Source organism: Micrococcus sp. GbtcB5 (assembly GCF_019091605.1).
GTDB classification, from domain to species: domain Bacteria; phylum Actinomycetota; class Actinomycetes; order Actinomycetales; family Micrococcaceae; genus Micrococcus; species Micrococcus luteus.
The window spans coordinates 1-53435 of sequence record NZ_JAGXJK010000019.1; the positions used below are offsets into that span (position 1 = coordinate 1).

Consider the following 53435-nt stretch of genomic DNA (forward strand, 5'->3'; position numbering starts at 1 on the left):
GGGCAGGGGGGCCCGCGGGACCTCCCCCGCCGAGAGGCCCCGGCGCACGGAGGCCGGGGAGAACGAGGGCGCCCCCGCTAACGGGGCGGCCATCTGAGCCCCCCGCGGACGGGCGGCCGGCCCCGCATCCCGGGCAGGGATGCGGGGCCGTCGTCGTCGGTCCGCCGGTGGCGGGGGCTCAGGCGGACTGCAGCGCGTTCGTGACCTCGCTCAGGCCCTCCTTGAGGAGGTCTTCACCGATGGTCAGCGGCGGCAGGAAGCGTACGACGTTGCCGTAGGTGCCGCAGGTGAGCAGGATGACGCCGGCGGCGCGCACGGCCGCGGCCACGGTGGCGGTCAGCGTCGCGTCCGGCTCGCCGGTGGCGGGGTCCACGAACTCGATCGCCATCATCGCGCCGCGGCCGCGGACCTCGGCGATGCGGTCGTCGGCGTTCTGCGCGAAGTGCTCGCGGATGACCTGCTCGATCCGGCGGGCCTTCTCCAGGAGACCGTCCTCCTCGACGGCCTCGAACACGGCGAGCGCCGCCGCCGTGGCGACGGGGTTGCCGCCGTAGGTGCCCCCGAGGCCGCCCGGGTGCACGGAGTCCATCACCTCGGCGCGGCCGGTGACGCCGGAGAGCGGCATGCCGCCGGCGATGCCCTTGGCGGTCGCCATCAGGTCCGGCTCGATGCCCTCGGTCTCGGAGGCGAACCAGGCGCCGGTGCGGGCGATGCCGGACTGGACCTCGTCCGCGATGAACAGGACGTCGTTGGCCTTGCACCACTCGACCACGGCCGGCAGGAAGCCCTCGGCCGGGACGATGAAGCCGCCCTCGCCCTGGATCGGCTCCATGATCACGGCGGCCAGGTTGTCGGCACCGATCTGCTTCTCCAGCGCGGAGATGGCACGCTGCGCGGCCTCGGCGCCGGACAGGCCGTCGCGTAGCGGGTAGGAGCCGGGCACGCGGTAGATCTCGGGGGCGAACGGTCCGAAGCTGTGCTTGTAGGGCATGGACTTGGCGGTCAGCGCCATCGTCAGGGTGGTGCGGCCGTGATAGGCGTGGTCGAACGCGGCCACAGCCTGCTTGCCGGTGTAGGCGCGGGCCACCTTGACGGCGTTCTCCACGGCCTCGGCGCCGGAATTGAACAGGGCGGTGCGGGTCTCGCCGGGGATCGGGCTGGTGCGGTCCAGCTGCTCGGCCACGGCCACGTAGCCCTCGTAGGGCGTGATCATGAACGAGGTGTGGGTGAACTGCGCGACCTGCTCCTGGACGGCGGCCACGACGCGCGGGTGGGAGGCGCCCACGGAGGTGACGGCGATGCCGGAGGCCAGGTCGATCAGGCGGTTGCCGTCCACGTCCTCGAGGATGCCGCCCGCGGCGCGGGCCGCGTACACCGGCATGGTGGTGGCCACGCCGGCCGGGACGGCGCGCTTCTGGCGCTCGGCGAGCTCACGGGAGCGAGGGCCGGGCAGCTCGGTGGCCAGATGGCGGGTCTGCTCGAGGTCGGGGGTGGCGGTCATGGGGATGCCTCCTGGGGACGGCTCACGGGGAGCGTGGACGACGGGCGGGCACGACGACGACGCGTCGGGCCGCGTCCTCCCATGGTGGGGCGTCGAGTCCATGCCGTCCAGTGATGATCTGGCATGGTGGCTATGCTCATCCGGCATGGACGAGAAACTGCTCAGGGCCTTCGTCACGGTGGCCGAGGTCGGCACGGTCTCGGGGGCCGCGATCCGCCTGGATCTCGTGCAGTCCGCGCTCAGTCGGCAGCTGCAGCGGCTTCAGCGTGAGCTGCGCCTGCCCCTGTTCGCCCGGGTCGCCGGCCGGTTCGAGCTGACGACGGCCGGCGAGGCGTTCCTCCCGGTGGCGCGCGAGGTCCTCGTCGCCCATCGACGGGCGGAGCAGGCGGCCCGCGCGCTCGCCTCCGGTCGGCTCACGGACGTGGCCGTGGCCGCGCCGGGCACCACCCTCATCGATGTCGTGCTGCCGTTCGTGGCCACCTTCGGCGAGGAGGACCCGCGCCCGCGCGTCGCGGAGACCCAGCTGGACGACTCGCTGCTCGACGCCGTCGCGCGGCACGACCTCGTGGTGATGCCGACGGTGCCGCCCCCCTCCGTCGCGTCGCTGCCGCTGATGGACCTGCCGGTCTGGGCGTACGTCGCCCCGGGCCACCCCTGGGCGGGCCGGACGCGGGTGTCCCTCGACGACCTCGTGGCCCAACCCGTCGTCGCGCCCGCCCGCACCTTCATGGCGCGACGCGTCCTCGACGGCGCCGTGGCCGTGGCGGGCCTCACGCCGCCGGCCCTCGTCGAGGCGAACTCCGGGCGGGTGGCCCAGGCCCTGGTCGCGACGGGGGCGGGCGTCGCCGTCGTCACCGAGGACCCGGCCTTCGGGCTGACGCCGGTGCGGGTCATCGCGCAGGGGCGGACGCTCGCGGTACGACTGCACGCGGCGTGGCGGGAGGACCACTTCGCCGCCGAGACGCTGCAGGCGCTCGCCCGTCGCCTGCAGGCCTTCGTCCGGGACCGCTATGCCGAGCCCGGGGATGACGCGCCGCGCTGAGGCCGGAGCGCGTGAGACCATGCCGTCGTCGGACGCGGCCCCGGGCGGGCCGCGTCGATGCACACGAGGGGAGAACCCGGATGAACACCACCGTCCGACGCGCCCTGTGGGTGGTCCTGGTGCTGCTGTGCCTGGGACTCGTGTTCCTCGCGCTGCGCGGGGTGCTGGCGGTCGGCGCCGTGCCGATCAGCGCCGCCCCCACCCTCAGCGCCACGGCGTCCGCGACCCCGTCGCCGTCGCCGTCGCCGTCCTCGGCACGCTTCACGCCCAGCCCCGCAACGACGGCCACCCCGACCCCGACGCCGAGCCCGTCCTCGGCGTCACCCACGCGGGAGGCGGCGGTTCCCGTCGAGACCCAGGAGCTCGCCGGCACACCCACGCCGTCCGAGGAGCCGACCCCCACCGAGGAGCCGGCGCCGTCCGAGGAGCCGGCACCGTCCGAGGAGCCGACCCCCGCCGCGGCCGCCCACCTCTCCGGCCCCGCCGCCCCGTGGGACGAGGTCACGGCGACGCCCGTGCACGTGGACGTCCACCAGGACGGCGAGCAGATCGTCGGAGCGGGGATCGACCTCACGCAGTTGGATGAGGGCGGCGACCTGGACCCGGAGCCACAGACGGTCGGCTGGTACGGCCCGCCGCAGTGGGGCACCACGCCGGGGGAGCGGTCCCGGTACGCGGGGGTCCTGGCCGGGCACGTCGTCTACCACGGCGTGCGGGACGTGTTCTGGAACCTGGGCGACGTGCGCGCGGGTGCCGTCGTCGTGGTGACATACGACGACGGCACGCAGGCCGCCTTCGAGGCGGACGCGGACGCGGTCTCGGTGGAGAAGGAGGCGCTCACCCAGGATCCGTCGCACCGCTGGGCATGGGAGCCCGGGGGCGACGACGCGAAGGTCACGCTGATCACGTGCGACCTCGTGCCGGGCACCGGGATGGCCGGGAACGCCTTCAACAACTGGGTGGTGCAGGCCACCCGCGTCGCCTGAGGCCGCGGCGACCCCGGGGCCGGGAGGCCGGAGGGGTACCCTGGGGAGGCCGGGGCGGCCGACCGCGTCGGACCGCCCTTGACCCCGTGACCGGGTGACGACCGCCGAGAGGACCTGCGCCCATGAGCCGAGCCGACATCGCCCCCGCCCGCGTGCGCCCCCGCCGCTGGAGCGTGGCCGTCGGAGGGGCGCTCCTGAGCATCACCCTGGCCACCGGCGGCTGCAGCGTCGCCGAGGAGCCCGGACAGACCGGTGGCACGGAGGCGGGGAACACCTACCTGGAGGGCGTGCTGGCCAGCCCCAGCCAGACGTCCGCCGACCCGCTCGCGGCGGACATCCAGTTCGCGGGTCTGCTGCTGCGCAACCACCGCGACGCGATCCAGCAGTCCGATGAGGTGCTGGGCAAGGACGGCGTGGACCAGGAGATCCGGGCCACCGCCGAACGGATGAAGTCCGAGCACGAGGAGCGGGCGCGCCGGCTCGAGTCGATGCTCGAGGGCTGGGGCGTCCCCTCGGATGACGTGCGCGGTGCGGGTGCCGAGTCGACCCCGTCTGCGCAGCCCGAGTCCACGGAGGACGCGGAGCCGACCCAGATCGTGGGCGACGAGTTGCGCGCCGGACTCCTGTCCGACCGGGAGAAGAACGTGCTGGCCGCCGCCGAGCCGGAGGAGGCAGGACGGATCTACCTGCTCCAGATGCGCCGCCTCTATCAGGGCGCGCTGACGATCTCCGCCACGGAGGCGGAGGACGGCTCGGACGACGCGGCGAAGGAGCTGGCCTCCAGCGTGGTCGAGGGCCATCGCAAGGAGCTGGAGAGTTTGGCCGCGACGCTCGGGGAGATGGGCGTGATCGGGTCGAGCGGGGCGCGCACGGCGGAACCGTCCGGGTTCACCGGCCCCATCAAGATCGAGGGCACCGGCGCCGACGGCGGCTCCGTCCCCTCGGACTTCGTCCCGGAGCCGGTGCAGCGGGTGCGCAACTTCCGCGCCACCCAGAAGCCGGTGCTGCCGTCGTCGAGCTCGCCCAGTTCCTCCAGCGCTTCGGGCTCCGCCAGCGCGTCCGGCCGGGACGCCGAGGACCAGCGGGGGCGGGACGCCGCATCGGCGAGCCCGTCGCCCAGCCCGGCCGACACGGCGCAGGCCACCCCGCGCCCCTCCTCCGGGGCAAGCCCCTCGCCCAGCGCGTCCCGCTGACGCGCCGCGTCGGCAGGCCGGCCCGATCCGCATCGGGCGTCGCCGTGACCGAGTCGATAGCGCTTCGTCACCGGACGGTGACCCGCATCACGTCCGTGCGGCGTAGATTCGTGCCGACGCGGCGAGTGCGGCATCCGGTCGACCTCGGGCGTCCGAGCCGGGGAACCCTTCGGCCCGTCGCAGCACCGCACCCCTGGAGGAGCACGATGCGCACCGCCCGACCAACCCGCCTCGCCGCCGCCCTGGGCGCCGGCGTCCTTCTCGTGGGGGCGACCCCCGCCCTCGCCTCACCCGCCCACCCCGCCGGATGGACCGCCGAGCACGGCCTGCCTGGCGGATCCTTCCTCGTGGCCAGCGCGGAGGGTGAGACCGGCGCCTCCTTCGGCACCGAGTTCGAGGTGGACGAGTCCGACGTCCGCCTGACGGTGGCTCCGGTGCTGGAGGGGGAGGCCCGCGGCGCCGAGACCGAGGTCCCGTTCACGTACGACGACGAGCTGGAGCGCGGTGACTTCGACGTCGCCGCGGCCCGGCGGAGCCTGGGCGAGTCGGGGACCGGCCCCGTCGTCTACGCCCTCTACGTCCTGGGCGGCGAGGTGGCCGCCCTCACCTACGGTCCGGACGCCGACCTCACCGATGCTGACCCGGGCGAGCCACTGCGCGCCGACCAGCGTCATGAGCTCGGCTTCCACATGCTCCCCACCGTCTGGGACACCACCCTGCTCGCGGCGCCGGGGGAGCGATACGTGTTCATCTCCTCGAACACGGGCGATGAGGCAGCGCCGCTGACGCTCGTCGCGGGCCCGGCCGAGGGCCGGGCCGTCGAGGTGACGGAGGAGGAGACCGGCGGTCCGCGCGGCTACGTCTACCAGGCGCCCGAGGGCTTCACCGGATCCGACACCGTCACCCCGCGGGCCACGAGGGACGGCGTGACGACGACGCGGACGGTGACCGTGCGGTTCGGCGACCCCCGCGTGGACCTTTACGACTGGGAGAACGGGCGGATCCCGGGGTTCGTGACCTTCCCCGTGGCCGGTCTGTTCGACGACGCTCTGGCTCCGGGTCAGCCGGCCGATCCCGACACTCCCACCTCGCCGGCGGAGCCCGAGACCCCTGCGGACCCGGCCGACGGCGAGCACACGGTGCCGGACACGGTCGAGACCGGGCGTGGTCCGGCGGCGTGGCCCGTCGCCGTCGCGGTGCTGGCCGCGGGCGTCCTGGCCGTGGTGCGCCGGCACCGCCTCGCGGTCTGACCGCTCCGGTCAGCGGGGCGCGAGCACCGCGCTCTTCTCCGGGTGCTCGTCGAACCACTGGGCGACGTACCAGCACATCGGCACGATGCGGCGGCCCCCCGCGGGGCCGCCGTTCGTCTCGATGTCCTCGACGGCGCCCGCGGTCAGCGCGGCGGCGTGGCCCCGGCCGCGGTGCACGGGGATGGTGAACGCCCGGTTCAGGGAGACGGCCGCGCCGTTGTCCCGGAAGTCGAGGACGGCGAGCAGGGTGCCGCCGTCGTGGAGCTCGTAACGGGACTCGGCGTCATTGCGGGTGACGGTGGGAGAGGTGCTCATGCCGGGGCAACCCCCGGTGGTGACGGGGTATTCCGGTGCCGGCCGGCGGCGGGCTCCTACATGTAGTGGTCCGCGGGGGTCGGACACGCCGCTCGCAGACGTGGCGAACTCGACTTTCCGGCTGTGGGAACCCGGCCCCGAGATCTCCACCGGCTGTGGACAGTCGACCTCGGTCCCGGCGTGTCCCGCATGTCCGCGCGGATCGTCTCGCACAGCAGGGTGTGGACAGGATGGGCAGAGGGTGGGGATACGTAACTACAGCGGTGTGACTACTACATGTAGGGATGGTTCCCGGCCGTGATCACTAGATGTAGTATCGACGCAGATGTTCGGCACGCCCCGCGATGCACCTCGCGAGCGCCGCGCCGACACCCGCAGACCACCAGAGACCACGAAGGAACAGGGATCGCCATGACCGTCACCGTGTACACCAAGCCGGCCTGCGTGCAGTGCAACGCCACCTACCGTGCACTGGACAAGAAGGGCATCGCCTACGAGGTCGTGGACATGTCCCAGGACCCCGCCGCCCTCGAGCGCGTCCGTGCCCTCGGCTTCATGCAGGCCCCCGTCGTCGTCACCGAGACCGACTCCTGGTCCGGCTTCCGCCCGGACAAGATCGCCGAGCTCGCCGAGTCCGCCGCGGCATCGGTGGCCTGACCGGAGCCGACATGACCGTCGCCGCGGACCCGAGCCACATCCGCTCGGCCGAGGCGCAGGGGCTCGTCCCCACCGACGCGGGACTGATCTACTTCTCCTCCGCCTCCAACTACACGCACCGCTTCGTCGAGAAGCTCGAGCTGCCCGAGGACCGGGTGGCTCGACTGCCGTTGATCACCCGGGAGCCCACCCTCGGGGCCACCGCCCCGTACGTCCTGATGACCCCCACCTACGGCGGGGGCAGCGGGCCGGGCGCGGTCCCGAAGCAGGTGATCAAGTTCCTCAACGTCCCGGAGAACCGTCACTGGATTCGGGGCGTGATCGCGTCCGGGAACACCAACTTCCATGAGGGCTACTGCCTGGCCGGCTACATCATCTCCCGCAAGTGCCAGGTGCCCCTCATGTACAAATTCGAGCTGATGGGCACGCCCGACGACGTCGAACGCGTCCGCGGCGGCCTGGAAGGACTGTGGACATGACCACCACCGCACCCACCGAGGCGGACCTCATCCGCCAGGCGAAGAACATGCCCGCCGAGTGGCAGAACCTCGGCTACCACGAGCTCAACGCCATGCTGAACCTCTACGGCGCCGACGGTCGCATCCAGTTCGAGGCCGACCACGCGGCCGCGCGCCAGTACTTCCTGCAGCACGTCAACACCAACACGGTGTTCTTCCACGACCTGGAGGAGAAGCTCGACTACCTGCAGAAGAACGACTACTACGAGACCGAGACGTTCGAGCAGTACCCCTTCGAGTTCATCCGGGGCCTGTTCGATCGTGCCTACAAGGCCAAGTTCCGCTTCCCGACATTCCTCGGCGCGTTCAAGTTCTACACCTCGTACGCCCTGAAGACCTTCGACGGCAAGCGCTACCTCGAGCGCTACGAGGACCGCGTCGCCGTCGTCGCCCTCCACCTGGCCCGGGGCGACCAGGAGCTGGCCACCCACCTGGTGGACGAGATGATCGCCGGCCGCTTCCAGCCGGCCACCCCCACGTTCCTCAACTCGGGCAAGAAGCAGCGCGGCGAGCTCGTCTCCTGCTTCCTGCTGCGCATCGAGGACAACATGGAGTCGATCGCCCGCGGCATCAACTCCGCCCTGCAGCTGTCCAAGCGCGGCGGTGGCGTGGCCCTCTCGCTGACCAACATCCGCGAGCACGGCGCGCCCATCAAGCAGATCGAGAACCAGTCCTCCGGCGTCATCCCCGTGATGAAGCTCCTCGAGGACTCCTTCTCCTACGCCAACCAGCTCGGCGCGCGCCAGGGCGCCGGAGCGGTGTACCTCAACGCGCACCACCCGGACATCCACCGCTTCCTCGACACCAAGCGCGAGAACGCGGACGAGAAGATCCGCATCAAGACCCTCTCCCTCGGCGTCGTGATCCCGGACATCACGTTCCAGCTGGCGAAGAAGAACGAGGACATGTACCTGTTCTCGCCGTACGACGTCGAGCGTGTCTACGGGGTGCCGTTCTCCGAGATCTCCGTGACCGAGAAGTACTACGAGATGGTCGACGACGCGCGGATCAAGAAGACCAAGATCAACGCGCGCGAGTTCTTCCAGACCATCGCCGAGATCCAGTTCGAGTCCGGCTACCCGTACGTCGTGTTCGAGGACACCGTGAACGCCGCGAACCCGATCAAGGGCCGCATCACCATGTCCAACCTGTGCTCCGAGATCCTGCAGGTCTCCGAGGCCTCCGAGTACAACGAGGACCTGAGCTACGCCCACGTGGGCCAGGACATCTCGTGCAACCTCGGCTCGATGAACATCGCCAAGACCATGGACTCGCCGGACTTCGGCCGGTCCGTGGAGACCGCGATCCGGGCGCTGACGGCCGTGTCGGTCATGTCCGACATCCAGTCGGTGCCGTCCATCGCCAAGGGCAACGCGGCCTCCCACGCCATCGGCCTGGGGCAGATGAACCTCCACGGCTACCTGGCCCGCGAGCGCGTCCACTACGGCTCCGAGGAGGGTATCGACTTCACGAACATGTACTTCTACGCGGTGCTGTTCCACGCGCTGCGTGCCTCGAACCGGATCGCGATCGAGACCGGCCAGCGGTTCGGCGGGTTCGAGGACTCGAAGTACGCCTCGGGGGAGTTCTTCGACAAGTACACGGACCAGGAGTGGGCGCCCGCCACCGAGCGCGTCGCCGAGCTGTTCGCTGAGGCCGGCATCGCCCTGCCCACGCAGGACGACTGGCGTGAGCTGAAGGCCTCCGTCATGGAGCACGGCATCTTCAACCGCAACCTGCAGGCCGTCCCGCCGACGGGTTCGATCTCGTACATCAACAACTCGACCTCCTCGATCCACCCGGTGGCCTCAAAGATCGAGATCCGCAAGGAGGGCAAGCTCGGCCGCGTGTACTACCCGGCGCCGTACCTCACCAACGAGAACCTCGAGTACTACGAGGACGCGTACGAGATCGGCTACGAGAAGATCATCGACACGTACGCCGCGGCGACGCAGCACGTGGACCAGGGTCTGTCCCTGACGCTGTTCTTCAAGGACACGGCCACCACCCGTGACCTGAACCGCGCGCAGATCTACGCGTGGACGAAGGGCATCAAGACGATCTACTACATCCGCCTGCGCCAGCTCGCGCTGGAGGGCACCGAGGTCGAGGGCTGCGTCAGCTGCATGCTCTGACAGCCGACCCTTCGAGGCGGGAAATCCCGCGTATTCCGCGCTTCTGAGCGCGGGTGCGCTCGATTTCCCGCCTCGAAGCGGGGCGGCGCGCACGGACGGACGGGGCGGGCCCACGACGTTGTGAGCCCGGACCTGCCCGAGTGGCTGCCGCTGCACCTGCGGGCCTAGACTGTCCGGGACCCGCGCCCCGATGACCGTGCTCCCGTGAGCCCCCGGAATCCGCGGATTCTCAACGAATTCTTCTGAAGGATGTGCCCTGCCGTGACCGAGACCCAGCAGTCCCACCTCGTCGAGGCGATCAACTGGAACCGCATTCAGGACGAGAAGGATGTGGAGGTGTGGAACCGCCTCGTCAACAACTTCTGGCTGCCGGAGAAGGTGCCGCTGTCCAACGACGTCCAGTCCTGGTCCCACCTCACGGATGAGGAGCGACTGCTCTCCATGCGCGTGTTCACGGGCCTGACGCTGCTGGACACGATCCAGGGCACCGTGGGCGCCGTCTCCCTCATCCCGGACGCCATGACCCCGCACGAGGAGGCCGTCCTCACGAACATCGCGTTCATGGAGTCGGTGCACGCGAAGTCGTACTCCTCGATCTTCTCCACGCTGGCCTCCACCCCGGAGATCGACGAGGCGTTCCGCTGGTCCCGTGAGAACCGGAACCTGCAGGCCAAGGCCGGCCTGATCGTGGAGCGCTATGACGGCCAGGACCCGTACAAGAAGAAGATCGCCTCCACCCTGCTCGAGTCTTTCCTCTTCTACTCGGGCTTCTACTGGCCCATGTACCTCTCCGCGCACGCCCGCCTCACCAACACCGCCGACCTGATCCGCCTGATCATCCGCGACGAGGCCGTGCACGGGTACTACATCGGCTACAAGTACCAGCGGAGCATCGAGACCCTGCCTGAGGAGAAGCGGGAGGAGCTCAAGGCGTTCACCTTCGAGCTGCTGTTCGAGCTGTACGAGAACGAGGTCGAGTACACCCATGACCTCTACGACGCCGTCGGCCTGGCCGAGGACGTGAAGAAGTTCCTGCACTACAACGCGAACAAGGCGCTGATGAACCTGGGCTACGAGCCCATGTTCCCGGCCGAGACCACGAACGTGAACCCCGCGATCCTCTCCGCGCTCTCCCCGAACTCGGACGAGAACCACGACTTCTTCTCCGGATCCGGCTCCTCCTACGTGATCGGCAAGGCCGAGAACACCGAGGACGAGGACTGGGACTTCTGACCTCGCCCGCCTGAGCCCCGTCCCGACGACGGCCGGTCGCCTCCCCGCGGAGGCGCCCGGCCGTCGTCGTCTCGCGGGGGCATCACACGTCGACACCCGGGCCCGCAGTATGACGCTGCGCGTCACCGCCCTGCCCGATGGAGCGCACACGCTGCGATACGCTTGGGCCCAGCTTCAGGAGAAGCGGCTGTGGACCCCGCCTCGGCGGGTCCACGTGGTCCCACGACGAGCCGCTCGCCAACCCCATGTTCACGGGTGGCAACGGACCGAGAAGCGGCCCGCCTCCGCTGCGCGCAGACCCCTCGAGGGGAGCCCGCGGTGACTGGGGGACGGGCAAGAGCAGCGTTCGAAAGGATCCCGGCCTCCGGCTCGGGGCGTCTCTCGCCCCCCGCCCGCCGTGCTGTGCCCCGCGGGGAATCACCCACCGCACGGCCCACCCCGCACCGTTCCGCACCCGCCGTGCCCACCCGCGCCGGCGACGTCGCACCGTCCTCCAAGGAGAACCCCATGACGACCCCCTCGAACATCTCCCGCCGCTCCTTCGCCGGCCTGTCCCTGGCCGCCGTCGGCGCGTTCGCCCTGACCGCCTGCAACTCGCAGGCCGAGGAGAAGAGCGACGACGGCGCCCAGACCGTGCGCATCGGCGTCGTGTCCGAGAACGAGTCGCACCGCGCCCTGGTGAAGCTCGCGAAGGAGAAGCACGGCATCGACGTCGAGATCCGCAACTTCACCGAGTACACGCAGCCGAACCCGGCGCTGGACAACGGCGACATCGACATGAACTGGTTCCAGCACATCGCCTACTTGGCCGACTACAACCAGGCCTCCGGCAAGGACCTGACGATGATCGGGACCACCGAGATCATCCCGCTGCCCCTGTACTCCAAGAAGTACACGGACGTCTCCGAGTTCAAGAAGGGCGACACCGTCGCCATCCCGAACGACACCGTGAATCAGGCCCGTGCCATCAATGTGCTCGTCGCCGCCGGCCTGTTGAAGCTGTCCAATGAGACCATCCGCCCGGAGGTCCGCGACATCGACGAGGCCGCCTCCACCGTGACGGTGCAGCCCGTGGCCGCGCAGCAGACCGTGAACGCGCTCGAGTCCGTGCAGGGCGCGGTCATCAACAACACCTTCTCGGCGGACGCCGGCATCGACACGAACACCGCCCTGTTCAAGGACGACCCCGAGGACGACTCCGCCAAGCCGTACGTCAACGGCTTCGCCGTGCGTCGCGAGGACCGCGACAACGAGACCTACAAGAAGATCGCGGCCCTGTACCACGAGCAGCCCGTGCTGGATGAGTCCGCGAAGCTCTCCTCCGGCACGAGCGTGCCGGTGCAGCTCGACACCGCCCAGATCGACGAGACCCTGAAGCAGTACCAGGACGCGATCGCGAAGCAGGGCGCCTGATCCATGGCAGGTTCCCATACGTCCGACCGTGACGCGGTCACCCCGGGGCGCCCCTCCGCGGGCGCCCCGGGGGAGCCGGTCATCGTCTTCGACCACGTCAGCCGCGTCTACGCCGCCAAGAAGGGTGCCGGTGTGAAGGCCGTGGACGACGTCTCGCTCGCCGTGAACCGCGGCGAGGTCTTCGGCGTCATCGGCTTCTCCGGCGCCGGCAAGTCCACCCTGATCCGCATGATCAACGGGCTGGAGAAGCCGACGTCGGGCACCGTCACGGTGCTGGGCCAGCAGGTCTCCCATCTCTCCGAAGCGAAGCTGCGTCCGCTGCGCACCCGCATCGGCATGGTGTTCCAGCAGTTCAACCTGCTGACCTCCCGCACGGTGGCCGGGAACATCGAGTTTGCTCTGGACACGGCCGGCTGGCCGCGGTCCAAACGCCGCGCTCGCGTGGCGGAGCTGCTCGAGTTCGTCGGCCTGGCGGACAAGGCCAAGCACTACCCGGAGCAGCTCTCGGGCGGCCAGAAGCAGCGCGTCGGCATCGCCCGCGCCCTGGCCGCCGAGCCGGAGATCCTGCTCGCAGACGAGGCCACCAGCGCCCTGGATCCCTCGACGACGCACGAGGTGCTCTCCGTGCTGCGCCGCGTCAACGAGGAGCTCGGGGTCACGATCGTGGCCATCACCCACGAGATGGAGGTCATCCGCTCGATCGCCGACCGCGTCGCCGTGATGGACAGCGGCCGCGTGGTGGAGTCCGGCAAGGTCTACGACCTCTTCTCTCGGCCCGCCCACTCCGCCGACGCCGCGTCCTTCGTGGCCACGGCGCTCAAGGACCGGCCGAATGCCGAGGAGGTGGCCCGCATCCGGGCGCGCACCGAGGGTCGGCTGATCATGGTCTCGCTCAAGGACTCCGCCGCGGTCTCGGCGGTGCTCGGCACCGCATCGACGCGCGGCGTGGGCTTCGAGATCGTCCACGGCGGCATGTCCGCCACCAAGGACTCCGCGTACGGCCTGCTCACCGTGGCGCTCACGGGCGAGGCCGCCGCGGTGGACGCGTTTGTCGCGGACCTGGCCGGCGCCGGAGACGTGCAGGAGGTGCACCAGTGATCGACCGATTCCAGAACCTCGACTGGGGGTACTACGGCCCCGAGCTGATGACCGCCGTGGGGGACACCCTCTACATGGTCGGCTGGTCCTTCATCCTCGGCGGCATCCTCGGCCTGCTGGTCGGGCTCGTCCTCTACACCACGCGCCCGGGCGGCATCTTCGCCAACCGTGCCGTCTACCTGGTCACGAACTTCATCGTGAACCTCATCCGGCCCATCCCGTTCGTCATCCTCATCGCCGCCCTGCAGCCGCTGACCATCGCGGTGCTCGGCACCGGCATCGGCAACACCGCCGTGGTGTTCTGCATGATCTGGGCGTCCACGTTCGGCATCGCCCGCATCGTGGAGCAGAACCTCGTCTCGCTGGACCCCGGCGTGATCGAGGCCGCCCGCGCGATGGGCGCCTCCCGCATGCGGATCGTGCGCGCCGTGGTGCTGCCCGAGGCCCTCGGCCCGCTGATCCTCGGCTTCACGTTCGTGATCATCTCGCTCGTGGACATGTCCGCGATGGCGGGCATCATCGGCGGCGGCGGCGTCGGCAACTTCGCCATCGTGGAGGGCTACAACCGGTTCCGTCCGGAGGTCACCTGGCTGGCCGTGATCGTGGTGATCGTGTTCGTCCAGGCGCTGCAGCTGATCGGCAACGGCATCGCCCGCAAGGTCATGCGCCGCTGAACCCCGGCTCGGTCCGCACGACGACGGCCGGTGACATCCCGCGGGGACGTCACCGGCCGTCGTCGTCGTTCTGGCAGACTTCGGCCCATGACCGACATCACCTCCACCCCCGCGACCTCCGTCGCCGGCGATCCCCTGGCCTTCTACGTCCGCCTCGGCGAGCCCACCGTGGACGCCGACGGCGTCCGCACCTCCCGCGTGCGCTCCACCGTGCACGCCCAGGGCGCATGGCGGGAAGAGGAGATGCACATGGCCGCCGTCTCGGGCCTGCTGCTGCACGAGGTGGCTGCGCACGAGACCACTCCCGGGCTGCGGGTGGGACGGCTCTCCTACGACATCCTGGGCACGCTCTGGTCGGGCGAGCTCGAGGTGGTCACGCGCACCCTGCGTCCGGGCCGCACCATCGAGCTCGTCGAGTCCGTGCTCCACGCCCGGGGCCGCACCGTGCTGACCCTGCGCGCCTGGCTGCTGTCCACCTCGGACACCTCCGCCGTCGCCCAGCTGCCGGACGAGCCCCTCCCGCCGCGCTCGCAGGCGCAGTCGCACAACGCGCTCCACGGATGGGGAGGCGGGTACATCGCCTCCCTCGACGGCGTCGTCCTGCCCGGCCACGGGCCGGGCCACGGCCGGGTGTGGCTCACCACGGACCGCGAGATGGTGGCGGGGGAGAGCACGAGCGACCTGGTGCGCCTGATCAGCCTCACCGACGCGGCCAACGGGATCGCCCCGGCCCTGCCGGCGAAACCGGGCGGGTGGTTCTTCCCCAACGTGGACCTGCAGATCCACCTGTACCGCGAGCCCACCGGCCACTGGCTCGGCCTCGCGGGGCAGGTCACGGTGGGCCCGGACGGCGTGGGCCTGACCAGCACCGTCCTCCACGACGACGACGGCCCCTTCGCCCACGCCGAGCAGACCCTCACCCTGCGCTCCTGGCCGGCCGAGGGCGGCCTGTGAGCGCAGCTCCCCGGCTGCGCTGGGCCGTGCAGGAGCGGACCCTCGGGGCCGTCGAAGACCTCGACTGGGCCATGGACGAGCTGGCCGTCTTCCGCGCCGCCGCGGCCGAGGGAAGGGCCCTCGACGGCCTGATCCGCGTGTACGTGCCCGAACCGACGGTCGCGTTCGGCCAGCGCGACGCCCGGCTGCCCGGCTTCGAGGCCGCGGCCGCGGCGGCCCGCGCCCACGGCTTCGAGCCGGTGGTGCGCCGGGCCGGCGGACGGGCGGCGGCCTACCACCACGGCTGCCTGGTGGTGGACCACCTGAGCCAGCAGGAGGACGCGGCGCTCACGCAGCAGGCCCGGTTCGCGGAGTTCGCCGACCTGTTCGTGCGGGCGTTCGCGCGCATGGACGTGCCCGCCTCCGTGGGCGAGATTCCGGGGGAGTACTGCCCGGGCGAGTTCTCCGTGCAGGGTCCTGCGCCGACATACCCGGTGAAGCTGGCCGGCTCCGCGCAGCGGGTGGTGAAGGGGGCGTTCCTGTTCTCCACCCACGTGGTGGTGTCCGACCCCGCCCCGCTGCGGGCCGTGCTCGTCGACGTCTACCGGGAGCTCGGCCTGGACATGGATCCCCGTACGGCGGGCGCGGCCGAGGACGTGCGTCCCGGGGTGAGCGTTCCCGCGTTCGCCGCGGCCCTGCGGGAGGAGTACACGGCGTGGGCCGCCGCCGGGCTCGAGGTCGTGGACGAGCAGCTCGCCGTCCTCACCGCGGGCACCGCCGGCTGAGGGCACGGGCGGCCCGGCTGCGGGCGGCCCGTCAGGCCGTGAGATCCGCGATGATCTCCCGCTTGCGTCGCGGGGTGAAGCCGGCCGCCACGGCCGCCGCCCGGCGCGCCGCGTCCGTCCGGTACAGGGACCAGCCCCGCTGCACGAGGAACGGCACCGGCTTGCGGCGTTCGGCGACATCGCGCACGAACCGGCGGGCCGCCGTCGTGGTCCGCGCCTGGTCGATGTACCAGGCCGCGTAGCGGACTCCGGCCCGGTCCAGGGCGGCGGGCATGCGCTCGGCGAAGATGCCCTCCGCCACGATCACCCCGCCCGGCTCGAGCGCGACGGTGCTGTGCCCGCGGACGGAGGACGTGGAGATGTCGTAGTCGGGCACGCGCGTGGCGCCCTCCTCGAGCAGTTCGACGACCGCGTCCACGGCCGCCTGCTCATCCCACGTTCCGGGGTGGTCCCAGTCGATCTCGCCATACGGGGTGCGCGGGAACACGGGGCCGGGCCCACCCGCGGCGCCGTCGTCGGACTGCGGACGGTAGAACGCATCGAGCGAGAGGTGGGGTCGGCCGTGCTGCCGGGCCAGGTAGGACTTGCCGGAGCCCGACGCGCCGCCGAGCAGGATCACGGAGGGAGGTGGCGAGGCGGGGAGGATGGTCACGGGGGACCATTCTTCCCCACCTCGGCGCGTCCTCAGTGGCCGCGGTCGATCCACTCCTGCAGGTGCGGCTTCTCCGTGCCGATCGTGGTGGAGTCGCCGTGGCCGGTGTGGACCACGGTGGCCTCCGGCAGCGGGAGCAGGCGCTCGCGGATGGACTCGATGATCGTGTCGAAGTCCGAGTACGAGCGGCCGGTGGCGCCGGGCCCGCCCTGGAACAGGGTGTCGCCGGAGAACACGACGCCGGTCGGGGCGCCGTCGTCGCCGGCCTCGCCCAGGGCGGGGGCGTACAGGCAGACCGAGCCGGGGGAGTGACCGGGGGTGTGCAGCACCCGCAGCTCGACGCCGGCCACGCGCAGGACGTCGCCCTCGGCGAGCGCGCCGTCGGGCTCCTCGTCGGGGAAGACGTCGTCCCAGAGCATGCGGTCTGCGGGGTGGAGCAGCACGGGGGCGTCCACGATCTGGCGGAACTCCTGGACCTGGCGGATGTGGTCGTCGTGGCCGTGGGTGAGGACGATGGCCAGCACCTGGCGGCCGTTCACCTTCTTCCAGACGGCCGAGGCGTCATGGGCCGGGTCGATGACGACGCACTGCTCCGCGCCGCCGACGATCCACACGTTGTTGTCCACGTCGAACGTCTCCCCGTCCAGGGAGAACGTGCCAGAGGTGACCAGGTGATCGATGCGCGCCATCAGAGCACCACCACCGAGCGCAGGACGTCGCCGGATTTCATCGTCTCGAAGGCCTCGTTCACCTCATCGAGAGCGATGGTCTCCGTGACGAACTCGTCCAGCGGCAGGCGGCCCAGGCGGTACTGGTCCACGAGCATCGGGAAGTCGCGCTCCGGCAGGCAGTCGCCGTACCACGAGGACTTCAGCGCGCCGCCGCGGCCGAACACCTCCGGCAGGGGCAGCTCCAGCTCCATGCCGGGGGTGGGCACGCCCACCAAGACGACGCGGCCGGCCAGGTCCCGGGCGTAGAACGCCTGCTCGTAGGTCTCCGGGCGGCCGACCGCCTCGATGACCACGTCGGCGCCGAAGCCGCCGGTCACCGCGCGGATGGCCTCCACGGGGTCCTCGTCCTTCGAGTTCACGGTGTGGGTGGCGCCGAGCTCCTTGGCCTTGGCGAGCTTCTTGGCGTCGATGTCCACCGCGATGATCGTGGTGGCGCCGGCGAGCTTCGCCCCGGCGATCGAGGCCACGCCGACGCCGCCGCAGCCGATCACGGCCACGGACTCGCCGCGCTTGACCTCGCCGGTGTTGATGGCCGCGCCGATGCCGGCCATGATCCCGCAGCCGAGCAGGCCGACCGCGGCCTGTTCCTCGGGCGTGTCGACGCCGTCGACCTGGGTGCACTGCTTGGCGTGGACGAGCGTCTTGTCCGCGAACGCCCCGATGCCCAGGGCCGGGGACAGCTCCGTGCCGTCCTCCAGGGTCATCTTCTGGGTCGCGTTGTGGGTGTTGAAGCAGTACTTCGGTTCGCCCTTCCGGCACGCGCGGCACTCGCCGCACACGGCGCGCCAGTTGAGGATCACGGTGTCGCCGACCTTGACGTGGTCGACGCCCTCGCCGATCGCGGAGACCACACCCGTGGCCTCGTGGCCGAGCAGGTACGGGTACTCGTCGCCGATCCCGCCCTGCTGGTAGTGCAGATCCGTGTGGCAGACGCCGCAGGTCTTGATGTCGACGACGGCCTCGCCGGGTCCCGGATCGGGGATGACGATGGTCTCGATGGTGACGGGGGCGTCCTTCGCCATGGCGACGACGCCGCGGACCTTCTGGGACACGTTGTTCCTCCTGGTGGTGGGGATCTGCCCGATGCCGCGCATGCGTGAGGCGGCGCGGCGTGCGGGCTCGTTCTGCCCATCCCATCACAGGACCCTGTGCGACGCATCGGTGGGCAGCCGGGGGCCTGGTGTGTGGCGTCACCACGGCGGCCGGGGGAGACTGCAACCTGACCCGCAACATCGATGCGAACGGAGGGGCGAACCGTGGCACGACATGGCAGAGACGAGGACGAGGCGTACGAGGCTCCAGCCGGTGCTCCGGCCGGTGCCGACACGCTCGCGCAGTGGCGCATCCCGCTGGTGGGGCTGCTGATCGGGGTCGGCCTGGGCGTGGTGTTCGGACTGGGCACCGAGAGGCCCTGGGGCACCGTGATCGGCTGCGCGATGATGGGCTTCGCCCTCGGCATCGTGTGGATGTATGTCGAGCGCGGCCGGGACGGGAGGGACCGCTGACATGTGCGGCCGCTACGTGATGGCCCGCGCCACGAGCGACCTGGTGGCCCTGGGCGATGCCGAGACGAATGAGGAGCTGGTGCTGCGCCAGAGCTGGAACGTGGCGCCGACAGCCGAGGTGCCGATCCTCGTGGCGCACGCGGACGACGGCGGTGCCGGAGGCGCCCGTGGGGGCGACGGCGGTGCCGGGGTGACCCGGCGGATCCACGTGGCCCGCTGGGGCCTGGTGCCGCCGTGGGCGAAGGAGCTGTCCGTGGGGTCCCGTGCGTTCAACGCGCGCTCGGAGACCGTGGCCTCCAAGCCGACGTTCCGGGCCGCCGTCCGCGCCCGCCGCTGCGCCGTGCCGGTGGAGGGCTACTACGAGTGGAAGGCGCCGGAGCCTGGTGCCAAGGGTCCCGACGGGCGGGCCGCGAAGAAGCAGTCCTACTACGTGCACCCGGCCGGGGCCGGGGACGGCGAGGGGCCGGTCATCTGGTTCGCCGGCCTGTACGAGTGGTGGCAGGACCCCGAGGCCAAGGCCGCGGGGGAGGACGCCTGGGTCCTCTCGACGACGATCCTCACCATGGCCGCGCCCGACGCGGACGACGACGATCCGGTGCTCGCCGCGCTCGGCCAGCTGCACGACCGGCTGCCCGTGCCCATGGATGCCGAGACGATGGACCGGTGGCTCGCTCCGGACACGCTCGGGTCTGCCGAAGAAGCCGACGCCCTCGTGGGCCAGGTGTGCGCCGGCGCGTACGACGTCGCGGCGGGCTGGTCGCTGCGGCCCGTGGGGAGCGCCGTGGGGAACGTCCGGAACAACGGGCCAGAACTGATCCAGGAGATGAGAGAGCAGCAGGGAACGCTGCTCTGAGAGACGGGGCGACGGGGATGACCTGCCCGTGAGACGCGGAAGCGCGGTGCCGCGGTGAGGCCGGAGACGGTCATCTCCTGTTCACCCTGTCCGTGGGCGGCACCCCGGTGGCCGCCCTCGACGACGAGACCGCCGGCATTCCGGAGGGCAACAGAGGCCCCTCTGCCGGGCTCGTCTACGCGTGGGGCGAGCACAGCCGGGCCGACCCCGTGTTTGGGGACTACCCCGAGCGGGTCCTCGCGCTGAAGTACGCCGAGCCGGGCGTGGAGCTGCCATTGTGGTCCAAGCGCCAGGGCGACGACGCGTCGGTCGCGGAACTCTCGTGGGGTCCGCGCTGGGGCACCCTCTGGCGCGACACCGCGTTGGAATTTTCACCGGGTTTCACTACCTCGCCGACGCGACATACCCGACCGACGACCGCCTCGTTCGCGACTGGTCGCTGGACGGGGTGACCAGGAGTGAGGACGTCATCATCACCCAGGACGCGGAGCGGTCCGACGTCTTCGCACTCGTGGAGTCGCTCGCGGATGGGCAGAAGCCCCGGGCCCTGAACGTGCCGGCGGGGGAGGACGCCCACACGACCCCGGACACGGTCGAGACCGGGCGTGAGGTGCCGGCGGGCGCGCTCGGAGCGCTCGCGGCCGTCGGCGCGGGACTCGTGTTCCTGGCCCGGGGGTGGGTGCGCCGGGTCTGACGCACCTGCCCGACGAGTGGGCCGCGGGGCGGTGGACGGGAGACCGTCGGCCGCCCCGCGGTCTGTGCTCAGCCGGCCGGAGTGGATTCGATGGGGCCGGTGCAGCCCCAGGCTGAGGAGTCGACGCTGCAGTCATCGGCGACATTGCGGGTGATGGTGCGCCAGATGTCCGCGGTGACGGGGGCCGAGTCGAGGCTGATGGTGCCCGGGATGAGCACCCACTCGCCCCCGGCCTCCCGGTATTCGCCGATGTAGACGGTGGTGAGGCGGACCGTGTACTGCCCGGTGTCCTCGTACACGTGGCTCGTGGGGGTGGGGACGTTGAACTCCGGCTGGCTCTGGCCTGCGACCGAGGTGGTCTTGGTGGGGGACCCGTCCCCGTAGTCCCAGCGGAAGCTCACCGGCGTGGCGCGGAGTTCGACCTCGACCCCGTTGAGGGTGGTGACGAGCGTGCGCGTCTCGGCGTCTGCGTAGAAGTTGGTCTCCGCATTGCGGATCCCGCGTCCGCCATTGTCCGACCGGATCTCAGGCTTCAGCACGAGGAGCGTGCGGACCTCGTCGATGGAGACGGGCGGGGCGCCGTCTGTTGCTGGGCCTGGCGAAACCGCAGTAACGCATTCCGGCCGGCTGTAGTAGGGATCCCTATCTGGGCGAGTTGTGTCGACGAACTGCTCACGTACCCATGCCCCTTCTGGGCAAAAGGCCTCGGTCTGTTCGCGACACGTCCCAAAATCGGAATTGTTTTCTTGATTCGGGAAACAGGCGTCTACAGTGCGCTGCTCGATTGCCGGCTTTTCTCTGGCTCCTGGAGCGGTAACTTCGGATACCGGTTCGGAGGCCGGCTGAGGGGGCTGTGTTCGCGACTGTTTCTTGCACTGCGTTCGAATCCTAAATTCGACGTCTTCTCGCTTGCCGCTAATGGGAACATCGGTGCAGGTATTCGCGCGCTGTGCGTGCGCCGATGGCGCTTGAATCAGCGTTAGGGCGATGCAGGCAGTTGCTATTGCAATCAGAATACGCGAGATAGAAAGCATTATTGCGCATCCTGTTGATTTTGCATTTCATCGATCACCCAGTGGCCCTTGGAGGGTTCGTAGACTACGTCGGCCAGCCAGGTCTCGTCGTGAGTTTCCGCCCCACTGGCAGAGTCGTCTCTAACGCCCTGTGAGTCGAAGACATCTACAGCGGATGCGTCACGAACAAGAGTAGCGGTGTAGCCAAACTCTGACGGGGTGAGAGTTAACGATTTGATCGAGGTGTGCTCTCCCGTTGACCAGCCACCTTCTTTGTAGTGCTGGGCAGTTGAGTCGGATACGGCTTGGCAAAGCTCGCAGTATTCGCTGTATGTCGAATCAAAATCAGCAGTTTCCCCGGTCTGGTCGGTGTAGTAAATGGCCTCCCAGAAGTAGCGAATCGCCGCCTCGGCGCCCTCCTTGGTCTCTTCCTTCATGGCGGCGGGCATCTCCGGCTTGGGCACGTTCCGCGCGGGGCCGTCGGCAGACGCGGGCACGTATTCGCCGGACCCGCTCTCCGTGGCCGTGGGGGATGAGCTGACGCCCGCGGTCGCGCTCGTGCTCGCGGGCGCGGACGTCTCGACGGCGGGCTTGGCGGACGAGGGCGACGTCGTCGACGACTCGGCGGGCTCGGACTGCCCGCCGCAGGCGGTCAGCGTGAGCGCCAAGGCCACGCTGAGCGTGCCGGCCTGGGCGAATCGGTGGCGGCGCAGGGCGCGCCCGGGTGCGGTGAGAGACATTTCCCCTCCAACTGGATGTCCGTCGTGTGTCCGCGCCTCCCGCGCTGATCCCGCAGTGCGGTGCCCGTGGTATGCGAGGCCCGGTTGGTTCGGAGTATACGCAGACGGATTGTGGTCCTGCTCGCATTGTCCACAGGGCCGTGCCGGCGCACTTCTTCCGGCCCAGAGACGATTTTCTCGTGCATGTGCGCCCCAGGGTCGGGTTCGAGACCCACGGCCAGGACTCGGTCAGCCGGCCTCACGAAAGGGCGTTCCCGGCCTCGCCCGTCTCGGGGTCATGCGTCCTTAACGTGTCCGGCGGCTGCCCTACGTTCGCACCCATCGCATTCGAACACATGTTCGAGTACGATCGGGGGTGCGGCCCCACCTTCCCACTTCTTCCCCGCGTCCGGTCCGCCGGACGGGCCGCGCTCCCATCGCCCGACGGCACCCCGTCGTCGGTCCGGTCAGCAGTGCACAGGGAGAGAAGCAGAATGGGAGTCCTCACACAGTCGGTGGCGGTGGAGTGCGGGGCAGACGGCACCCCGCAGGGGCTGCGCTGGAACGGGCGGGACTACGTCCTCGCAGAGCGCCCCATGCGCTGGTTCGAGCGGCGCCGCTGGTGGGCGGAGGAGGTCCGCGCGGAGAAGGGCCGCGGCGCCGGTCTCGTGGACCACGAGATGTGGCGGCTGCAGGTCCGCCTGGCCCGGGCCGGCGCCGCGCCCCTGCAGACCCTCGACGTCGCCCACCACCTGGACTCCGGCCGGTGGCGGCTCGTGCGCGTCCACGAGCACGCCCAGGATCTGAGGCGGTCGGCATGAGCCGGGCCGCCGCGGCCGGACGCACCGTCGCACCCTTCGCCCACCTGCACGTCGCCTCCGCGTTCAGCGCCCACTACGGGGTCAGCTGGCCCGAGGACCTCGTGGCCGCCGCCGCGGCCGCGGACATGGACCTGCTGGCCTGCACCGACCGGGACGGGCTCTACGGCATGGCCAAACACGTGGGCGCCTGCCTGCGCCACGGCATCACCCCGATCGTGGGCGTGGACCTGGCCGTCCGGTGGAGCGAGGACGAGGACGCCGGCCGCGTGGTCGTGCTGGCCCGAGGAGGCTGCCACGGCTCCGGCTACCGCTCCCTGTGCGAGCTCGTCTCCGCCGCCCACGCCCGCACCACCGGGGGAGCGGCAGGTGGCAGCCCCTGGGCCAGCGTCGCCGAGCTCGCCGCCGCGGCGGCCGGCCGTGTCCCCACCGCCGCCAACCGGGACAACCCGCCCACCCCCGAGCTGTTCGTCCTCCTCGGCCCGGACTCGGACGTCGGCCGCCACCTGGCCCGCCGCCGGTACGCGGCCGGCCTCGCCGCCCTGCACCGCTGGAAGGCGGCCCTGCCCGCAGGCAGCCCCCACGCCGACGTCGTCACCCACCTCTCCGCCCCCGGCCGCCGCCTCGACACCGGGCACGCCGTGAAGACCCTCCGCGCCGCCCGCCAGGCCCGCATCCCCGCCGTCCTGACCAACGCCGTGCGCTACGCGGCCCCGGACGGTGCCGCCACCGCGGACGTCCTCGACGCCGTCCGTGCCCTCAGCTCCCTCGACGCCCTCCACGACCTGCAACCCAACGGGCAGGGCTGGCTCAAGTCCACCGCCGCCATGCACCGCATCGCCCACGAGGTCGCCGCCGCCGCCGACGACCGACCCGCCGCCCTGCTCGAGGCCACCCGCAGCCTTGCCGAGGCCTGCGCGCTCGACCCCGAGACAGACCTCGGCTGGGGCGTGCCCCGCGTCCCCGAGGCCGCCGTCATCGGCATCGACGGCCCCCCGGAGCACGTGCTGCGCGAGCGCACCCGCACCGGCCTCCTCGCCCGCTACCCCCACCTCCACACCGGGGGAGGCCTCCCCGGCACCAGCCAGGCGGCCCGGGATCTGCAGGACCGCGCCGAACACGAGCTCGGCATCATCACCCGACTCGGCTTCTCCTCCTACTTCCTCACCGTGGCCGCCGTCGTCGACCTCATCGAGGGCATGGGCATCCGCGTGGCCGCCCGCGGCTCCGGCGCCTCCTCCCTCGTCAACCACGCCCTGCGGATCTCCCATGTCGACCCCATGGCCAACGGCCTGATCATGGAGCGCTTCCTCTCCACCGACCGCTCCACCCTCCCGGACATCGACATCGACGTGGAGTCCGCCCGCCGCCACGAGATCTACCATGCCGTCGTCGAGCGCTTCGGCGCCGAGCGCACCACCCTCATGAGCATGCAGAACGCCTACCGGGCCCGCGGCGCCGTCCGCGACGCCGGCCTCGCCCTCGGCATGCCCGAACCCGAGGTGGACGCCATCGCCAAGCAGCTCTGGCGCTTCTCCGCCTCGAACTTCCGCGAGGCCCTCCAGCGCATGCCCGAACTCGGCGGCCTCTCCCGCCGCATCGAGTCCGGCCGCGCCGAGGGCGACCGCCAGCTGGACCTGCTCGTCGACCTCACCGAACGCCTCGACCGCCTGCCCCGCCACATCTCCATGCACCCCTGCGGCGTCATCCTCGGCGACGCCGCCCTGCTGCACCGCACCCCCGTCCAGCCCTCCGGCATGGGCCTGCCCATGAGCCAGTTCGACAAGCACGACATGGACCCCATGGGCTTCCTCAAGCTCGACATCCTCGGCGTGCGCATGCAGTCCGCCATCGCCTACACGATCGCCGAGGTCGAACGCACCACGGGCGAGCGCATCGACCTCGAACAGGTGCCCCTGGACGACGACGCCACCTACGCGATGATCCGCACCACCCACACCCTCGGCTGCTTCCAGATCGAGTCCCCGGGCCAGCGCGAGCTCGTCGGCAAACTCGCCCCCCGCGAGTTCAACGACCTCACCGTGGACATCTCCCTCTTCCGCCCCGGCCCCATGCAGTCCGACATGGTCCGGCCCTTCCTCGAACAGCGGCACGGCTGGGCACCCGCCCACTACCCGCACCCCGACCTGCGGCCCGTCCTCGCCGAGACCCACGGGGTCACCGTCTTCCACGAACAGGTCCTGCGCACCATGGACGTCATGACCGGCTGCGGACTGGCCCGCGCCGACGAGCACCGCCGCCTCCTCGGCGGCCCGCAGGAACACCTCGTCGAAGAGGCCTTCCGCACCGGCGCCCTCGCCCGCGGCTACTCCCTCGAGGTCATCGACGAGGTCTGGGCCACCCTCTCCGCCTTCGGCTCCTTCGGCTTCTGCAAGGCCCACGGCGCCGCCTTCGCCGTCCCCACCTACCACTCCGCCTGGCTCAAGACCCACCACCCCGCCGCCTTCATGGCCGCCATCCTCGAACACGACCCCGGCATGTACCCCGCCCGCCTCATGGTCGCCGAGGCCCGCCGCATGGGCATCCCCGTCCTCCCCGTGGACGTCAACGCCTCCTCCCGCCACGTCCACGTCGAATGGGTCCCCGCCCACCCCGAGGTCGACGACGGCGCCCCCGGCCGCTGGGGCATCCGCCTGCCCCTCACCAGCCTCTCCGGACTCAGCGAAGCCGAGACCGACCGCCTCGACGCCGGCCGCCCCTACCGCTCCCTCGCCGACGTCCGCGACCGCGCCCGCCCCACCGCCCGCAACCTCGAACGCCTCGCCCAGCTCGGCGCCCTCGACTGCCTCCTCCCACCCGGCGGCGCCTCCCGCACCGACCTCGTCCACCACCTCGAACTCCAGCACTCCACCACCCGCGGCACCGCCCCCGGCCGCACCGCCCCGCGCTCGCGGTCCGCCCGTCCGCGGCAGGTGGAGGGCCAGCTGGCCCTGGACCTGCCGGACACCGAGCTCACCGCCCTCGCCCCGCTCTTCCCTGACCCGGGCCCGGCCGCCCGGGTCCGCACCGAGCTGGAGCTCACCGCCCTGGACGTCACCGCCCACCTCATGGACTCCCACGCCCCGTACCTGGACGCGCTCGGCGTCACCCGGGCGAAGGACCTGCTCGGGCTGCGCACGCAGTCCCGGGTGCTCGTGGCCGGGGTGCGCGTGGCCACCCAGACCCCGCCCATGCGCAGCGGCAAGCGGGTGGTGTTCCTCTCCGTGGACGACGGCACCGGCTGCGTGGACGCCTCCTTCTTCACCGAGGCCCAGCACGCCTCCGGGGAGATGCTCTTCTCCGCCCGCCTCCTGCTGATCGAGGGCACCGTCCGGCGCACCGGCGACCGGGCCGTGTCCGTCCAGGCCGTGCGCGCCTGGGACCTGCACCGGCCCGAGACGCTCCCGGACCCCGACTACCTGGACACCACTCGGCAGCAGTGGCGGGACTGGCTCGCGGCGGACCGCCGTGCCGCCGCCGCGCGCCGCAGCGGCCGGGCGGGCACCGGGGCGCAGCCCCTGCCGGACATCCCGCACCACGGCACGGGCGGCTGGCCCGTGAAGGTGCGCACCGACGTCGGGCCGGCCGGCGGGGCCCGCCCCGGCCGCACGGCACCCGATCGGCCCGCTCCGGAGCACCCCCCGATCCCGGTGCCCCACCCGGAGACGTGGGAGCTGCTGCCCACCCCGGACAGATGAGACCGTCCGCCTCCGTGCCCCGCCGTCCGGCCGCGCCCCTAGAATGGGACGCGGCCGACGGTGGCCCCCGTACGCCACCGATCCCGAAGCCAGACCTCGAAGGAGCACCGTGTCGGAGCCGAAGAACATCCTGCTGACCGTGGACGGAGAGCTGCGGGAGGTGACGCACGGCACCACCGGCCTCGACCTCTTCCGCGAGAAGCCGACCACCGCCGTCATGCGGGTGGACGGCCTGCTCTGGGACCTGGCCCGCGAGATCCCCGCCGGCGCGTCCGTCGAGTCGGTGGACATCACGGAGCCCGAGGGCCTCGAGGTGCTGCGGCACTCCACCGCCCACGTGATGGCCCAGGCCGTGCAGCAGCTGCGTCCGGGCGCCAAGCTCGGCATCGGCCCGTACATCACGGACGGCTTCTACTTCGACTTCGACGTCGACGAGCCCTTCACCCCCGAGGACCTCAAGCAGATCTCCTCGCTCATGCAGAAGATGGTGAAGTCCGGCCAGACCTTCCGCCGCCGCGTCGTGGACGAGGAGACCGCCCGCGCCGAGATGGCGGACGAGCCCTACAAGCTCGAGCTGCTCGGCAAGAAGGACGCCGCGGACACCGCCGGCGAGGGCGCCTCCGTGGAGGTCGGGGCCGGGGAGATCACCATCTACGACAACGTGGACCGCAAGACCGGCGACGCCGTGTGGTGCGACCTCTGCCGCGGCCCGCACCTGCCCTCCACCAAGCTCATCGGCAACGGCTTCGCGCTCACCCGCTCCGCCGCCGCCTACTGGCTCGGCAACGAGAAGAACAAGCAGCTGCAGCGCATCTACGGCACCGCCTGGGCCAGCAAGGACGACCTCAAGGCCTACCAGGAGCGCCTCGCCGAGGCCGAGCGCCGCGACCACCGCAAGCTCGGCGCCGAGCTGGATCTCTTCTCCTTCCCGGACGAGCTCGGCTCCGGCCTGCCCGTGTTCCACCCGCGCGGCGGCATCATCCGCAAGGAGATGGAGGACTACTCCCGTCGGCGCCACACCGAGGCCGGCTACGAGTTCGTCTACACCCCGCACATCACCAAGCAGCACCTCTACGAGGTGTCCGGCCACCTCGACTGGTACGCGGACGGCATGTTCCCGCCCATGCGCATCGACGAGGTCCGTGATCCCGAGACCGGCGAGATCACGCGCCAGGGGCAGAACTACTACCTCAAGCCGATGAACTGCCCCATGCACAACCTGATCTACCGCTCCCGCGGCCGGTCCTACCGTGAGCTGCCGCTGCGGCTGTTCGAGTTCGGCTCCGTGTACCGGTACGAGAAGTCCGGCGTGGTCCACGGGCTCACGCGCGTGCGCGGCATGACCCAGGACGACGCCCACATCTACTGCACCCGCGAGCAGATGAAGGAGGAGCTGACCACCACGCTCAACTTCGTCCTCGACCTGCTCAAGGACTACGGCCTCAACGACTTCTACCTCGAGCTCTCCACGAAGGACCCGGAGAAGTTCGTCGGCTCCGACGAGATCTGGGAGGAGGCCACCCGCACCCTCGCCGAGGTCGCGGAGGCCTCCGGTCTGCAGCTCGTCCCGGATCCGGGCGGCGCCGCGTTCTACGGCCCGAAGATCTCGGTCCAGGCCCGGGACGCCATCGGCCGCACCTGGCAGATGTCCACCATCCAGCTGGACTTCAACCTGCCCGAGCGCTTCGACCTCGAGTACCAGGCCGCCGACGGCACCCGTCAGCGCCCCGTGATGATCCACCGCGCCCTCTTCGGCTCCATCGAGCGCTTCCTGGGCGTCCTCACCGAGCACTACGCCGGCGCGTTCCCGGCCTGGCTTGCCCCGGAGCAGGTCGTGGCCATCCCGGTGGCCGAGGCATTCAACGACTACCTGGACGACGTCGTCGCGAAGCTGCGTGCCGAGGGGATCCGGGCGCGCCTGGACGACTCCTCGGACCGCTTCCCGAAGAAGATCCGCACCGCGGCCAAGGAGAAGGCGCCGTTCGTGCTGATCGCCGGCGGCGAGGACAGGGAGGCGAACGCCGTGTCCTTCCGCTTCCGCGACGGCACCCAGGACAACGGCGTGCCGGTGGAGGAGGCGATCGAACGCATTGTGAAGGCGGTGCGCGAGCGCGAGGTCACCCCATGACCAGCCCCGGCACCGGCGGATCCGACGCGCGGGCGCAGGCCCGCGCGTCGGCGGACGCCGCCGCCACGGACGGCTTCGAGCTGCCCGGCGCCCCGGACGCCTTCGAGCGGTTCTGGAACGCCCACCGCATGGCGTACGTGTCCAAGGGGACGGGCCAGGTCAAGGACGAGCACACCTGCCCGTTCTGTGCGGCCCCGCAGCGCGACGATGAGGACTCCCTCATCGTCCACCGCGGCCGCACCGCCTACGTGGTGCTGAACCTGTACCCGTACAACCCCGGTCACCTGCTCGTCTGCCCCTACCGCCACGTGCCCCTGTACACGGACACCACCACGGAGGAGGCCGCCGAGATGGCGGAGCTGACCCAGACGGCGATGCTCGCCCTCGGCCAGGCCGCCGGCGCGTCCGGCTACAACCTCGGCATGAACCAGGGGGCGGTGGCCGGCGCCGGGATCGCGGCCCATCTGCACCAGCACGTGGTGCCCCGGTGGACCGGCGACGGCAACTTCCTGCCGATCATCGCCCGGACCAAGAACATGTCGCAGACCCTGGGGGAGACCCGGCAGATCCTCGCGGACGTCTGGGACCGGGCCGCCCGGGACCACGCCGCGCGCCAGGCGGCCAACGCCCGTGCCGCGGCCGAGCATCCTCGCCCGGGGGCCGGAGACCCCGCCTGATGCTGGACCGTCACGCGCGCGGCGTCACCACCCGCCTGTTCACCCCGGTGGCCCGTACGCTCCTGCGGGCCGGGGTCAGTCCGGACACCGTGACGGTCGTCGGCACACTCGGCGTGAGCCTGGGCGCGCTCGTGCTCTTCCCCCTGGGGCACCTGTTCTGGGGCACGCTCTTCATCACCGCGTTCGTGTTCTCGGACCTGGTGGACGGGATCATGGCGCGCGAGGCCGGGTCCACCGGCCGCTGGGGCGCGTTCCTCGACTCCACCCTGGACCGCGTGCAGGACGCGGCCGTGTTCCTCGGGCTGTGCCTGTGGGGCTTCGGCGTCGGCGCCGCACCCGCGGTCGGCGCGCTCTCCGGGGCCTGCCTCGCCCTGGGCATGCTCGTCTCCTACGTGCGTGCCAAGGCGGAGGCCCTCGGCTGGGACGCGCACGTGGGCATCGCCGAGCGAGCGGAACGGCTCGTGGCCACCCTCGTGGTCGCCGGCCTCACCGGCCTCGGTCTGCCCCCGGTCGTCCTGGCCGTCACCTTGGGGCTGCTCGCCGCCGCCTCCTTGGTCACCGTCGGCCAGCGCATGGTCGCGGTGCGCCGCCAGGCGCGCGACGACGCCTGACCGGTCCGCCGCAGGACTCGCCCGTCAGTCCGCCGCGATCTCCGCGACGACGGCGCCCGTCACCCGCACGAGGTCGGCGGGGGCGATCTCCACATCCAGGCCGCGTTGCCCGCCGGAGACGTACATGAGCTCCGCGTCGAGGGCGGAGGAATCCAGGACGACGGGGTGGGGTCGGCGCTGGCCCAGGGGCGAGACGCCGCCCCGCACGTAGCCGGTCCGGCGCTCGACGACGGCCAGATCGGCCAGGGCGAGCCGCTTGACGCCCAGCACCGCGGCGGCGGCCCGCAGGTCCAGCTGACCGGACACGGGCACCACGCATGCGGCGAGCGCGCCGTCGGGGTCCGCCACCATCAGCGTCTTGAACAGTCGGTCGGCGGGCACGCTGAGCGCCCGGGCGACCTGGACGCCGAACCGCTCGCCGCCGGCGTCGAGGGCCACGTCGAAGGTGTGCAGCCGGTACGGGACCCCGGCGGCCTCGAGTGCGGCGACGGCCGGCGTGGCCGCCCCGTGCCGGGCGCCGCGATCCTTCTTGCGCTGGCCCACGGCGGACTCAGGCGATCCCGGCCTGCTCGCGCACGTTGCGCTTGATGCGGCCGAGCATGGCGGACATGCCGCGCAGGCGCAGGGGGGTGAGGGCCTTGGCCAGGCCGAGGCGGGTGGGGATGTCTTCGGGCACGTCCACGACCTCGAGGGCGCTCAGCCCGTCCAGGCCCTGGGTGAGCACGGAGGCGAAGCCGCGCGTGGTGGGCGCCTCCGGGGGAGCGGTGATGAAGAGGCGGACCGGGGCCTGCGGGCCGGGCTCACCCTCGAGTTCGACGGCCAGGAACAGCGGGGTCTGACACTCCACGACCTGCTCCATCTCGGCCTCGTGGCCGTCGTAGCGCTCCGGCAGCGCCGGCAGCTCGTCCGAGAACTCCAGCAGCAGCTCGAGCTTCTCGGGATCGGGCACCCCGGCGAAGTCGTCGATGATCTCGGCCAGGGCGGCGGGCACGGCGTGGTTCTCGGTCATGGTGTCCCAGTCTAGTGATCCACGCCGTGCCGGGGGCTCAGCGCGCGGGGGCCTCGCCCGGCTCTTCGCCGACGGCGATGGGCAGGCGCACGGCGTTGCCCCACTCGGTCCAGGAGCCGTCGTAGTTGCGGACGTCCTCGTGGCCGAGCAGGTACTTGAGCACGAACCAGGTGTGGGAGGAGCGCTCGCCGATGCGGCAGTAGGCGATCACGTCGTCGCCCTCCCGCAGCCCGGCGTCGGTGCGGTAGACCTGCTCCAGCTCGGCGCGGGACTTGAAGGTGCCGTCCTCGTTGGCCGCGGACGCCCACGGCACGGACGCCGCCGTGGGGATGTGGCCGCCGCGCAGGGTGCCCTCCTGCGGGTAGCCGGCCATGTGCGTGGTCTCGCCCGTGTACTCGGGACGGGAGCGGACGTCGATCAGCGGGGTGGTCCCGATGGCCTGCAGGACGTCCTCGCGGGCGGCGCGCTCGGTGTGGTCGTCGCGCTCGATCACCGGGTACTCGGCGCGGGCCACGGTCGGGACCTCGCGGGTGGTCTCGCGTCCCTCCGCGATCCACTTGTCACGGCCGCCGTCCATCAGGCGCAGGTCCTCATGGCCGTAGAGGGTGAACACCCACAGGGCGTAGGCGGCCCACCAGTTGGACTTGTCGCCGTAGAACACCACGGTGGTGTCCCGGGAGATCCCCTTGGAGGCGGCGACCTCGGCGAAGGCCTCGGGGCCGACGAAGTCGCGGGTGACGGGGTCGTTGAGCTCGGTGTGCCAGTCGACGCGCTGGGCGCCGGGGATGTGGCCGGTGGAGTAGAGGAGTGCGTCCTCGTTGGACTCGAGGACCACGACGTCCTCGTCGTCGACATGGTCGGCGACCCACTGCGTGGACACCAGCTTCTCGGGGTGGGCGTACTCGGAGAACTTCGCGGCGGTATCGGTCATGGCACTGCCTTCCTTCGCGTCGGGCGGGCCCGCACGGGCCCGGGGCGGGCGGCACGACGACGGCGGGTTCCGTGTCCGTGCCCTGCGCGACAGATTACGGCACATCGGTGTCACGTAAGAGGGTAGGGGCCCCTCAGTCCGGGACACGCGAGGTCACATGGGTCGGGTCCGCGGCCCGATAGCATGGCCCGGAATCCCCGTCGTCGACCCTGGGAGTGTCCCGTGGCTCAGATCGTCCACCTCGCCGACCGTTCGCCGCAGGTCACCCCGGACCAGCTGCTGGCCGGCTTCCACCCGTCGTACCGCTTCGGCACGGTGTCCTTCGACACCTACATCCCGGACCCCGCGCACCCCTCGCAGGCACAGGCCGTGGAGCGGCTGCGCCGGTTCGCGGCAGACCTCGGCCGGGGCGGCTCGGGCGGCGGGTTCCTCGGCGGCCTGTTCGGCGGGAAGAAGCGGGCGGCGGGGCCGGCCGGCATCTACCTCGACGGCGGCTTCGGCGTCGGCAAGACCCACCTGCTGGCCTCGACGTGGCACGCGGCCCCCGGGCCCAAGGCGTTCGGCACGTTCGTGGAGTACACCAACCTCGTGGGCGCCCTGTCCTTCCGCAAGGCGGTGGACGAGCTCAAGGAGTACACCCTCGTGTGCATCGACGAGTTCGAGCTCGACGACCCGGGGGACACCGTGCTGATGTCCCGGCTCATGCGCGAGCTGGCCGACGCCGGCGTGCGCCTGGTGGCGACCTCCAACACCCTGCCGGGCTCGCTCGGCGAGGGACGCTTCGCGGCGCAGGACTTCAAGCGCGAGATCCAGGTCCTGGCCGACCAGTTCGAGGTCATCCGCGTGGACGGCGAGGACTACCGCCACCGCGGCCTCTCCGCCGCCCCGTCGCCGCTGGACGACGCCGTCGTCGAGGCCACCGCCCAGGAGAACTTCCCCGACGCGGGCGTGCTCGCCGTGGACGACTTCGCGGACCTCACCGCGATGCTCTCCCGCGTGCATCCCTCCCGCTACCGCGAGCTCGTCAAGGACGTGGACGTGCTCGCCCTCCACGACGTGCACACCATCACGGAGCAGGCCACGGCCCTGCGCTTCGTGGTGTTCGCGGATCGCCTGTACGACAAGGACGTGCCCGTCCTCGCCTCCGGTGTGCCTTTCGACGCCCTGTTCACGCAGGAGATGATGCACGGCGGCTACATGAAGAAGTACTTCCGCACGGTCTCCCGCATGACCGCCCTGGTCCGGGAGGGACAGACGGGCGTGGCCGAGCACAAGTGAGCCACCGCCCCTGACCGGCAGGATGACGGCGCGCACCCGAGGCGGGTGCGCGGCGTCGCCGTGTGCGGGGCCGGGTCAGCGCACGTCGCGGAAGCACAGCGCCGCCCGCTTGCCCGGCAGCTCGACCTCCCGGTCCACCGTGAAGCCCAGAGCCCGGGCGGTCTTCACGGCCCGCGTGTTGCGGACGTCCGGCTCGATCACGAGCCGACGCGTGCCGGGGCGTGCGCCCAACCAGTCCACAATGCTCCGGTAGGCCGTGGCGCGGGCGCGCCCCTGCAGGCCGCCGGGGGCGGTGATGAAATGGAATCCGAGGTCCCCGTCCCGCACCTCGTAGGCGCCGCCGACCTCCTCCGCGCGAGGGTCGTAGGTCTGCACGAGGGCCACGAGGGTCCCGCCGTGCCACACGAGGTGGTTCGCGTGGGTGGGCTGGAACTCGAGGAAGTCGTAGACCTCCTCGACGTCCTGCACGCTGTGCCCGCGCATCCCGTAGAACTCCGCCCGCGGCTCCGTGACGAGTGCGTGGATCAGCGGGGCGTCCAGGGCCGGGCGGACGCGCGTCATGGTCAGGCCCAACGCCCCGACGCCGACCTCGGCCACGATGCGTCCCGGAGGGGCCCCGCCGGGGACGGAGCGGGCGGGTGCGACGCCGCTGCCGGCGGACGGGGGGACGGGACGGGACGGCACGGGCAGCAGGCGGCCGGCGGCCCACGCGTCCAGCTGATCCGTCACGTGCCCGCCTCCGAGACCGGAGGCGCCGAACGGGACGACCCACCGGCTGCGGGTGCGGTCGCCGAGGTCGAACACGACCCGGGCCACCGGCCCGCGGTGGGTGCCGACGGCCAGGCCGGGGGCGTGCGAGGTGGCGCAGACCGCGTCCGCGGTGCCGCCCACCCGGACGGACCCGATCGTGTCGAGCACGTCGGCGAGCCCCGGCTCGTCCGGCCCGCCGGGATGCTCGTGCGTGAACAGGAACGGGGTCAGGGCATGCGCCTCGCCCCAGGTCCGGGCCGCGCCGTCGGGGCCCGGCGGCTCGGCGGCGTCGTCGACGGCGGCGACGGCGGCCCGCACGAGGTCCCTCGTCGACGCTGTGATCCCCAGGGCCGCGCGCAGCGGCTCCGGCCCGCGCTCGGCGAGCGCCGCGCCGACCCATGCGGCGGCGTCGCCCCACGGTGCCCACGGGCCGCCGAGCAGGGCCCGCGAGGCGGGCGGCAGGTGCGCGATCAGGGCGGCGGCCACCTCGTGCTCCACGAGGAGCCACCAGCGGGCCGCGGCCGATCCGGCGGCGGCGTCGCCGGCCCACGCCGGGACGGACTCCGCGGCCAGCACGCCGTCCGCGACGAGCGCGTCGACGGCGTCGGCGAGCCAGGCCCGCGGCGCGCCCGGGGTCCGGGTGTCCGTCTGCAGGGCGGCCATCGCGTCCACGGTCCGCTCCTGCGGTGCCAGCGCCTCGAGGGCTTCCCGGATGCGGCGGGACCGCCACGGCGCGCACGCGTCCACGGTGAGGCAGGCGGTGTCCGGGTGGGGCTCGTTGGCCGCCACCACGACGTCGTCCGCCGCGGCCGGCGCGGGCCAGCGCACCCAGCGCTGATCGAGGGACCCGTCGGCGGAGCCCCGGCCCAGCGCGGAGGCCCGCGCCGCACCCCAGGCCGAGCGTCGATCCCGGCGCCGCACGGCCCCGGCGTGCCGGGTGAGCACCGTCCGCCGGTCCGCGACGATCACGCGATTGACCGGCTCGACGTGCCCGTCCAGCACCGCGCAGGCCTCCGCGGCGCTCGCGGCCGTGAGCAGCCGGCGCGCGCTCGGCAGGCCGGTGTCGGCGCGGTCCCAGGCGGGGAACCGCATGCTCACCGGGCCGGCGCCGGGCACGTCCACGAGCCGCCCGCGCGGGGTGTGGGCCACCCGCACGTCCACGGGGTCGCCGCCGCGCACGTGCACCCGCTCGGTCCGGGCGTCGAGGACCTCCGGCCCCTCGGGGGCGTCCTCGAGGACCATCTCGAGCGAGGACACCATCGCCGAGGTCGTCACCCACGCGACGTGCTCGGACTGCCCCACATGCGGGACGCCCGGCACACCGGGGAAGGCCAGGCCGACGACGTCGACGCGGTCCCGGGGACGCTCGGCCTCCACCACGAGGCGCACCTGCTGGTAGACGCCGGGCAGCTCGAGCAGCCGGTGCGGGTCGGCGGCCACGAGCGGAGCGCCCTCGGCGCCGACGCGCACCGCCCAGGCGTTCGAGCCGTCCGCGTCGGGGCGCGGCGAGATCAGCGCCGCGGCGAGCGCGGGGAAGCGCTCGGCCAGCAGGGTGCGGAACAGGGCGGCCGGCGCGTTGGTCAGCCAGACGTTGTAGCCCAGGTGCAGGGCGAGCGCCGTGTGCGGGTCGAACGGCAGCGGCTTCACCCCGTGGGCGGCGAACTCGGGCGCGCGCCGGGCCCCGGCGTCCAGCCCCGCGTTCACGCCGTCGGCGAACCGGGTGAACCAGGCCCGGTCCTCCGCGTCGTCGAGGGCGTCGAACGCCCGGCGGGCCGCGCCGTCCAGGTCCATCTGCCGGGCGGCGACGTCGTTCGCCACCGCCGGCGGGCCGAACACCTCGGCGCCCATGCCGGTGACCCGGCGGTGCTCGCAGTCGACCTGCCAGGCCCGCTCCGTCGCCACGTGCCACCCCTGGAGGTAGGCCAGCTCGGGCAGGGACGCGGCCACGAGCGTCGGCACGCCGTGCGCGTCCCGGTGGCAACGGCCCGCCACGTCACCCGTCGCCGTCCCGGTCCACGCGTCCGCGCTCATGCCGCGGCGTCCTGCCGGAGCTCCGCCAGCGCGCGGCGCAGCGGCGCGGACACCGGGTTGGCCAGGCGACCGGCGTAGAGCAGCGAGCCCGACGGGTCCGTCAGGTCCACCATCTGCGTGGCGTTCCGCAGCTGCAACCGGTTCAGGCACGAGTGCGCGAAGTCCTCCGCGTCCAGGCCGAGGCGCTCCACATCCGCGAGCCCCAGGGCCGTGTACTCGGCGAGGACCCGCCCCACCACGGCGTAGAACTCCTCCGCCGGCAGCAGGGCGTCCGCGTCCATCACGTCGGCCAGATGGCGCAGCACGCCGTCCAGCATGTCCGTGAAGAAGGAGAGGGAGAGGTCCTCGTCGGTGAGGTCGATGCGGATGCGCCGGGTCTGCTCCGTGAGCGGGACGCCGTCCGCGCCGACCACCACCTCCTCCCCGATGTCCTTGAGGAAGGCGCCGGTGACCCGTCCCTCCCGCAGGCGGAGCACGATGTTCTCCCCGTGGGGCATGAACACGGTCGAGTAGGCGGCGGCCAGATGCACCAGCGGGGTCACGTAGGCCGTCACCACCCCGTGCAGCCACTGCGCCGCCGTCAGCCCCGAGCGCTCCACGAGCGCCCCCGCCACGGAGCGGCCCCCGCCGTCCCGGTGCAGCAGCGCCGCCATGGTCATGACCCGCTCGCCCTCCGCCAGGCGCGGCAGCGGACTCTCCCGCCACAGGGCGGCGAGCATCTTCGTGTGAGGACCCTTCGAGCCCACGGCATGGAAGGCGTCCCCGGTGTACCCGGCCGAGGCGTACTCCCGCAGCACCCCGAAGCCCCACCTCGCGAGCAGGGGGTCGGAGTCCACGAGGTCGGCCACCACCGCGTTGATCGCCGGGGTGACGGACATGTACGCGGGGGAGAGGCCGCGCACGAACCCCATGTTCTGCACGGACAACGCCGTCTTCAGCTGCGGGGCGTGCGGGTCGCTCGCGTTGAACAGGGTGCGCACCGCCTGCATGGCCGTGAACGCGTCCGGGTCTTCGCCCACGTGCACCAGCCGCCCCACGGCGAGGTCGGGGGCGAACGCCACCTGGATCCGGTGCTCCCACTGCCACGGGTGCACCGGGATCAGCGTGTACGCCTCCGGATCGACGTCGAGCGCCGCCGCCCGCTCCGCCCACAGGCCCGCCACCGCCTCGGTGATCGGCGGGGGCGGCGCCGGCACGGCGGCGCCCGCGCTCGCGGTCTTGGGCCAGGTCCACCGTCCCCCGAGCTCGGAGGGGAACGCGAGCCACACCGGGTGCAGCGCCCGCCCGCCCTCGGGGGCGAACATCGCGTACTCCGTGGCCCCCCAGCCGATGCGGCCGTTGGTGGCCACGAAGCCCGGGTGTCCCTCGCTCATGGCGGCCTCCACCGCCGTGTAGTCCGCGTCCACCAGGTCGGCGGCGGACGGGCGCTCGCCGGCCAGGGTGTGGCACCGGGCGGCGAAGGTGGAGGCGAGCTCCTCGAGATAGACGTCCAGCGCCTCGCCGGCCAGCCCGAGCACCTCGGCCGCGTCGAGGACGAAGCGGTCGACGGCCACCGCGTCCGGATCCCCGGCACGGCACACCGAGTCCGGATCCACGCCGAGGTGCTCGAGCGGGAGGGCACGCGCGGTGAACGTCCACCGCACCCCGCCCAGGGTGAGCGTGTAGGCGTGGCGGCCGGCGTCGTCGACCCGCTCGCCGCGCACCGGCGTCAGGAGCCGCTCATGGGTGAACTCGCGGATCGCCTTGGCGACGAGCAGCCGGTGGGCGTGCCGGGCGGTCGGCGCCGTCAGCGCGTCCAGGCGGGACGGGGAGGACGGGGGGACGGGGGTCATGCGGACACCTGCCTGTCGGGGGTGAGGAGGAGCGGGGGCTCGGGGAGGGTGAGGTCCAGCCCGGCGGCGAGGACGCCGATCCGGCTGGCAGTGAAGGACTCGGGCGTGGCGATCGAGAGCATCGCCGTCTTGGATCCCAGCGCCACGGGACCGAGCTCCGTGAACCCGGCGGCCAGGTTCTTCGCCCGGATGGCGGCGTTGCGCTCGTCCGGCTCGACGACGACGCGCCGCGCCCCCGGCTGGGCCAGGCACCAGCGCACCACCGCGGCCATCACCAGGTCCGTGGTCCCGGGCACCGGGGTGTCCGTCGGGGCGACGAGCACGTGCAGGCCGACGTCGCCGGGCGCGCCCGCATACCGTCCGGCCAGCTCCGAGTGGGCCGGGTCGTAGACCTCCACCAGGAAGGTCGCGGTCCCGTCCACGAGCCCCACGTGCGCGTGGTGGTGCGGGTGCGCGGCGATCGCCTCGTACTCGGCCACGACGTCGGCCAGACCCGCCTCCGTCATCTCCCAGTACACGGCGTGCGGGGACGTCACCCACCGGTGCAGCAGCGGATGGTCCTGCGCGCCCACGGGACGGAGCTCCACACGACGGGCCGCGCTCGCGGCCGCACCGTCCACGGTGGTCTGCGGCGGCGTCACGGCGCTCACCGGACGCCCGCCGCGACGGCACCGAAGTCCTGGAACGCGATCGACTCGGCCTGCGCGTAGACCTGGCGGCCGGCGATCGTGCTGAGGATGCGGCCGCTGTGCTCCGCCGCCATGCCCAGGTCCGGGCCGGTGAGACCCAGGGGCTGTTCGGCGGTGTTGTGCACGAAGATCCGGCGGCCGCTCACGTCGATCGCGTGGTCCGCGTTCGCCGTCGTCCGACCGTCCTCCGCGCGCAGCAGGTGCCGCACCGGCTCCAGGAACGGATGGTCCGGGTGGCGGTAGCCCGTGCCCGCGACGACACGGTCCACCACGTGCCCCCCGGTCACCCCGGTCTCCTCGTCGCGCAGGGTGACCTCCACCCGGGGCGCACCCGGGCCCGCGACCAGGCGGGCGTCCGTCACCGACGTGCCCGGCCACAGCCGGGCCGGGTCCAGCGGACCCACCTGGCGCTCGTACAGCGCGTGGTAGACGTCCTCGATCGTGTACTCGCTGATCCCCTTGTACAGGGACCGGTGGGATGCGTTGATCTCATCCCGCCGCGCCCGGGGCAGAGTGGCGAAGTGCCGCTCATAGTCCAGCGAGGTCAGCTCGAGCGTGAGCTGGCCGACCTCCATGCCGAAGAACCGGGGTGAGCGCGTGACCCACGTGAGGTCCGGGTGGCCCGCGTTCAGCAGGTCCAGGGCGCACTCCGCCGCCGACTGGCCGCTGCCCACCACCAGGACCGACCCGGCCCCGGCGATGTCCTCGCGACGGCCCATGTACTCACCCGTGTGCACCACGGGGGACGCGCCGACCCGGGCCGACTCCTCCGCGACGCGCGCGAGCGGCGCGGGCAGGGACGGCACCGTGCCCGTGCCCACCACCACGTGGTCGGCCCGGTGCGTGCTGGTCCCGGCCGCGGAGGCCGCCTCCACCACGAACTCGTCCGCCTGATCGTCCCACCGCACCGCCGTCACCGTGGTCGCGTAGGCGATGCCGGGCAGCTGGGCTGCCACCCACGCGCAGTAGTCCGAGAACTCCCGCCGCAGCGGGTACCAGGAACCCCGGATGTAGAAGCGGTGCAGCCGGCCCATCGCCTTGAGATACGCCAGGAACGAGTACGGGGAGGTCGGGTCCGCGAACGTCACCAGGTCCGCGAGGAACGGCACCTGGATCTGCGCGCCCGGCAGCATCATGCCCGGGTGCCACACGAACGCGTCGCGGCTCTCCACCACCTCCACCTCGACGTCGGGCAGCGGGTGGGCCAGCGCGGCCAGGCTCAGGTTGAACGGGCCCAGCCCGATCGCGAGCACGCGGCGGGGGGACGTGGACGCCGGGCTCATGCGCACACCTGCTCTCCGTGCTCGTCCACGCGCGCCGCGGACGGACGTGGCCCCGCCGAAGCGGGGAGCGTGCAGGACACGGCGACCGACGGGCCATGCGGACGGGTCCGCGCCACCCCGCGCCACCGATGACGGCTCGCCCGCACCGCGTCGACGTGCCGCAGCGCCGCCTCCTCCACGACGTCGACCAGCTCCTCCAGCTCGCCCGAGGTGACCGCGGGGTTCAGGATCGTGAACTTCAGATGGGGCACCCCGTCCACCACCGTCGTCGCGATCAGCGCGCGCCCGCCGGCCACGAGCTCCCGGTGCGTCGCCGCCTGCACCGCCGTGCACTCCTCCTCCGACAGTCCCTCGGCCCGCACCCGGAACAGCACTGTCACCAGCGTCGGATCCTCCAGCACCGCGAACGTCGGCCGGGCCCGCAGGATCCCGCACGCCTGCCGCGTGCGTTCGCGCGCCCCCGCGAACAGGGACACCACCGCCTCGGCCCCATGCTCACGCAGCGTCAGCCACAGCTTGAGCGAGTCGAACCGGCGGCTCGTCTGCAAGGACCGATCCGCCAGGTTCGGATGGACGCTGTCCTCCGGGTTCAGGTAGTCCGCATGCACCGTCACATGGCGCAGGCTCTCGGCGTCCCGCACCACCAGCGCGCTGCAGGCCAGCCCCACGTAGAACGTCTTGTGGAAGTCCATCGTCACCGAGTCCGCACGGTGCAGCCCCGGCAGCTCGTGGCGCGTCGCCGCGCTCGCGGCGAGGATCCCGCCCACGGCCGCGTCCGCATGGACCCACATCCCGTGGCGTTCGGCGACGTCGGCGATGGCCGGCAGCGGGTCGATGGCGCCGCGGTCGGTGGTCCCCAGCGTCGCGACGACGGCCATCGGCACGGCACCGGCGGCCACCTCACGTTCGACCGCCTCGGCCAGGGCCCCGGGGTCCAGACGCCCGGCGGCGTCGGTGGGGACGACGACCACGGCGTGGCGACCCAGCCCGAGCAGGCCGGCTGCCTTGGCGATGCTGTAGTGCGTGGCGGCGCTGACGAAGACGCGCAGCGAGCCGAGCACCTCGGCGGGCAGGTCGGCGAGCCCGGCGTGGCCGGTGAGGCGCTGCACGGCGCGGCCGCGGGCCAGCGTCATGGCCTGCAGGTTGGAGGCCGACCCTCCGGAGGTGAAGACGCCGTCGCCCGCGGCGAACCCGCACCAGCGTCCGACCTCGGCCAGGAGCCGCTGCTCCATGAGCGCCGCGGAGCGGGCCTGGTCCCAGGACTCGACCGCCGTGTTGAGCGCCCCGAGCACGGTGTCCGCTGCGGTGCTGGAGAGCAGGACCGGGCAGTTGAGGTGAGCGGCATAGCGCGGGTGGTGGTAGGCGGTGGTCTGGTGGGCGTAGAGCTCCGCGACCTCGGCGAGGGCGTCGTCGAGGCTGCCCGTCGGCTGCGAGAAGTCGACGGCGCCGACGGCGTCGGCCAGGTGCGTCGACGGGGTGTCCGGGTGGACCCCCGCGCGGTCGTAGGCGGTGTCGACGGCCACCCGGGCCGCCCTGCCGGTGGCGTCGAGGTAGGCGGCGGGATCGCCGAGTCCGAACAGGCGAGGGAGCATGGGAGGGCCTTCCGTGAGGGGGTCGTCGGCTCCGGGCGGCGTCCGCCACGGACGCCCCGCACAGTAGGGAAGCCTTACCTAAGAAAGCAAATACGCAACAATGACGTGACGTATTCAAAGGGAGGACTCCAGCAAAGGTGAGGCTCACCTATGCTGACCGGATGACGAGCTCCTCCGTCCTCCCCCCGCCTGCCGCCCGTCCCTCGCGTGTCGAGGCCCTGCAGATGAAGGCCTACCGCGGGCTCGCGGCCCTCGGCCAGGCGATGCCCGTTGACCGCGACGAGTATCCGCAGTGGACCATGACGGTCCGCGCCACGTGGCTGCTCGCCCCCCGGCTGCGTCGTCTCACGTTCGCCGCGGAGGAGTTCCGCACGTTCACCCCGCAGGGCTGCGACGAGTACTTCGGGCTGCTCACCCCGCCCCCGGGGCGGGCGCTCGTGATGCCCGATCCCGCGGCGCTCAATGCGCGGCGAGCGGTCGGGCGGATCCCCGAGGACGTGCGGCCGGATCTGCGGTGGTACACGGTCGCCGAGCACCGGCCCTCCGTCGGTGAGATCGACGTCGACGTCGTCGTGCACGACCATGCGGGCCCCGCCGGCACGTGGGCGCGCACCGCACGTCCGGGCGACGTCGCCGGCTTCCGCACCGGGACGGGCGCCTATCGTCTGCCGGCGGCGGGGGAGTCGCACCTCGTGGTGGGGGACGAGACCGCAGTCCCGAGCATCGCCGCCGCCCTTGCCGCGCAGCGTCGCACGCCGCGCGGGGGCCGGATGGACGTCGTCCTGGAGGTGCCCGGCCGTGACCACGTCCCCGCCCTCGAGGTCCCGGAGGGCGCCACGCTCACGGTCCTGCACCGCGGAGACGCCGTGCCGGGCGCCCTGCTCACGCCGCACCTCGAGGACCTCCCCGCCGCGCCCCGCGACCACGTGTGGGCGTGCGGCGAGCAGTCGCTCGCGACGGCGGCGCGGCGGGTGATCGTCCGCCGCGGCATCGCACCGAAGCGCGCGATCATGTTCAGCGGCTACTGGCGGGTGGACGGCCCGCGGCTCTGATCCCGTCCGATGGTCGGCGTCCGTGCTCCGAGCACGAGGCCGACCGCACGCCCCGGAACGACGAAGGGCCCCTCCGCCAGGAGGGGCCCTTCGCGTGGGAGCGGATGACGAGATTCGAACTCGCGACCTCCACCTTGGCAAGGTGGCGCTCTAGCCAACTGAGCTACATCCGCCTGAGTCGATCCTCACGGATCGTCTCCGTGCGCGATACTGGGTTCGAACCAGTGACCTCTTCCGTGTCAGGGAAGCGCGCTACCGCTGCGCCAATCGCGCTCGTCCACCTCCGAAGAGGTGGTGAACATGCCGCCACTCCCGGTCGGAGAAGCCTGCGAGGTCGGGACGGGATTCGAACCCGCGTATACGGCTTTGCAGGCCGCTGCCTCGCCTCTCGGCCACCCGACCAGGGGTGAAGGTTGAGCGAGCGGATGACGAGATTCGAACTCGCGACCTCCACCTTGGCAAGGTGGCGCTCTAGCCAACTGAGCTACATCCGCGTGTCGGTGCCGCCGGGATCCGCTCGTCCGAGCCGCTCACCTGCGTTTTCCAACGAGAAAGAACTCTAGGCCATCTCCGCCCGGATGCAAAATCGGCGTCGGCAGGCGTGTCGGGCCACCCCGTCGGGGGTCCGCGGACCCTGCCAGAATGGCTGACCATGACCCAGCCACGCCTCGCGCATCAGACCCCCCACGGACGCATGTACGCGCGCTCCCTCTCGGGCCTGCCCGAGGTCCCGTCCATCACCACCGTGATCGGCATGGAGAAGACGGACCTGGACGGCTGGGTCGGGTGGATGGCGGCCCAGTCCGTGACCCAGGATCCGCGCCTGGCGGAATCCGTGGGCTCCGCGGCGCGCCTGAAGCAGGTGGCCCGCCAGTCCGCCGACGCCGCCGCCCGCTACCGGGACGCCGCGGCCGAGCGCGGGGACCGCGTGCACGACTACGCCGAGCAGGTGGCCCAGCGCGCCCTCGGCCGCCCCCACACCATGGCGGAGGCCCGGGCCCGGCTGATCGAGCACGGCGAGGGCGCCTACGCGGACCGCTTCGACGAGTGGTGGGACCTCTACGACGTCCGGCCGATCGCGGCCGAAATCACCGTCTGGAACCACACGGTGGGCTACGCGGGCACGCTGGACCTCGTCGCCCGAATCGGCGGCCGGCTGTGCCTGATCGACTACAAGACGAAGGGCACGGGGCGGGACGGACGGGTCAAGGCGCTCGACCCCAAGGTGGTCATGCAGTTGACCGCCGGCCTGAAGGCGGAGGAGTCCCTCGTGGATCCCGAGGCCGGCACCTGGGAGGAGTGGCGGCACGGGCAGGCCGAGATGCTGCTCGGCGTCGCCCTGGGGGAGACCGAGGTCGCCGTGCACCAGGCCAACCCGGGCGTGCTGCCCCGCCACTGGCACAAGTTCTGGGCCCTGCGCCAGGTCTGGAAGCACGCGCAGGCCGTGGACGACGCCGGCCCCGCGCTCCGTGTCATCGGCCCGCCTCCGCCGTCGGTCCCGGTGTCGGCGGCCACCGGTCTGCAGGCCGTGCGCGCCGCGGCGTTCGGCGGCGGCTCCCACGCCGCCCCGGCCGTGGCGCCCGACGGGTCGTCGTCGCGCCCGGCGTCTGCCGAGGGCGGCGATAGGGTGACGGCGTGACCGTCCTGCCCGTCCGCACCATCCCCGACCCCGTCCTGCGCACCGCCGCGTCGCCCGTGCCCGCGGGTGCGGACGTGCGCGCCCTCGTGGCGGACATGATCGAGACGATGCACGCCGTCGGGGGCGTGGGCCTGGCCGCGCCCCAGGTGGGCGTGGGTCTGCGGGTCTTCGTGTTCGACGTCGCCGGCGTCGCCGGGCACGTGGTCAATCCCGTGCTCGAGACCGCCGGGCAGGCGCTGCGGGAGCCGGGCGAGGGGTGTCTGTCCGTGCCCGGGCTGCGCTACCACCCGGCGCGCGCCGCGGAGGCCGTCGTCCGCGGCACCGACGTGGACGGGAACCCGGTGGAGCACCGGGGGACCGGCCTGCTCGCCCGCTGCCTCCAGCACGAGACCGACCACCTCGACGGGATCCTCTACGTCGACCGCCTCGACGGCGAGGAACGCCGTGAGGCCCGCCGCCGCATGCGCGCCGGCGAGGTGGACCGCGCCGCTCGTCGCATCGGGGCCGCGCGCGCGGCCGCCGTCAGCTCGGTCTTCGGCGCCCCCGCCGCCCCCGCCGCCGGAACAGGAGCCGCCCGATGACCGCCCCGACGCCCCTGCGCGTGCTCTACGCCGGCACGCCCGAGACCGCCGTGCCCGTGCTGCGCGCCCTGCTCGACTCGCCCCACGAGGTCGTCGGCGTGCTCACCCGGCCGGACGCCCCGGTCGGGCGCCGGCGGGTGCTGACCCCGTCGCCGGTCGCGGTCGTGGCCGAGGAGGCCGGCCTGCCCGTGCTCAAGGCCGACCGACTCCGCGGACCCGAGGGTGCCGATGCCCTCCAGGCGATCCGCGCGCTCGAGGCGGACGTGGCCGCCGTCGTCGCCTACGGGGCGCTCGTGCCCGCCGAGGCCCTGCAGATCCCGCGCCACGGCTGGCTCAACCTGCACTTCTCCGCGCTGCCGGCCTACCGCGGCGCCGCCCCCGTTCAGCGCGCCGTGATGGCCGGGGAGACCGAGATCGCCGCCGACGTGTTCCAGCTCGAAGAGGGCCTGGACACCGGACCCGTCTTCGCCCGACTCACCCGCCCCGTCGCGGCCGACGAGACCGCCGGGACCGTGCTCACCGACCTCGCCGAGCGCGGCGGCCCGCTCGTGATCGACGTGCTCGACCGCCTGGCGGCCGGCACCGCGACGGCCACGCCCCAGCGCGGCGAACCCACCCACGCGCCGAAGCTCACGGCCGCAGACGGCCTGGTGGACCCCGCCCGCCCGGCGGCCGAGGTGGCCGCCCGGATCAACGGCGTCACCCCCGAGCCCGGCGCCTGGGGCTGGCTGACCGCGGACGACGGCGCCGCCCCGGCCCGTTTCAAGCTCGACGGCGTCGCCCCGGTCCGCGCCGGCGACGACGGCTGGCCCTCCGTACTCGACGCCGCGGCTCCCGGGCAGATCCTGGTGGCCGCGAAGGCCGCCTGGCTGCGCACGTCCGGCGGGGCCGTCCGGCTCTCCCGCGTCCAGCCGGCGGGCAGGAAGCTGATGCCGGCCGCCGACTGGGCGCGCGGCGCCGCCGCCGGGGCCGCGCTGCTGGCCGGGGAGGCGCTCGCCCACCACGAAGAACAGGCCCGCCAGAAGGCCGCCGCCCGGGCGGCGGCACGCGAGGCCGCGCGGAACGCCGCGGCACAGGACGAGGAGGCACGCGCATGAGCCGCGAAGGACAGGCAGGACAGGGCCGGGGCGAGCGAGGGGCCCGCGGGGAACGCGGCCGCGCACCCCGGCCGGACGCCCAGGACCGCCGCGACGCGCAGGGGCGCACCCGCAACCGGGGTCGCTCGGGCGCGGGACGGAAGTACTCGGCGCAGGCGCCGTCCCAGCGCTCCCGCACCGCCGACCCGGCCCGCCGCGTCGCGTTCGGGGTGGTCCGCTCCGTCCACGCCGAGGACGCGTACGCGAACCTGGTCCTCCCGGCGCGCATCCGCCAGGCCCGCCTCGACCGGCGCGACGCCGGTTTCGCCACCGAACTCGCCTATGGCACCCTGCGCGGGCTCGGCCTGTACGACGCGATCCTGACCCGCTGCGTGGACCGCCCGCTCGAGCAGATCGACCCACCCGTGCTCGACGCCCTGCGGCTCGGCGCCCACCAGGTGCTGGGCATGCGCGTGCCCGCCCACGCCGCCCTCGACGCCACCGTCTCCCTCGTGCGCGCCGAGATCGGGGCCGGCGCCTCCGGGTTCGTGAACGCGGTGCTGCGTCGGGTCGCCGAACGCCCCCTCGAAGAGTGGCTGGCCGACGTCGCCCCCGCCGACGGCGGCGACGCCGCCCTGGCCGTCCGCACCTCGCACCCGGTGTGGATCGTCCGCGCGCTGCGCCAGGCCCTGGCCGCCCACCGCGGCACCCGCCACATCGCCGACCGCGACGCCGAGCTGGCCGCCCTGCTCGAGGCGAACAACGCCCCGCCCGTGGTCAACCTCGTCGCCCTGCCCGTGGCCGGCGGGGCCGAAGCGCTCGCCGCGGCCCTCGACGACGGCGCCGAACCCGGGCCGCTGGCCCCGGACTCCGCCCTGCACTCCGGCGGCGACGCCGGCCGCCTGCCCGGGGTGCGCGAGGGCGTGCTCCGCGTCCAGGACGCCGGCTCCCAGCTCACCGCCCGCGCCCTGGCCCAGGCACCCGTCCCCGCGGCCGAGGGGCGGGCCGAGCGCTGGCTCGACCTGAGCGCCGGCCCCGGCGGCAAGGCGGCCCTGCTGGCCGCCCTCGCCGCGGAGCGGGGGGCGACGCTCGTGGCCAACGAGGTCGCCCCGCACCGCGCCGACCTCGTCCGGCAGGCACTCGCCGCCGTGCCCGCCGGCGCCTGGACCGTCCGGGCCGGGGACGGTCGCACGATCGCCGACGCCCCCGAGGCGGCCCCGGCGTTCGACCGCGTCCTCGTGGACGCCCCCTGCACCGGCCTCGGTGCGCTGCGCCGCCGACCCGAGTCGCGCTGGCGCCGCACCCCGGCCGACCTCGCCGAGCTCACCGGCCTGCAGGCCGAGCTGCTCGACGCGGCGGTCTCCGTCCTCGCCCCCGGCGGCGTGCTCGCCTACGTGACCTGCTCCCCGCACGTCGCGGAGACCGTCGTCCAGGTCCAGGACCTCGTGCGCCGCCACCCCGAGCTGGAGCTGCTCGACGCCCGCACCGCCCTCGACGCCGTCGCGCTCGACGACCTGCGCCTGGACGAGGCCGAACCCGCCGGCGCGCCGGAGCCGGGAGACGTGGTCGCCCACACGGCCCAGCTCTGGCCGCACCGGCACGGCACCGACGCCATGTTCCTGGCCCTGCTGCGCGCCCCCGGCGCCTGACCGAGAGGACCCGACCATGACCGCCCGCCCCCCGCGCCTGCACCCCTCGATCCTGTCCGCGGACTTCGCCCGCCTCGCCGACGAGCTGGCCCGCATCCCCAGCGCGGACGCGGTGCACGTGGACGTCATGGACAACCACTTCGTCCCGAACCTCACCCTCGGCCTGCCCGTGGTCGAGGCGATCCGACGCGCCACGGACCTGCCGCTGGACCTCCACCTGATGATCGAGGACGCCGACCGCTGGGCGCCCGGCTACGCGGAGGCGGGGGCCGAGTCCGTCACCTTCCACGCCGAGGCCTCGGCGGCGCCCGTCCGACTGGCCCGCGAGCTGCGCGCGGCCGGAGCGAAGGCCGGCATGGCGCTGCGACCGGCGACCGCGGTCGAGCCCTACCTGGACATGCTCCTGGAGCTGGACATGCTCCTGCTGATGACCGTGGAGCCCGGCTTCGGGGGGCAGGCGTTCCTCGACGTCGTGCTGCCGAAGATCCGCCGGGCACGCCACGCCCTCGACGGCGGGCCCGCCCCGCTGGCCCTCCAGGTCGACGGCGGCGTGAACCGGGAGACCATCGAGCGCGCGGCCGAGGCCGGGGCCGACGTGTTCGTGGCCGGCTCCGCGGTGTTCGGCGCCGAGGACCCCGACGCCGCGCTCGTCGGCCTGCGCACCGCCGCCGCCCGCGCCTGCCACTGAGCCCGGCGACGCGGTCGCCTGGCCGCCGCGCCGGACGTTGTCCGGCGACGTCCGTCGTGCGCGGCCGGCCGGGCGTGCGATACTGCTGGACAGCAACGTGCTCCGAGATGCGGTGGAAGTCCGCACCGGCGGTGACAGCCCGCTAACCGCGCGGCCCGTCCTCATCCGAGGCGGTGCCGGGCGGCCTGACCGGTGGAATTCCGGTGCCGACCGTACAGTCGGGATGGGAGAGGCACGCGGCGGAGCCGTTTCGCGCCCTGCGCGGGAGGGCTGCGGAGCGCACCCCTCGGAGTCCCGATCCGAGGAGGTGGCGTCACGGTCATGGACTGGCTGGTGGACGCGTTCAACTGGACCATCCCGGTCGCCGGCGGTGGCCTGCTCATGCGCGAGGTGCTGGGCAACGTCTTCGGCCTCGCCTCCGCCCTGGGCGGCATGGCGCGCAGGGTCTGGGCCTGGCCCGTGGGCATCCTCGGCAACCTCATCCTGCTGACGGTCTTCCTCGCCTCCCTGTTCACGGGGGCCGATCACGCCACCCTGCTCGGCCAGGCCGGCCGACAGGTCATGTTCATCGCCGTCTCCGTCTACGGCTGGGCGCGCTGGCGTCAGGCCCGCCGGGGCCACGCCGAGGACGCTCCCGCCATCACCCCGGAGTGGGCCGGCTGGCGCGGGCGGGTGTTCCTCGTGACGGCCATGGCGGTCGGCACCGTCGCCCTCACCCCCGTGTTCCGCGCGCTGGGTTCGTGGGAGCCGGTGTGGGCGGACGCCTGGACGTTCGTGGGATCGCTGCTGGCGACCTACGGCATGGCGCGCGGCTGGGTGGAGTTCTGGCTGATCTGGGTGGCCGTGGACGTCGTCGGCGTGCCCCTGCTGTGGAGCACCGGCTACTACGCCTCGGCCGTGATGTACGCCTTCTACGGCGCCTTCACCCTGATCGGCTTCTTCGTGTGGCTGCGCGCCACAGACCGGGACAAGCCCGCCGTGGAGACGCTGCTGCCGGACGGCCCCGAGGGGGACGTCGCCCGATGAGCGCCGCCGAGACCCCGTTCGCCGACCCCATGGACCTCGCCGTCCGCGCCGCGCTGCGCGGTGTGCGCGGCGCCAACCCCCTCGTCGGGGCCGTCCTGACCGACGAGGCCGGCCGCGTCCTGGCCGTCGGGCACCACCGCGGACGGGGGACCGCCCACGCCGAGGTCGACGCCCTGACCCGCTGGCGGGCCGCCCGCGCCGCGGATCCGGCCCTGGCCGCCCTCGACCCCGCCGGCCTGACGCTGCACGTCACCCTCGAGCCCTGCGACCACACCGGCAGCACCGGCCCCTGCTCGCAGGCCGTCCTGGACGCGGGGATCGGCGCACTGCGCTACGCCGTCGCGGACCCCACCGGCCACGACGGCGGCGGCGCGGCCCGCCTCGCCGCGCACGGGGTGCACGTCACCGGCCCCACCGGCGAGGCGGCCGCCCTCACGCTCACCGCCCGCTGGCGCGAGGTCCGCGACGCAGGCCGCCCATGGGTGACCGGACACCTCGCCCAGTCCCTCGACGGCCACGCCGCGGCCGCCGACGGCACGAGCCAGTGGATCACCGGCCCGGACTCCCGCGTCCACGCCCACGAGGTGCGCTCCCGCGTCGACGCCATCGTCGTCGGCACGGGGACCGTCCTGACCGACGACCCCCGCCTCACCGCCCGTGACGCCGCCGGCGCCGAACTCGCGCACCAGCCCGTGCCCGTCGTCCAGGGTCACCGGCCCGTGCCCGACGGCGCCGCCCTGCGCACCCACCCGGTCCTGCTGCACGTGCCGGACCACGACCCGCACGCCGTCCTCGCCGCGCTCGCCGCCCATCCCGGGCCCTGGCCCCGCAGCGGGGACCGCCCGGCACACGTGCTCATCGAGGGCGGACCCCGCGTGCTCGGCGCCTGGCTGCGCGCCGGCCTCGTGGACGAGCTCATGGTCTACACCGCGCCCCTGCTGCTCGGCCCGGGCCGCGCCGCCGTCGCCGGCCTGGACGTCGCCACGCTGTCCGAGGGACTGCGCTGGCACCCCGACCCCGCGGAGGGCGGCCCCGTCCGTGCCTTCGGGGACGACGTCTGGGCCCACCTGAGCCCGGTGCCGGCCCCGCGCCTGCCCACCGCCCCCGCCCCGACCCGTTTCCAGGAGGACTGAGTGTTCACCGGCATCGTCACCCATCTCGGCACCGTCGTCGCCCTCGAGCACGACGCGGCCGCCGACACCGCCCTGCTGACCCTCGACGCCGGCGGCGCCCTCGACGGGCTGCCCGCCGGCGGCTCGCTCGCCGTCGACGGCGTGTGCCTCACGGCCCTCGACGAGCCCACGGAGCGCCCCGGCGTGTTCCGTGCCGACCTCATGGGCCAGACGCTGCGGATGACCAGCCTCGGCGACCGCGCCCCGGGGGACCGGGTCAACCTCGAGCGCTGCCTGCGCCCCACCGACCACCTGGACGGACACGTGGTCCAGGGCCACGTGGACGGGACCGGCCAGGTCCTCGCGGTCACCCCGCACGGGGCCTGGACCACCCTGCGCATCGGCCTGCCCGCCCGCCTGGCCCGCTACGTCCCCGCGCAGGGGGCCATCGCCCTGCAGGGCGTCTCCCTCACCGTCACCGCCGTCTCCGACCCGGGCGCGGCCGCGCACTGGTTCGAGGTCGGCATCATCCCGGCCACACTCGAGGCCACCACCCTGGGCGCCCTGCGGCCGGGCGACCGCGTCAACCTCGAGACCGACGTGCTCGCCCGGTACGCCGAGCGCCTCGCGCTCATCCCCTCCGCCCCCGCCGCACCCACCGAGGAGGCCCGCCCGTGAGCGAGCACATCCGTCTGGACCCCGTCCCCGTGGCGATCGCCGCGATCGCCGCCGGCCGGCCCGTCGTCGTCGTGGACGACGCCGACCGCGAGAACGAGGGCGACCTGATCTACGCGGCCGCCCTGGCCACCGACGAGGTCACCGCCTTCACCGTCCGCCACACCTCGGGCGTCATCTGCGCGCCCCTGCAGGCCGGCCTGGCCGACCGCCTGGCCCTGCCGCCCATGACCACCGTCAACGAGGACCCCAAGGGGACCGCCTACACCGTGAGCGTGGACGCCGCCGCCGGCGTCACCACCGGCATCTCCGCCGCCGACCGCACCCGCACCCTCCGCGTGCTCGCCGACCCCGGTGCCGCCCCCGGTGACCTGACCCGGCCCGGTCACGTGTTCCCCCTGCGCGCCGTCCCCGGCGGCGTCCGGGCCCGCCGCGGCCACACCGAGGCCGGCGTCGAGCTGTGCCGCCTGGCCGGCGTCGCGCCCGTGGCCGCCATCGCCGAGCTCGTCCACGACGACGGCACCATGATGCGCCTGCCCGCCCTGCGGGAGTTCTCCGATGAGCACGGCCTCGTGCTGATCTCCATCGAGGACCTCGTGGCCCACCTGGAGGAGACGACGCCGACCCTGACCGCCGTCCCCGCCGAGGCCACCCTGCCGACCCGGCACGGCCTGTTCCGCGTGAGCGTGCACGTGGACGCCGAGACCGGGGCTGAGCACCTGCTGCTCGTGGCGGGGGAGACCGACCCGGAGCGTCCCCTCACCGTCCGCGTGCACTCGGAGTGCCTCACCGGCGACGTGCTCGGCTCCCTGCGCTGCGACTGCGGCCCCCAGCTCGAGGACGCACTTGCCCGCGCGGCGGCCGAGGGCGGCGCCGTCCTCTACATCCGGGGCCACGAAGGACGCGGCATCGGCCTGGCCAACAAGATCCGCGCCTACCGGCTCCAGGAGGAGGGGATGGACACCGTCGAGGCCAACCTCGCCCTCGGTCTGCCCGCCGAGGCGCGCGACTGGGCCGGGGCCGCCGCCGTCCTCACGGCCGCCGGCCATCGGCGCATCCGCCTGGTCACCAACAACCCCGCGAAGGTCGCGGGGCTGCGGGCGGCCGGCATCGACGTCGTCGAGCGTGTCCCGGCCCCCACGCCCGTCACCGAGCACAACGTCGTCTACCTGCGCACCAAGCGGGACCGCATGGCCCACGCCCTGGCGGACCGCGTGCTCGAACCGCCGACGGCCACCGGCGGCCCCGCCACGCCGGCCGATGACCCGACCACCGACCCGACCCACCCCACCCACCAGGAGGACACCCCATGAGCGGCGCCGGAGCCCCGACCTTCACCCCCGACCCCGCCGCTGCGAGCGGCCTGAACGTGGCGATCGTCCACGCCCAGTGGCACACGGAGATCATGGACGGGCTGATCGCCGGGGCGCAGGCCGCCGCGGCCGACCTGGGCCTGGAGCCCGTGCTCGTGCGCGTGCCCGGCACCGTCGAGCTCACCGTCGCTGCGGCGCGGCTGGCGGAGCGCTTCGACGTCGTCGTGGTCCTCGGCGTCGTGGTGCGCGGGGACACCCCGCACTTCGACTACGTGTGCCAGTCCGTGACCCAGGGCGTGACGGAGGTCTCGGTGCGCACCGGCGTTCCCGTGGGCTTCGGCGTGCTCACCGTGGACACCGACCAGCAGGCCCGCGACCGGGCGGGCCTGCCCGGATCCCGAGAGGACAAGGGACGCGAGGCCCTCGAGGCGGCCGTCCTCACCGAGCTCGCGCTGCGCTCGGTCACGCCACGGGACTGAGGGTGGCCGGGCGGGGCTGCCTGCTGGGTCGGCTGCTCTCGACGTGGACCCTGTCCCCGGGGCCGGTGGGGTGATCGCAGGCCGGTCAACCGGGCCCGTCCGGAACGCCGGCAGCCCCGCGCCGTCATGGATGGGGTCGGCCGGAGGGCGCGGGGACCCGACGATAGAGGCGGAGACGCGAAGCCCCCGCCCTTCGTCTCGCTCGCGGCATCCACAGCTCGTCGTCCACTGCCCCGACCGTCAGGGCGGGCCGTTGACCCCCAACGCGTTCACCGCCGCAGACGGGTGATCTATGCGGCCCGCCCCGCCTCGGACGACTGCGTCGGGGTGCACGGAGCCTGCCGCAGCGTGGCCGCGTTCAAACAGTCCATGGCCCTGCTGGGAGCTGCGCGAGACCGGGCTGCTGCTCACCCCCCTGGTGCCGGCCCGCTCCATCGTCCCCGGTGCACGTCTGGCCTGCGACTGGCTGGGCCACTATGAGAAGCGCGAACCCGTCGCCTCCGCCTACGCCGACCTGGCCGGCCTCATCTTCGAAAGGATCACCGCATGAACGAGAAGCAGCTTGAGCCCGACCTGAGTCTGCGAGCACAGCGACGCAAGCCCACCCCGGCCCCCCAGACCCCGGCTCCCGGAGCGGTGATCCCCGCAGAACCGGCAACGACCTCGGACCCGGCCGGTGGGTATGCGCCCCTGGCGCGGCGTGGGGCGCCGACCGTGGCCCTGAACGTGCGAGTGCCCGAAGCGATCCGCGACGCGGTGCGTCGAGAGGCCGCCACGAACCCGGCAACGCCCAGCCAGGCCGCGGTCATCGAAGCCCTAGGGCATGTCTGACAATCGTTTGGACCATGCGATCACAGCATTCAGGACCACAGCGGCCCTGTAGATGATCGCGTACTTGTCATACCGGGTCGCCAGGCC

The 53435-nt window shown here is 72.9% G+C and carries 51 protein-coding genes, 4 tRNA genes and 1 pseudogene; 36 read left to right on the top strand and 20 right to left on the bottom strand.

Going from position 1 to position 53435, the window contains the following annotated elements:
• Window positions 1-178 precede the first annotated feature (178 nt).
• Window positions 179-1501: a 4-aminobutyrate--2-oxoglutarate transaminase gene (gene gabT, locus KVS67_RS08255; RefSeq protein ID WP_041103009.1), complete on the bottom strand. Its 1323-nt coding sequence runs from the start codon at window positions 1499-1501 to the stop codon at window positions 179-181.
• A gap of 145 nt (window positions 1502-1646) precedes the next feature.
• On the opposite strand from gabT, the gene KVS67_RS08260 reads away from it, so the two are divergent.
• The 4 genes from KVS67_RS08260 to KVS67_RS08275 all read left to right on the top strand — a co-directional run bounded on the left by KVS67_RS08260 (window position 1647) and on the right by KVS67_RS08275 (window position 5972).
• On the top strand, window positions 1647-2543 hold the full coding sequence (locus KVS67_RS08260; RefSeq protein ID WP_044659074.1) for a LysR family transcriptional regulator: 897 nt from the start codon (window positions 1647-1649) through the stop codon (window positions 2541-2543).
• A gap of 80 nt (window positions 2544-2623) precedes the next feature.
• The gene (locus tag KVS67_RS08265; protein WP_063189606.1) at window positions 2624-3529 is read left to right on the top strand and encodes a class F sortase; all 906 of its coding nucleotides are present in this window, start codon (window positions 2624-2626) and stop codon (window positions 3527-3529) included.
• Window positions 3530-3651: 122 nt separating this feature from the next.
• Window positions 3652-4722, top strand: coding sequence for a DUF305 domain-containing protein (locus tag KVS67_RS08270; protein ID WP_063189608.1), 1071 nt, complete (start codon window positions 3652-3654; stop codon window positions 4720-4722).
• A gap of 206 nt (window positions 4723-4928) precedes the next feature.
• Window positions 4929-5972, top strand: coding sequence for a hypothetical protein (locus KVS67_RS08275; RefSeq protein WP_063189610.1), 1044 nt, complete (start codon window positions 4929-4931; stop codon window positions 5970-5972).
• 9 nt (window positions 5973-5981) lie between these two features.
• Here KVS67_RS08275 and KVS67_RS08280 read toward each other — a convergent pair whose 3' ends face one another.
• Entirely contained in the window at window positions 5982-6287 is a 306-nt protein-coding gene (locus KVS67_RS08280) for a GNAT family N-acetyltransferase (RefSeq protein ID WP_063189611.1), read from the bottom strand.
• A gap of 411 nt (window positions 6288-6698) precedes the next feature.
• Between KVS67_RS08280 and nrdH the strand changes: the two genes are divergently transcribed.
• The 9 genes from nrdH (at window position 6699) to KVS67_RS08325 (ending at window position 15733) form a co-directional block, all read left to right on the top strand.
• Entirely contained in the window at window positions 6699-6944 is a 246-nt protein-coding gene (nrdH, locus tag KVS67_RS08285; RefSeq protein ID WP_036313172.1) for a glutaredoxin-like protein NrdH, read from the top strand.
• An 11-nt stretch (window positions 6945-6955) separates the two neighbouring features.
• A complete protein-coding gene (gene nrdI / locus KVS67_RS08290) occupies window positions 6956-7423 on the top strand; it encodes a class Ib ribonucleoside-diphosphate reductase assembly flavoprotein NrdI (RefSeq protein ID WP_004167610.1) in 468 nt (155 codons plus the stop codon).
• The gene (gene nrdE / locus KVS67_RS08295; protein ID WP_036381627.1) at window positions 7420-9597 is read left to right on the top strand and encodes a class 1b ribonucleoside-diphosphate reductase subunit alpha; all 2178 of its coding nucleotides are present in this window, start codon (window positions 7420-7422) and stop codon (window positions 9595-9597) included. Before nrdI ends, nrdE begins: the two co-directional genes overlap by 4 nt.
• Before the next feature lie 261 nt (window positions 9598-9858).
• Window positions 9859-10830 (top strand): class 1b ribonucleoside-diphosphate reductase subunit beta, encoded by a 972-nt coding sequence (gene nrdF, locus KVS67_RS08300; RefSeq protein WP_036313177.1) that lies wholly within the window; start codon window positions 9859-9861, stop codon window positions 10828-10830.
• 507 nt (window positions 10831-11337) lie between these two features.
• A complete protein-coding gene (locus tag KVS67_RS08305; protein ID WP_073115374.1) occupies window positions 11338-12243 on the top strand; it encodes a MetQ/NlpA family ABC transporter substrate-binding protein in 906 nt (301 codons plus the stop codon).
• Between the two features lie 3 nt (window positions 12244-12246).
• Window positions 12247-13341 carry a methionine ABC transporter ATP-binding protein gene (locus KVS67_RS08310; RefSeq protein WP_078026103.1) on the top strand — a complete coding sequence of 365 codons (1095 nt, stop codon included), beginning with the start codon at window positions 12247-12249 and terminating at the stop codon, window positions 13339-13341.
• On the top strand, window positions 13338-14015 hold the full coding sequence (locus KVS67_RS08315) for a methionine ABC transporter permease (RefSeq protein ID WP_036313181.1): 678 nt from the start codon (window positions 13338-13340) through the stop codon (window positions 14013-14015). Before KVS67_RS08310 ends, KVS67_RS08315 begins: the two co-directional genes overlap by 4 nt.
• Before the next feature lie 87 nt (window positions 14016-14102).
• Window positions 14103-14969: a thioesterase family protein gene (locus KVS67_RS08320; protein ID WP_036313183.1), complete on the top strand. Its 867-nt coding sequence runs from the start codon at window positions 14103-14105 to the stop codon at window positions 14967-14969.
• A complete protein-coding gene (locus KVS67_RS08325; protein WP_036313186.1) occupies window positions 14966-15733 on the top strand; it encodes a lipoate--protein ligase family protein in 768 nt (255 codons plus the stop codon). The genes KVS67_RS08320 and KVS67_RS08325 overlap by 4 nt, the downstream gene beginning before the upstream one ends.
• Window positions 15734-15764: 31 nt before the next feature.
• Here the strand turns inward: KVS67_RS08325 and KVS67_RS08330 are convergent, their stop codons facing one another.
• The 3 genes from KVS67_RS08330 to KVS67_RS08340 are packed head-to-tail and all read right to left on the bottom strand — an operon-like array spanning window position 15765 to window position 18168.
• Window positions 15765-16385: a uridine kinase gene (locus tag KVS67_RS08330; protein WP_036313189.1), complete on the bottom strand. Its 621-nt coding sequence runs from the start codon at window positions 16383-16385 to the stop codon at window positions 15765-15767.
• Between the two features lie 32 nt (window positions 16386-16417).
• Complete coding sequence (locus KVS67_RS08335; RefSeq protein ID WP_217565240.1) at window positions 16418-17074, bottom strand: MBL fold metallo-hydrolase; 657 nt, start codon at window positions 17072-17074, stop codon at window positions 16418-16420.
• A complete protein-coding gene (locus KVS67_RS08340) occupies window positions 17074-18168 on the bottom strand; it encodes an S-(hydroxymethyl)mycothiol dehydrogenase (RefSeq protein WP_217565241.1) in 1095 nt (364 codons plus the stop codon). Before KVS67_RS08340 ends, KVS67_RS08335 begins: the two co-directional genes overlap by 1 nt.
• A 204-nt stretch (window positions 18169-18372) precedes the next feature.
• Between KVS67_RS08340 and KVS67_RS08345 the strand changes: the two genes are divergently transcribed.
• The 4 genes from KVS67_RS08345 to KVS67_RS08360 all read left to right on the top strand — a co-directional run bounded on the left by KVS67_RS08345 (window position 18373) and on the right by KVS67_RS08360 (window position 20168).
• Window positions 18373-18621, top strand: coding sequence for a hypothetical protein (locus KVS67_RS08345; RefSeq protein WP_095695660.1), 249 nt, complete (start codon window positions 18373-18375; stop codon window positions 18619-18621).
• Between the two features lies 1 nt (window position 18622).
• Window positions 18623-19474 carry an SOS response-associated peptidase gene (locus tag KVS67_RS08350; protein ID WP_217565242.1) on the top strand — a complete coding sequence of 284 codons (852 nt, stop codon included), beginning with the start codon at window positions 18623-18625 and terminating at the stop codon, window positions 19472-19474.
• 92 nt (window positions 19475-19566) lie between these two features.
• Window positions 19567-19926 carry a hypothetical protein gene (locus tag KVS67_RS08355; RefSeq protein WP_020628069.1) on the top strand — a complete coding sequence of 120 codons (360 nt, stop codon included), beginning with the start codon at window positions 19567-19569 and terminating at the stop codon, window positions 19924-19926.
• Window positions 19923-20168, top strand: coding sequence for a hypothetical protein (locus tag KVS67_RS08360; RefSeq protein ID WP_036313199.1), 246 nt, complete (start codon window positions 19923-19925; stop codon window positions 20166-20168). The genes KVS67_RS08355 and KVS67_RS08360 overlap by 4 nt, the downstream gene beginning before the upstream one ends.
• A gap of 68 nt (window positions 20169-20236) precedes the next feature.
• On the opposite strand, the gene KVS67_RS08365 is transcribed toward KVS67_RS08360, so the two are convergent.
• Together KVS67_RS08365 and KVS67_RS08370 are read right to left on the bottom strand one after the other, a co-directional pair.
• Window positions 20237-20707, bottom strand: a complete 471-nt coding sequence (locus tag KVS67_RS08365) for a PKD domain-containing protein (protein WP_036313201.1) — start codon at window positions 20705-20707, stop codon at window positions 20237-20239.
• Window positions 20708-21201: 494 nt separating this feature from the next.
• Window positions 21202-21921, bottom strand: a complete 720-nt coding sequence (locus KVS67_RS08370; RefSeq protein ID WP_036313203.1) for a DUF6318 family protein — start codon at window positions 21919-21921, stop codon at window positions 21202-21204.
• Between the two features lie 473 nt (window positions 21922-22394).
• On the opposite strand from KVS67_RS08370, the gene KVS67_RS08375 reads away from it, so the two are divergent.
• From KVS67_RS08375 to pgsA, 5 genes are all read left to right on the top strand, one after another.
• Window positions 22395-22721: a DUF6504 family protein gene (locus KVS67_RS08375; protein ID WP_036313205.1), complete on the top strand. Its 327-nt coding sequence runs from the start codon at window positions 22395-22397 to the stop codon at window positions 22719-22721.
• The gene (locus tag KVS67_RS08380) at window positions 22718-26416 is read left to right on the top strand and encodes a DNA polymerase III subunit alpha (protein ID WP_063189613.1); all 3699 of its coding nucleotides are present in this window, start codon (window positions 22718-22720) and stop codon (window positions 26414-26416) included. Before KVS67_RS08375 ends, KVS67_RS08380 begins: the two co-directional genes overlap by 4 nt.
• A gap of 109 nt (window positions 26417-26525) precedes the next feature.
• Window positions 26526-28544: a threonine--tRNA ligase gene (gene thrS, locus KVS67_RS08385; RefSeq protein ID WP_063189615.1), complete on the top strand. Its 2019-nt coding sequence runs from the start codon at window positions 26526-26528 to the stop codon at window positions 28542-28544.
• The gene (locus KVS67_RS08390; protein ID WP_063189617.1) at window positions 28541-29221 is read left to right on the top strand and encodes an HIT domain-containing protein; all 681 of its coding nucleotides are present in this window, start codon (window positions 28541-28543) and stop codon (window positions 29219-29221) included. Before thrS ends, KVS67_RS08390 begins: the two co-directional genes overlap by 4 nt.
• The gene (gene pgsA / locus KVS67_RS08395) at window positions 29221-29832 is read left to right on the top strand and encodes a phosphatidylinositol phosphate synthase (RefSeq protein ID WP_063189619.1); all 612 of its coding nucleotides are present in this window, start codon (window positions 29221-29223) and stop codon (window positions 29830-29832) included. The genes KVS67_RS08390 and pgsA overlap by 1 nt, the downstream gene beginning before the upstream one ends.
• A gap of 24 nt (window positions 29833-29856) precedes the next feature.
• On the opposite strand, the gene KVS67_RS08400 is transcribed toward pgsA, so the two are convergent.
• From KVS67_RS08400 to KVS67_RS08410, 3 genes are read right to left on the bottom strand one after another with little or no spacing between them, the layout of a single operon-like run.
• Entirely contained in the window at window positions 29857-30375 is a 519-nt protein-coding gene (locus KVS67_RS08400; protein ID WP_036383781.1) for an aminoacyl-tRNA deacylase, read from the bottom strand.
• Between the two features lie 7 nt (window positions 30376-30382).
• The gene (locus KVS67_RS08405; RefSeq protein ID WP_020624761.1) at window positions 30383-30841 is read right to left on the bottom strand and encodes a SufE family protein; all 459 of its coding nucleotides are present in this window, start codon (window positions 30839-30841) and stop codon (window positions 30383-30385) included.
• A 37-nt stretch (window positions 30842-30878) separates the two neighbouring features.
• Complete coding sequence (locus KVS67_RS08410) at window positions 30879-31772, bottom strand: sulfurtransferase (RefSeq protein WP_063189621.1); 894 nt, start codon at window positions 31770-31772, stop codon at window positions 30879-30881.
• A 222-nt stretch (window positions 31773-31994) separates the two neighbouring features.
• On the opposite strand from KVS67_RS08410, the gene zapE reads away from it, so the two are divergent.
• Window positions 31995-33050 (top strand): cell division protein ZapE, encoded by a 1056-nt coding sequence (gene zapE, locus KVS67_RS08415; RefSeq protein WP_081339234.1) that lies wholly within the window; start codon window positions 31995-31997, stop codon window positions 33048-33050.
• Window positions 33051-33125: 75 nt separating this feature from the next.
• Here the strand turns inward: zapE and KVS67_RS08420 are convergent, their stop codons facing one another.
• The 5 genes from KVS67_RS08420 to KVS67_RS08440 are packed head-to-tail and all read right to left on the bottom strand — an operon-like array spanning window position 33126 to window position 41227.
• Entirely contained in the window at window positions 33126-35831 is a 2706-nt protein-coding gene (locus KVS67_RS08420; protein WP_063189625.1) for a GNAT family N-acetyltransferase, read from the bottom strand.
• On the bottom strand, window positions 35828-37663 hold the full coding sequence (locus KVS67_RS08425; RefSeq protein ID WP_063189627.1) for an IucA/IucC family siderophore biosynthesis protein: 1836 nt from the start codon (window positions 37661-37663) through the stop codon (window positions 35828-35830). The genes KVS67_RS08420 and KVS67_RS08425 overlap by 4 nt, the downstream gene beginning before the upstream one ends.
• On the bottom strand, window positions 37660-38304 hold the full coding sequence (locus tag KVS67_RS08430) for a GNAT family N-acetyltransferase (protein ID WP_223246401.1): 645 nt from the start codon (window positions 38302-38304) through the stop codon (window positions 37660-37662). The genes KVS67_RS08425 and KVS67_RS08430 overlap by 4 nt, the downstream gene beginning before the upstream one ends.
• 5 nt (window positions 38305-38309) lie before the next feature.
• Window positions 38310-39635 (bottom strand): lysine N(6)-hydroxylase/L-ornithine N(5)-oxygenase family protein, encoded by a 1326-nt coding sequence (locus KVS67_RS08435; protein WP_049147985.1) that lies wholly within the window; start codon window positions 39633-39635, stop codon window positions 38310-38312.
• Window positions 39632-41227, bottom strand: coding sequence for a pyridoxal-dependent decarboxylase (locus tag KVS67_RS08440; protein WP_049147986.1), 1596 nt, complete (start codon window positions 41225-41227; stop codon window positions 39632-39634). Before KVS67_RS08440 ends, KVS67_RS08435 begins: the two co-directional genes overlap by 4 nt.
• Window positions 41228-41388: 161 nt before the next feature.
• Between KVS67_RS08440 and KVS67_RS08445 the strand changes: the two genes are divergently transcribed.
• Window positions 41389-42279, top strand: coding sequence for a siderophore-interacting protein (locus KVS67_RS08445; protein ID WP_049147987.1), 891 nt, complete (start codon window positions 41389-41391; stop codon window positions 42277-42279).
• Between the two features lie 99 nt (window positions 42280-42378).
• On the opposite strand, the gene KVS67_RS08450 is transcribed toward KVS67_RS08445, so the two are convergent.
• The 4 genes from KVS67_RS08450 to KVS67_RS08465 all read right to left on the bottom strand — a co-directional run bounded on the left by KVS67_RS08450 (window position 42379) and on the right by KVS67_RS08465 (window position 42773).
• A tRNA-Gly gene (locus tag KVS67_RS08450) sits at window positions 42379-42452 on the bottom strand.
• 28 nt (window positions 42453-42480) lie between these two features.
• Window positions 42481-42552 (bottom strand) — tRNA-Val (locus tag KVS67_RS08455).
• A gap of 58 nt (window positions 42553-42610) precedes the next feature.
• A tRNA-Cys gene (locus tag KVS67_RS08460) sits at window positions 42611-42681 on the bottom strand.
• An 18-nt stretch (window positions 42682-42699) separates the two neighbouring features.
• Window positions 42700-42773 (bottom strand) — tRNA-Gly (locus tag KVS67_RS08465).
• 158 nt (window positions 42774-42931) lie between these two features.
• Between KVS67_RS08465 and KVS67_RS08470 the strand changes: the two genes are divergently transcribed.
• From KVS67_RS08470 to KVS67_RS08525, 12 genes are all read left to right on the top strand, one after another.
• Window positions 42932-43918: a cytochrome gene (locus KVS67_RS08470; protein WP_061873217.1), complete on the top strand. Its 987-nt coding sequence runs from the start codon at window positions 42932-42934 to the stop codon at window positions 43916-43918.
• Window positions 43915-44499 (top strand): peptide deformylase, encoded by a 585-nt coding sequence (def, locus tag KVS67_RS08475; protein ID WP_217565243.1) that lies wholly within the window; start codon window positions 43915-43917, stop codon window positions 44497-44499. The genes KVS67_RS08470 and def overlap by 4 nt, the downstream gene beginning before the upstream one ends.
• Before the next feature lie 14 nt (window positions 44500-44513).
• Complete coding sequence (locus KVS67_RS08480; protein ID WP_230278126.1) at window positions 44514-45596, top strand: methionyl-tRNA formyltransferase; 1083 nt, start codon at window positions 44514-44516, stop codon at window positions 45594-45596.
• Window positions 45593-47224, top strand: a complete 1632-nt coding sequence (locus KVS67_RS08485; protein WP_217565244.1) for an RsmB/NOP family class I SAM-dependent RNA methyltransferase — start codon at window positions 45593-45595, stop codon at window positions 47222-47224. Before KVS67_RS08480 ends, KVS67_RS08485 begins: the two co-directional genes overlap by 4 nt.
• Window positions 47225-47240: 16 nt before the next feature.
• Window positions 47241-47912, top strand: a complete 672-nt coding sequence (gene rpe, locus KVS67_RS08490; protein ID WP_217565245.1) for a ribulose-phosphate 3-epimerase — start codon at window positions 47241-47243, stop codon at window positions 47910-47912.
• Between the two features lie 321 nt (window positions 47913-48233).
• Window positions 48234-48938: a nicotinamide riboside transporter PnuC gene (gene pnuC, locus KVS67_RS08495; protein WP_004167571.1), complete on the top strand. Its 705-nt coding sequence runs from the start codon at window positions 48234-48236 to the stop codon at window positions 48936-48938.
• Entirely contained in the window at window positions 48935-50071 is a 1137-nt protein-coding gene (gene ribD, locus KVS67_RS08500; protein ID WP_217565246.1) for a bifunctional diaminohydroxyphosphoribosylaminopyrimidine deaminase/5-amino-6-(5-phosphoribosylamino)uracil reductase RibD, read from the top strand. Before pnuC ends, ribD begins: the two co-directional genes overlap by 4 nt.
• Window positions 50072-50728, top strand: coding sequence for a riboflavin synthase (locus KVS67_RS08505; protein ID WP_135101353.1), 657 nt, complete (start codon window positions 50072-50074; stop codon window positions 50726-50728).
• The gene (ribB, locus tag KVS67_RS08510) at window positions 50725-52038 is read left to right on the top strand and encodes a 3,4-dihydroxy-2-butanone-4-phosphate synthase (protein ID WP_217565247.1); all 1314 of its coding nucleotides are present in this window, start codon (window positions 50725-50727) and stop codon (window positions 52036-52038) included. The genes KVS67_RS08505 and ribB overlap by 4 nt, the downstream gene beginning before the upstream one ends.
• Window positions 52035-52517, top strand: a complete 483-nt coding sequence (gene ribH / locus KVS67_RS08515; RefSeq protein ID WP_217565248.1) for a 6,7-dimethyl-8-ribityllumazine synthase — start codon at window positions 52035-52037, stop codon at window positions 52515-52517. Before ribB ends, ribH begins: the two co-directional genes overlap by 4 nt.
• 418 nt (window positions 52518-52935) lie before the next feature.
• On the top strand, window positions 52936-53067 hold the full coding sequence (locus tag KVS67_RS14290; RefSeq protein WP_020624531.1) for a hypothetical protein: 132 nt from the start codon (window positions 52936-52938) through the stop codon (window positions 53065-53067).
• Complete coding sequence (locus tag KVS67_RS08525; protein WP_080696003.1) at window positions 53064-53348, top strand: hypothetical protein; 285 nt, start codon at window positions 53064-53066, stop codon at window positions 53346-53348. Before KVS67_RS14290 ends, KVS67_RS08525 begins: the two co-directional genes overlap by 4 nt.
• Here KVS67_RS08525 and KVS67_RS08530 read toward each other — a convergent pair.
• Window positions 53334-53435: pseudogene (locus KVS67_RS08530) on the bottom strand (IS5/IS1182 family transposase); the annotation flags it as partial. The gene KVS67_RS08525 and the pseudogene KVS67_RS08530 overlap by 15 nt on opposite strands.

Bases quoted from the DNA above. Each gene is read 5' to 3' on its own strand.
- pgsA (WP_063189619.1), top strand. From the start codon at position 29,221: ATGCTGGACCGTCACGCGCGCGGCGTCACCACCCGCCTGTTCACCCCG.
- KVS67_RS08260 (WP_044659074.1), top strand. From the start codon at position 1,647: ATGGACGAGAAACTGCTCAGGGCCTTCGTCACGGTGGCCGAGGTCGGC.
- KVS67_RS08305 (WP_073115374.1), top strand. From the start codon at position 11,338: ATGACGACCCCCTCGAACATCTCCCGCCGCTCCTTCGCCGGCCTGTCC.
- KVS67_RS08470 (WP_061873217.1), top strand. From the start codon at position 42,932: ATGACCCAGCCACGCCTCGCGCATCAGACCCCCCACGGACGCATGTAC.
- KVS67_RS08410 (WP_063189621.1), bottom strand. From the start codon at position 31,772: ATGACCGATACCGCCGCGAAGTTCTCCGAGTACGCCCACCCCGAGAAG.
- nrdI (WP_004167610.1), top strand. From the start codon at position 6,956: ATGACCGTCGCCGCGGACCCGAGCCACATCCGCTCGGCCGAGGCGCAG.
- KVS67_RS08420 (WP_063189625.1), bottom strand. From the start codon at position 35,831: ATGAGCGCGGACGCGTGGACCGGGACGGCGACGGGTGACGTGGCGGGC.
- KVS67_RS08310 (WP_078026103.1), top strand. From the start codon at position 12,247: ATGGCAGGTTCCCATACGTCCGACCGTGACGCGGTCACCCCGGGGCGC.
- rpe (WP_217565245.1), top strand. From the start codon at position 47,241: ATGACCGCCCGCCCCCCGCGCCTGCACCCCTCGATCCTGTCCGCGGAC.
- KVS67_RS08445 (WP_049147987.1), top strand. From the start codon at position 41,389: ATGACGAGCTCCTCCGTCCTCCCCCCGCCTGCCGCCCGTCCCTCGCGT.
- KVS67_RS08265 (WP_063189606.1), top strand. From the start codon at position 2,624: ATGAACACCACCGTCCGACGCGCCCTGTGGGTGGTCCTGGTGCTGCTG.
- KVS67_RS08425 (WP_063189627.1), bottom strand. From the start codon at position 37,663: ATGACCCCCGTCCCCCCGTCCTCCCCGTCCCGCCTGGACGCGCTGACG.
- ribD (WP_217565246.1), top strand. From the start codon at position 48,935: ATGAGCGCCGCCGAGACCCCGTTCGCCGACCCCATGGACCTCGCCGTC.
- KVS67_RS08280 (WP_063189611.1), bottom strand. From the start codon at position 6,287: ATGAGCACCTCTCCCACCGTCACCCGCAATGACGCCGAGTCCCGTTAC.
- KVS67_RS08435 (WP_049147985.1), bottom strand. From the start codon at position 39,635: ATGAGCCCGGCGTCCACGTCCCCCCGCCGCGTGCTCGCGATCGGGCTG.
- KVS67_RS08350 (WP_217565242.1), top strand. From the start codon at position 18,623: ATGTGCGGCCGCTACGTGATGGCCCGCGCCACGAGCGACCTGGTGGCC.
- gabT (WP_041103009.1), bottom strand. From the start codon at position 1,501: ATGACCGCCACCCCCGACCTCGAGCAGACCCGCCATCTGGCCACCGAG.
- KVS67_RS08375 (WP_036313205.1), top strand. From the start codon at position 22,395: ATGGGAGTCCTCACACAGTCGGTGGCGGTGGAGTGCGGGGCAGACGGC.
- KVS67_RS08275 (WP_063189610.1), top strand. From the start codon at position 4,929: ATGCGCACCGCCCGACCAACCCGCCTCGCCGCCGCCCTGGGCGCCGGC.
- KVS67_RS08335 (WP_217565240.1), bottom strand. From the start codon at position 17,074: ATGGCGCGCATCGATCACCTGGTCACCTCTGGCACGTTCTCCCTGGAC.
- nrdE (WP_036381627.1), top strand. From the start codon at position 7,420: ATGACCACCACCGCACCCACCGAGGCGGACCTCATCCGCCAGGCGAAG.
- KVS67_RS08525 (WP_080696003.1), top strand. From the start codon at position 53,064: ATGAACGAGAAGCAGCTTGAGCCCGACCTGAGTCTGCGAGCACAGCGA.
- KVS67_RS08270 (WP_063189608.1), top strand. From the start codon at position 3,652: ATGAGCCGAGCCGACATCGCCCCCGCCCGCGTGCGCCCCCGCCGCTGG.
- pnuC (WP_004167571.1), top strand. From the start codon at position 48,234: ATGGACTGGCTGGTGGACGCGTTCAACTGGACCATCCCGGTCGCCGGC.
- KVS67_RS08320 (WP_036313183.1), top strand. From the start codon at position 14,103: ATGACCGACATCACCTCCACCCCCGCGACCTCCGTCGCCGGCGATCCC.
- KVS67_RS08405 (WP_020624761.1), bottom strand. From the start codon at position 30,841: ATGACCGAGAACCACGCCGTGCCCGCCGCCCTGGCCGAGATCATCGAC.
- nrdH (WP_036313172.1), top strand. From the start codon at position 6,699: ATGACCGTCACCGTGTACACCAAGCCGGCCTGCGTGCAGTGCAACGCC.
- KVS67_RS08485 (WP_217565244.1), top strand. From the start codon at position 45,593: ATGAGCCGCGAAGGACAGGCAGGACAGGGCCGGGGCGAGCGAGGGGCC.
- ribH (WP_217565248.1), top strand. From the start codon at position 52,035: ATGAGCGGCGCCGGAGCCCCGACCTTCACCCCCGACCCCGCCGCTGCG.
- KVS67_RS08390 (WP_063189617.1), top strand. From the start codon at position 28,541: ATGACCAGCCCCGGCACCGGCGGATCCGACGCGCGGGCGCAGGCCCGC.
- KVS67_RS08440 (WP_049147986.1), bottom strand. From the start codon at position 41,227: ATGCTCCCTCGCCTGTTCGGACTCGGCGATCCCGCCGCCTACCTCGAC.
- KVS67_RS08370 (WP_036313203.1), bottom strand. From the start codon at position 21,921: ATGTCTCTCACCGCACCCGGGCGCGCCCTGCGCCGCCACCGATTCGCC.
- KVS67_RS08380 (WP_063189613.1), top strand. From the start codon at position 22,718: ATGAGCCGGGCCGCCGCGGCCGGACGCACCGTCGCACCCTTCGCCCAC.